We start from the raw sequence: 57,070 nt of genomic DNA on the forward strand, positions 1-57,070 counted from the left end.
GACAAATGGAAGCGGCAGAAGCCATTGGTATGAGACGTATCACTTATTTTCGCCGCATCATGTTCCCGCAAATGGTGATCATGAGCCTACCAGCGCTAGTCAATGAGATGTCGTTCTTAATCAAAGGCAGCCCAGCGATTGCGGTGATCGGCATCGTCGACCTAACTCGTGTCACCAATCGAATCTCTGCGGTTACCTATGAACCACTTGGGCCGATTCTATGTGCCGGTGCCATTTACATGTTGATTATTGGCGTGTTGGTGAAGTTGCAAGCTGTGGCTGAAAACCGAGCCACTTATCTGCAGCAATAAGTGCATACATCTGTTTACAGTAGCAGCAACAGTTTAGCCGTCATGGCTACTTGGTCAGAAACACCATTTACCTGCTTGTGATGCGTTATTGAGCGGGTAAGTTTAAGGAGTAAATATGGAAGAATGGAATATTATCTGGCAACAAAAAGAGCTGTTTGCTTCTGGTTTTGTGACCACGTTTTATCTTTTTGTTTCGTCTTCAATCTTGAGTTTCATCATAGGCATCGGTTTGTTGTATTGCCTCGAAAACTCAAAACTTGGTGTGAAGTACACCATCAATAGTTTGATAGGCATGATGCGCACTTTGCCGTTTCTTATCTTAGCGTACCTGCTCTATTACGGGTTGCCGCAGGTTGGTATTCGACTCGATGCGATTACAGCGGGAATCATCGCGCTAAGTCTCTATCACGGTACCTATTTTTGTGAGATTTTCCGAGGTGTTCGTAAAGGATTAGAGCCAGGTTACATCGAAGCGGCGCACGCTTATTGCTTCTCTAAATTCAAAACATTTACCCGAGTTATTACCCCAAATGTGTTGTTTAAGTCGGTTCCTCTGATCACTAACCAACTCATCATCTGCTTAAAAGACACTGCGTTTCTTAGCATCATCACCGTCGCAGAAATTACCGCGGCCGCCAACAGCATTCAATCGACCTACTTCATCCCATTGAATGCGTTCATCATTGCTATCGCGCTCTACTGGGTTGTGAGTATTGCACTTGAAAGCATCACCAAACGAATCCAAACCAAAGTTGAACTTAGAGGACTTAGCCATGCTTAAACAATCAGAGATTATTGAAACGGAAGCACCGATTAACCCTTCTTTGGGCGTGAATTTGGAAGTGATTGAGTGCGAGCCACTATTGGAAGAACGAGAGACGATCATCAAGGTTGAAAACCTGTCGAAACAGTTTGATGGCATCGAAGTACTGCGAGACATCAACCTCAACATCAACAAAGGCGATGTGGTGAGTATTCTCGGCTCGTCAGGTTCGGGGAAATCGACGCTACTGCGTTGCATGAACTGGTTAGAGCAGCCAGAGCGCGGCACGATTTTTATGGGTGATGAGCGTATTGGTATCAACTCTGAAACGGGTAAGCCACTCAAATACAAAGAGTTGGCGAAACTTCGAGAGCGTCTTGGAATGGTTTTCCAAAGCTTCAACTTATGGCCGCATCTCACCGTGTTGCAAAACGTTATGGAAGCGCTCGTTCACGTTAAGAAGATAGCGAAATCAGACGCCGAAGAGATGGCACGTAAGCAACTCGATAAGGTTGGGATGTCGCACAAACTAGAGAACTACCCAAGCATGTTATCGGGTGGGCAAAAGCAACGTGTCGCGATTGCCAGAGCTCTCGCGATGGAGCCGGATGTGTTGCTGTTTGATGAACCAACGTCAGCACTCGATCCTGAATTGGTCGAAGAGGTGTTGTTGGTGATGAAGAAACTGTCGCAAGAGGGCTACACCATGGTGGTTGTGACACATGAGATGGAGTTTGCGCGTCAGGTATCGGATCAGGTGGTATTCCTTGAGAAGGGCATCTTGATTGAGAAATCCAACCCTGAGAAGTTCTTCACTAACCCAGATTCAACAAGGGTAAGGAAGTTCCTCAAGCTTGATTCATGAGCTAGATGATTCGCGCACCTTAATGTTTGATTGTTAAAAAACTCCGACTGAATCAGTCGGAGTTTTTGTATTTGTGTTGCTACCGCATTAAGAGGATGTGGTACTAGCCAATGCTATCAATGTGGATCACTACTGAGTCTGGTCGCCAGTATTCCAGTTCGCAGTCCATCAACTCGCCATCTTGCTTGTAGTTCACACGGCAGATCTTCAGCACCGGTTGACCCTCAGCCAAATTTAGCGCCTTAGCGACATAGGCTGGGGCTGAAGTGGGAATTACATCAAAACGCGAGCGTTGGGTCTCGTAGCCGTATTTTTCTCGGTAGATGCCTGTCAGCGACATGGTGAGGTTTTCCGACAAGACACCATCAAATAAGGGCGCTTTCAGTACATTTTCAACAAACAGCACTGCTCTACCATCAATAAAACGCAAGCGCTCAATCACGTGTATTGGCGTTATCTGCTCTATCTCTAATGCTTTGGCGTAATCGCCTGTCGCCATCTCTGTACGGGTGCTGAGCAGTCTGGTTTCTGCTATGCGGTGTTGTTCACGAATCATTTGATGAAAGTGAGAACGTGATAATGGGTTATAGCGAACACGTTCGGGTGACACATACCAGCCTCGGCGCTCTTCTCGGTATATCAAACCTTCGGTTTCTAATGAGACCAACGCATCTTTGAGCGTAATTCGTGTGGTTGAAAACAGCTCGCTGAGCTCTCTTTCGGATGGCAGTTTTTGCCCTTCGGTGAAGATGCCTGATTGAAGCTGCTCTCTAATGCTCGCCTTAATTCTGCCTAGCTGTGTCCCTGATTGCGCTGTAGCCAATGTTCTCATTACTGATCTAGTCCATAAGTTCGTATGCTCAATAAGGTAAACCATGGAGTTAACAGGAATGTGACAGTAAACAAAGGCTTACTGTCATATGAGTGAAATATAACTGCCACGAAAATGCACCCTAACTGTCAAATAAGTTGCGCGAAAGCGTCACACTCTGGCGATAGCATACAAAACGAACTTACTGACCTAGTCCAGAGGGATAGAGACAATGAAAACTTTGCTTAGCCGTTCAACTGTATCGCCAGCCAAACTGATTGGTTCACCTGCAAAATTAATCGGCGCAACGCTAATAACGGCAACACTTTCAATGCCAGCGATGGCGAAGGATGCTGATCTTGAGTCACTGATTGAAGCCGCTCAAAAAGAGGGTGCGGTTTACAGTGTAGGTATGCCAGACAGTTGGGCAAACTGGAAAGGCACATGGACTGATCTGAAAGCAAACTACGGTTTGAAGCATCAGGATACAGACATGAGCTCGGCTCAAGAGATCTCGAAATTTGAAGCAGAGAAAAGAAACGCAACTGCAGATATCGGTGATGTGGGTTTCGCATTCGCACGTGTGGCCGTAAAGAAAAACGTCACTCAGCCATACAAACCAACCACTTGGAATGACATTCCAGACTGGGCAAAAGACAAAGATGGTCACTGGGCTCTGGCTTACACAGGTACTATCTCGTTCATTTCAAACAACAACCTTGTTGAAGATGCGCCGAAAACTTGGAGTGACCTACTAGAAGGCGACTACAAAGTCACAGTGGGCGATGTCGGCGTAGCCGCGCAAGCAAACAACGCGATTTTAGCGGCAGCATTTGCTAATGGCGGTGACGAGTCGAACCTAAAACCAGCGATTAAATTCTTTGGTGAACTAGCGAAGCAAGGCCGTCTATCTTACACCGACCCAAGCATCGCGAACCTTGAAAAAGGCGAAGTGGAAGTAGCAATCATGTGGGACTTCAACGCACTGAACTACCGCGACAAGATTGACCGTGAGCGCTTTACGGTAAGCATTCCACAAGATGGCTCAGTGATCTCTGGTTACACCACCATCATCAACAAATACGCACAAAACCCGAATGCGGCGAAGTTGGCTCGTGAATACATCTTCAGCGACCAAGGCCAAATCAACCTGGCAGAAGGTTACGCACGTCCAATCCGTAGCAACGTTACGTTGCCTAAATCAGTACAAGACAAGCTGATCTCGAACGATGAATACAGCAACGTGCACCCAGTATCTGACTTCTCAGCATGGGAAAAATCAGCACGCCGCCTGCCACGTCAATGGCAAGAAAGCGTATTGATTCACCAGCAATAACCCCGCTTAACACGCCACCTGTACGGGTGGCTTATAGAAACAAGCAATAGAGAATAGACCATGAGCAATAAGGTTATCCTTGTTGTTCTAGATGGACTGAACTATCAGGTAGCCCGTGATTGCATGGGCTACCTGAACGGTCTTCTAGAACTAAGCGATTTGCAGACAAAACAGGGCGATATGCATGAAAAACAGGGCGATATGCACAGCAACCAAGGCGATTCGTACAATAAACAGAGCACTTCGCAGAGCACGCAAAAAAACAAGCTGCGCGCCACGCTTTACCCTGTGCAGTGTGAGCTGCCATCTATGTCACGTCCACTGTATGAGTGCATCCTGACCGGTGTTCGCCCTGTTGAGAGTGGCATCGTCAACAACCAAATCGTGCGTTTGTCGAATCACGAGTCGGTATTTAGCTTGGCGAAGTCGCAGAACAAAGTGACGGCAGCTGCGGCTTACCATTGGGTGAGCGAGTTATATAACCGAGCGCCATTTGATGCAGTACGCGACCGTTTCACCAACGATGAGACCATGAACATTCAACACGGTTGTTTCTACCACTGGGATCACTACCCAGATGAAGCCTTGTTCTTGGATGCAGAGCACTTGCGCGTGACTCATCAGCCTGATTTCTTGCTGATTCACCCAATGAACATTGACGACATGGGACATAAGCATGGGCTGGACTCTCGCCAGTATCGCAATAGTGCACGTGGCGCGGATATCTACCTGTCGAACTACCTTGAGAAATGGGTAGACGATGGTTATCAAGTGATCATCACCAGTGACCATGGCATGAACAATGACATGTCTCACGGTGGCATTCTGCCTGAAGAGCGTGAAGTGCCATTCTTTGTGATTGGCGATAAGTTCACACACCAAGAATGTTCAGTGAAACAGACCGATATCTGCGGCAGCGTCTGTCAGTTACTCAACCTTGAACACGATAAATCTTACACTCAGGAATTGTTGGCCCTATGAGCAGTTCTGTAATCACGCAGACCGATGGCTCTGCGCTTCAACCCAAAACTAAATCTTTGTTTCAACGCTTCAAGCCCGCTTTGTGGCTTGCACCTTTCGCGCTGTTTTTCTATCTGTTCCAACTGGCACCTATGGTTTGGGTGCTGATCAACAGCTTCTTCTACGACGATGAGCTCTCTCTCGAAAACTATTCTGAAATATTCGATTCTGCCTTCATGATGCAGGCCTTCGGTAACAGTTTATGGCTGTCGATTTGGTCGAGCATTGTTGGTTTAGCGATCGCGACTCTGCTCGTCTCATCATTGCGCCGCGTTGATTCTAAAATCCGCGATGCGGTGATTGCCTTCACCAATATGAGCAGCAACTTCTCAGGCGTGCCTCTGTCGTTCGCATTCATCATCATCCTTGGGACCAACGGTGCGATTACCTTGTTGCTCAAGCAGTATGGATTGCTGGGTGATTTCGACCTTTACGGCAAGTGGGGCTTGCTGGCGATTTACATCTACTTCCAGATCCCATTGGCGGTGTTGTTGCTCTATCCAGCGTTTGATGCTCTGAGTGACGACTGGCAAGCCGCTTCTGCATTGCTTGGCGCGAAAACTTGGCAATACTGGACCAAAATAGCGCTGCCTGTGTTATCTCCGGCTTTGTTCGGCACCTTCATCATCTTGATTGCCAATGCGATTGGCGCCTATGCGAGCGTGTATGCGTTGACCTCGGGCAACTACAACGTGATTACGATTCGAATCGCGAGCTTGGTATCGGGCGACTTGTTCTTAGAACCAAACCTAGCTGCGGCAATTTCAGTGATTCTGATGGCGATGCTGGCCTTCATCACCGTGATTAACCAATGGCTTATCAGCAAAAGCTACGCAGGGAAGAGAAAGTAATGAACACCGTAAATACTCGCTTTCATAAAACGGTTGTCTATTCGATTGTCGGCATCATGATGATCCCGATCTTAGCGACCTTTATTTACTCGATCTCTTCTCGATGGGGCGCAACGATCCTGCCAGATGGTTTCACGTTAGATTGGTATATCAACCTGCTGACCGATCCTCGCTTCTTACAAGCCTTTGGTCGTTCCCTGTTTATCTGTGTGGCGGCGCTGTCATTGAGTGTGGTGTTGGTTCTGCCTGCGATTTTCGTGGTGTTTTACTATTTCCCGAAGCTCGACAAGGTCATGAACATCCTGATCTTATTGCCGTTCGCGGTGCCGCCAGTAGTGTCGTCAGTCGGCTTGCTTCAGCTGTATGCAGACAGCGAAATCTCACTGATAGGCACACCGTGGATCTTGATTGGTACTTACTTCACCATCGCGCTGCCATTCATGTACCGCGCGATTGCCAACAGCTTTGAAGCGATTAACTTGCATGACTTGATGGATGCAGCACACTTGCTCGGTGCAAGCACCACCAAGGCGTTCTTGTTGATTATTCTGCCAAACCTTAAGAAAGGCTTAATGGCGTCCCTGTTCTTGTCGTTCTCGTTCCTATTGGGCGAGTTCGTGTTCGCCAACATCTTGGTGGGTACACGTTACGAGACACTGCAAATCTACCTATACAACATGCGTCAAACCAGCGGCCACTTCACGTCAGCCCTAGTGATGACGTACTTCCTGTTTATTTTCTTACTGACTTGGTTGGCAAGTCGTTTCAGCCAGGGAACAAAATAATGAGCTATGTAAATGCGAAAAACTTCACCAAGCGCTTTGGTGACAACACGGTGTTTGAAGATATTGAATTTTCAATCGAGAAGGGCGAATTTATTACTCTGCTTGGCCCAAGTGGCTGTGGTAAATCAACTCTACTGCGCAGCTTGGCAGGCCTGAATCCTGTTGATGGTGGCGAAATCTGGGTGAACGGCGAAGAGATTACTCACCAAGTGCCACAACAGCGTGGCATCGGCATGGTGTTTCAATCTTATGCACTGTTCCCGAACATGACGGTTGAGGGCAACATTGCGTTTGGACTCAAGATGAAAAAGCTTGCTGCTGACGAGATTAAACGTGAAGTCGCGAAAGTGATTGGGCTGGTGGACTTAACGGGCAAAGAAAAGTTCTATCCGCATCAGTTATCGGGCGGTCAGCGTCAGCGTGTGGCTTTGGCAAGAGCCTTGGTGGTCAAGCCGCGTATTCTATTGCTCGATGAGCCACTTTCGGCGTTGGATGCGAAGATCCGTAAACACCTTCGCCAACAGATTCGAGATATTCAAAAAGAGATGAACCTGACCACGATCTTCGTGACTCACGATCAAGAAGAAGCGATGATCATGTCTGACCGCATCTTCTTGATGAATAAAGGTGAGATCGTACAAGCAGGCACACCTGAAGAGATATACACTCAACCTGCCAATGAGTTTGTTGCTGGCTTCATGGGGCACTACAATTTGGTGCAGGCGAACAAAGCTAAGCAGCTGTTCAACATTGAAACTGAGTGGAAGGTGGCGATTCGTCCTGAATCTATCTACGTTAAAGAACAAGGCCGACAATATGGCGAGCATATCTCCGCGCCGAAAACGGGCACCATTCGTAACCACCAGCTCTTGGGTAACGTGATTCGCTACCAAGTGGACGTTGATGAATGTGAGCTGACGGTCGACCTACTTAACCGTTCCTCTGAACGACTGTTGGCAAACGGCAGCCAACTTGAACTCCTGTTTAACCTTAACGAAATTCAATCAGTGAGAGCCTAAGATGTTCAAACCTTTGTATGTATTTGATATGGATGAAACGCTGATCAATGCCGATGCAGCGATGCTCTGGAATGAGTTCTTGGTTGAAAAGGGCATTGCCACTGCGCCCAACTTTATTGAAGAAGACCAGCGCTTAATGGGCTTGTATTCGGAAGGTAAGCTGAACATGGAAGGCTACCTTGCGTTTGCTATGGAGCCACTGGTTGACATACCAACTGAGCAAGTTACCGCCTTGGTTGAAGAGTGTGTTGAGCAACATATTTTGCCTAAGCAGTTCAAACAGTCGAAACCATTGATAGAGCAGCTGGAGCGTGATGATATCGACATGTTGATCATCTCGGCGAGCGTCACTTTTTTAGTAGAAGCAGTGGGTCGTAAGATTGGTATCGAGAATGCACTCGGTATTGATTTGATTGAAAACCAAGGCCGTTTTACTTCTCAAATATCAGGTGTGCCAAGCTACCGTGAAGGTAAAGTCACCCGTTTAAAAGAGTGGTTAGACAATCAAGAAACTAACTACTCAGACATTCACTTTTATACGGATTCAATCAACGACTTACCTTTGTGTAAACACGCTGATTTTGCTTACCTAGTAAACCCATGCCCGCGTTTGAAAGCACTGGCTGATCAACCGAATTGGTCGATTCTCAACTGGGATTAACGCGAACCTTATATTCGAATTAGCTTCGTTCTAGAACTCATCAAGCCGCTGACTACAGCGGCTTTTTGATTCGTATTATTCTATTTCTAGTTTGTAACCTATCCCGTAAATGGATTTAATGTAGTCACATTTTTCATTTATCGAGACCATTTTTTTGCGTAAGTTTTTAATATGGCTATCGATAGTGCGATCACTGACCACTCTTCTATCGTCGTAGATTTTATCAATCAATTGATCGCGACTATAAATGCGGCCAACATTTTGATAGAGAAGGTGCAAAAGCCGAAACTCAGCTGGCGTTAAACTTAGCTTAATACCACATAGGACGGCGGTCATACTCAATTCATCAATATCAATGGCGTTCGTTGTTGACGTGGCTTGGGGCTTGTTGGAACGGCGCAAAATATTTTTCACCCTCACGACTACTTCTCTCGGGCTGTACGGCTTACATATATAATCATCTGCACCCAATTCAAGCCCAACGAGTCGATCGATCTCTTCGACCTTGGCTGTCGCCATAACCACTGGGATGTCACTGAACGTTCTCAGCTCTCGATAAATATCCAACCCGTCTCTATTGGGTAGCATGAGGTCGAGAATAATGAGTTTAGGCGATGCTTGCTTTACCCAGTCAATGACAAGGTTACCATCGATAATATGATGACTTTCAAGGCCAGAGTGCTCTAAGTACTCACACAGTACACTTGCTAATGCAGGCTCATCTTCGACGACTAAAATCACGATTTTATTTCCTTTGGTAACGCTATGATGATTCGTAGTCCACCCAATTCTGAGTGGTCGGCAGTAATGTGTCCTTGGTGCGCTTCAACGATATTTTTACAGATAGATAATCCAAGTCCAGAACCGCCACTTGAGCGACTACGCGATTTATCAACGCGGTAAAGCCTCTCAAATAAACGTGGAAGTGATGCATCAGGTACACCTGGATCACTGTCTTCAACGTTGATAATAATACTATCACTAATGTCGGTAACATCTATCGATACATACCCATTATCGCCAGTGTATCGCGCGCTATTTTCTAACAGATTCACAAACAGTTGTGTCAGTAATCTCTCATCACACGAGGTAAACAGTGGGGCTGAATGGTCATAGTGCTTTGTTAATGTGATGTTTCTTTGTTCTAAACGGATCGAGTTTTGAACGATCACAGAATCAATCAGTTTATGTATATCAACGTTGTTTTTAACATTGAGGTTAAATCCGATGTCATACAGGGAGAGTTGGTGAAGATCCTCAACGAGTTGACCCAACGTGATGATTTGTTGATGTAACGAGTCGATGTATTTTGGTTCAGGTGATCGAATACCGTCTTGTAGCGCCTCTAGTTCACTTCTAAGCACGGTGATAGGCGTTCTAAGTTCATGTGAAATATCTGATAACCACTGTTCTCTAAGTGTTTTCTGTTTTCTTAGTGTCTCGACAACACCGTTGAATATTCCGATGAGATCAGACAATTCATCATTGCCGCTTTTTTTAATGTAGAAATCGAGATCGCCATTTTCGATAGATTTGGCACCTTTCGACAAAGCACGCAATGGTTTCAAAAATCGCCTAACAAGAAACAAAGAGATAAGGAATGAAAGTAACACGGTAATCGATGCGATAGTGCTTACATGCGTCGTTTGTTGTTTGAAAAAGCTTTCTGCTAAAGGCCCTGATATTTCATCCATCTGGACGATGGAGATATACCCAATAACTTGATCATCCCGTGTTATTTCGACTAGCGCTTGATGCTGACCATCTTCAAGGTGATGTAGGTTTTCAGGCGGTCCAATTATGGCTCGCCCGTCTTGATCTAAAATGTTGAGTCGTTGCCAAATAGGTTGAAGGCCTGGCGCTTCCGGCTCTCTTAATGGTGGTGGCGATGGGTGTCTGTCACGAGGATGTGGTCGTGAGGGGCCGCCAATGCTACTGGCGATTAAATGTGGTTCACGCTCTAGCCGCCTCCACTTTTCGGAAGGTGAGTAATATTGCTTTAAGTTATTGGCGAGTTCTTGAGCTAGGGCAATCTCATTATTATTTGTGAAATCTTGGAGCCCTCTTTGAAAACTGGAGTTAATAAAATAGGTCAGTACAAAGAGCATGGTCACGCACACCATTAGTATTGAAACAAACAGTTTGGTGAAAATTGATATGCGCACGTTCTCTCCAGAAATTAAAGTGAATTAAGACGATAGAGTGAGTTAAGACAATAAAATGAGATAAACCAATATTAGCCCTCGATCGTGTGGGAAATATGGACATTGATTTCTTTATTCATCTTAGGCCATGTATAAGCACTCTTTTGTTAGAAATGAATAGCGAGCTGACAGGGTGCTATACCCCATCAGCTCGCATTGAATTATCACTATTTTAGGATAACCCTCTAACCATTATTGACGTCTTGGTGGTGGCGGCGGAACTTCCTCTTCCGATAGACCACCGCTTCCATCTGCGTCTAGTTTATCAAAGTCATCGGCGAGCGGACCTCTGAGCTCTTCTAATTGTAATTCGCCATCACCGTTTGCATCCATTTCTTCAAAGCTTGGCATTTCTCTTGGGCCTCCACGGCTTTCAGCACACGCTTGAAGCGCGAATGTCGATGTCAGTAAAAGTAATGCCGTCGTGATTTTGTTCATCATTTAATTCCTATTCGTAACCAAATATAAGTGTAATTCTTTGACGCAAATAGGTTAGCGATCAAATTAGCAGAGAAAATGGATAAATCTAGGAGATGAAAGTTAGCGCTTAACTTTATAAGAGCATCAGATCATTAGCCCATCAAGTCAGGTTGTTTAAACCTCCATTGTTTCTACATAGTTTCCACATTTTCTATTTTTATCCTAGTCAACTATTGAACTCATGAATTTAATGCCTTTAGCAATAAAAGCAGAAAGCTATCGTTGGTATTGAAATGGATTATTTTTTAGGAGCCGTAGAATGAAGGCAATGGTAAAAAAATCAGTCGTTGTCTCTTCTACGTTGTTGGTTGCTTCTTATAGTAACGCTGCGCTTTATAGGGTGGTTTTGGAGGAATCACCAGTAGAAACGGAATCGGTGTACGGGGTCGCAGTTGAACCAGAGCTTGGTACAACGGATTGCTTTAGTACCAGTTGTGGTGACACCGACTACGCATTCGCAGGGGAAGCTCAAAATGCAGAACCAGGTTTTTCCTTTAAAGAGGAGGTCCCCTTTGGTATCGATAACACGTTCTACTATTTGGATTATGACGATATCTATAGCTACTGCACGAGCGAACTTGGCTACGCGACTTGTGAAGCTTGGAGTTCTTTATTGTGGTATGGCGATGATGATGCGGGCATTGGAGGCTTGAAAAATGAGCGTGATGCGTATTACGGGCTGAGCTATCAGACGAATTCCACGGCTTTTTATGACTCTTACTCATTAAGTGAGATCCCCGATGTTGGCAGTAACCCACCTGATGTGAGCAGTTATAGTTATTCCTTTGTTGATGGAACAGAGGAGAAGGTCATCACTAAAGTTGACGAGAATGGTTTTGTTCTTGGTAACACCAGCAGTGGTTACTACAGTTATAACAACCAATATATTCAGTTGTATAGGCAGCGTGGTTACTACGATACAGGCACTGAATTTACGGTTCTCCAACCTGAAGCCGATACCAGCATTACGATCAGCGATGCTGACGGCGAAGCGAATATAATCTCCCAAATGGGAAGAACGATGGCTTTTGATTCTTTCAGTTATGGAGGGGAAAGCTATGTGGTCGGAAGCGCGTCCGTTGCGACTTTTTATTACAGTGATGAGTATAAAGATTATGACTCTCCGTACACATCCGACAGTGATGCAGAGGATCTAGATAATTGTATCGATGAAGATATTGAGCCTGCTTTATATCCAGAGTGTCAGAACTTTGCTTTTGCTAATCGAGCTTTTGTCTGGAATATAACCGATGCGGATGGCCCCAATGATGATGGAAACCGTTTCTCAGTATCTGATTGGGAAACCAGTTCGACCTATTACTCTTACAACGATGATGAAGCTTCAGCACAGGCGAGTGTGAGGGCTGCAACGATTTCATCTAGAGGGACATATAGCTCTTATCCTGTTTTAGTTGGTTACAATACGGAACTAGATGATTCTGATAACTTTCTTATGCAGGCTGCTGTGTTTAGGCCAAGCAGTACGTCAAATTTCAGCGTTTCGGAAAATGCTTGGACGACGACATTTATCGCTAATGCGACGGTAGAAGTGAGTGATTCATACATCCACAGTAATTCTGTCGCAACAGATATTAATGAAAACATGATGGTTATTGGTTATGCAAAACGAGATGGTGATTATCCGTCGGATCGTGTGTCTGACAATCGTATGTTTGTCGCTGATGCGAATGACACAACGCCAACAGCTACATTCTTCGCAAGTTTAGGTGAAGACATTTTCTTTGATAGTGCAGAAGGAAAAGCAAGTGAGATCAATAATTACAATGAAATTGTTGGCTATGTTGACGCAGAAACTCACTCTGAAGTAGACGGCCATGAAAGGAGGCATCGCGGCTTCATTTTCCCTTACAACGACATTGGTACCGATGCTGATAGACGTGCAAGATATAATGATCAAGCTTGGTGGTTAGACGACCTAACTAACGGTGGTGACTACAGTGATGCCAACAACCACTTTAGAATATTGGACGCAACCGACATTAATGATGCGGGTGTTATCTCAGGGACGGCAATACAATGTTTTGCGAGTGAAAGTAGCTCCTCTTCTATGGCTTATGATTCAACCGCGCACTTTGCATATTGTAATGATGGAGTAGGTGACGAGAGGGTGGTGGCTGTGAAACTTATCCCGATATCTGGAGCAACAAGTGAAGACATTGCTGAAAGAAGTGATGATAGCGCTGAAGATGTTGAACGTAGTGGTGCCGGTACCGGGTTATTGGTGCTTATCAGTTTGATGTCCGTGCTTTCAGTTCGCTTGAAAAAATCTCGTTCTGTGATTACCTAAATTGATGACGTGCTCACGAGATAAACAACCTCTATTTGACCATCAACCATCAATCATCAACCATTAAAGTAATGGGTTAGAGTTGATGGCTCACCCTATGAGAATACCATTGGGATATGAAGCTTTTTAAAAGAGCATCACCTGTTTTGTGATGCTCTTTTTACGTTCAACATACACTTATCTCTTTCTGCTTTAGCCCATAAAGCTCAAATGTAACAATTCAATAACATTCCTTCTTCTTCTGTAAATCAAACCACCACCTTTCAATCCCTTGATAGCACTCACTTTCTTGTCTCGATGGTTTGTGTGTAACAAATATTTTACAAGCTGACAGGGTTTCATCGAAATTGCCCATTTTCCTCCACCCATTCCATTATCTCGGCTTGTGGGCCAAATTTAATTGAGGACAAAAAATACACAACACAAAACCAATAGGTACAAGGAGAAAGTTCATGGTGGATACATACAACCCGCTTGGCACGGATGGATTCGAGTTTGTTGAATACACGGCCGTTGACCACAAGGGAATAGAGCAACTTAAAGCGCTGTTTGTGTCACTTGGTTTTGCTGAGATAGCCAAGCACCGCTCAAAAGAAGCTTGGCTGTATCGACAAGGTGATATCAATTTTATCGTCAATGAACAACCACACAGCCAAGCGGAAGCGTTCGCTAAAGTTCACGGCCCATCGGTGTGTGGCATGGCGTTTCGTGTTAACGATGCAACCACGGCAATGACGCAGGCGTCTAGCGGTGGTGGTGAAGAGTACAAAACAGAAATAGGGCCGATGGAGCTGAGCATTCCTGCCATTTACGGCATCGGTGAAAGCCTGCTCTATTTTGTGGATCGCTACGGCAAGCAGAGCATCTACGACGTTGACTTCCGATTCTATGATGACGCGGAAGAGCGCATGGCGAAAGCCGATGTTGGTCTTTATGAGATCGATCACCTCACGCACAACGTGAAACAAGGCAATATGGACCTGTGGTCTGGTTTTTATGAGCGTATCGGTAACTTCCGTGAAATTCGCTATTTCGACATTGAAGGTAAGCTGACAGGCCTTGTGAGCAGAGCCATGACCTCGCCATGTGGCAAAATCCGCATCCCTATCAATGAGTCTTCAGACGACAAATCACAAATCGAAGAGTTCATCCGCGAATACAACGGCGAAGGCATCCAACACATCGCGCTCGCAACGGATGACATCTACAAAACCGTGAAAACCCTGCGTGATCGCGGCATGGACTTTATGCCAACCCCAGATACCTATTACGAGAAAGTCGACGAGCGTGTGAAGGGCCACGGTGAAGACACCGATCTGCTGCGCGATTTACGGGTTCTGATTGATGGCGCGCCGACCAAAGACGGCATCTTGCTGCAAATTTTCACACAGACGGTAATCGGGCCTGTGTTCTTTGAAATCATTCAGCGTAAAGGTAATGAAGGCTTTGGCGAAGGTAACTTCAAAGCGCTGTTTGAATCGATTGAAGAGGACCAGATTCGTCGAGGAGTATTAGACGATGCATAAATGGATCTCGTTTCCTCATCGGGAGGGTGTGTGCTCTAAACAAGCGCACGCCGATTTTCCCGAAGAGGCAATTTATGAGCGAGAGGCGGGCCGAAGTGGGTTCTTCGGCCCAGCGGCTCACTTTCATCACCAACATGCCCCAACAGGTTGGTCGGAGTGGGAGGGTGATCTGCGCCCTCGCGCTTTTGATTTTACGCTGGTGGAAAAAGCCAGCCAGATAACCCCTTGGGCTGTGCCTCATCTTTTGCATAACGCGGACTGCAAAATCCGTGTATGGCGCATGGATGAGAAGATGGATTTCTTGGTACGTAACTCCGATGGCGATGAGCTACTGTTCATTCACCAAGGCAGGGCAGATCTCTATTGCGACTATGGCCATTTAGAAGTGAGTGAAGGGGATTACGTGATGATCCCGCGCTCAACCAATTGGAGCTTGGAGCCAAGGGAGCCGATGTTCATCTTGATGATAGAGAACACAGACGCGGCTTACTCCCTGCCAGAGAAAGGCATGGTCGGCAATCACGCGGTGTTTGATCCAGCGGTTCTTGAAATCCCGTCGATCAACGATCAATTCCGCGCTCAGTACTCCGAAGATCAAACCCAAGTTCAGGTGAAACGCCACGACAAAGTCAGTGTGATCACTTATCCGTTCAATCCTTTAGACGCGATTGGTTGGCATGGGGATTTGGCTGTGGTGAAAGTGAATTGGCGCGATATCAGACCGCTGATGTCACATCGTTACCACTTGCCACCGTCTGCGCATACGACCTTTGTTGGCGCAGGCTTTGTAGTGTGTACCTTTGTGCCACGCCCGATTGAGAGCGATCCAGGTGCGTTGAAAGTGCCGTTCTATCACAACAATGACGACTACGATGAAGTGCTGTTCTATCACGCTGGTGACTTCTTCAGCCGCGATAACATTGAAGCGGGCATGGTGACCTTCCACCCTGCAGGCTTCACGCATGGGCCTCACCCAAAAGCCTTTAAGGCAGGGCAAGCGTATAAGAAAAAGTTCACTGATGAAGTCGCGGTGATGATCGATACTCGCCACGCGCTGCAGTTCTCTGATGAACTCGATAGCGTTGAGAACAAAGAATATGTCTACAGTTGGCAAGACACTGGTTTGCAAGAGACAGGTTCTCAAACCATGGCTGACGATAAGAAGTAAGGGACAAGGATGAAATTAGCAACCAAGAAAAATGGCACTCGCGACGGTCTATTGATGGTCGTAAGTAAAGATCTTAAACAATGTGTAGCTGCAACCGAAATTTTCCATGCGATGCATCTAGCGCCAACCATGCAGGTAGCATTGGATAACTGGGACAGTGTGGCTTCTCAGTTACAAGAGTTATACACCTCGTTAAACAAGGGGCATGTGACTGGCAGTGAAGTGTTTGCACCTCAGTATTGTGAATCGCCTCTTCCACGCGCTTATCAATGGGCAGACGGCAGCGCTTATGTAAACCACGTTGAACTGGTGCGTAAGGCTCGTGGTGCTGAAATGCCAGAAAGCTTCTGGGTTGATCCACTCATGTACCAAGGCGGCTCAGATGCGTTTATCGGCCCTTGTGACAATATCGAATTTGCCAGCGACGAGTGGGGCATCGATTTCGAAGGTGAGGTTGCGATTGTGACCGGTGATGTACCGATGGGCGCTAGCGCTAAACAAGCGCACGACTCGATTCGCTTGCTGATGTTGGTGAACGATGTGTCGCTGCGCGGTTTGATTCCGGCGGAGCTTGCTAAGGGTTTTGGCTTCTTCCAGTCTAAACCGTCTTCTGCGTTCTCTCCGGTTGCGGTAACACCTGATGAGCTTGGCGAGCAATGGAAAGGCAGTAAGGTGCATTTACCGTTGATATCGACCTACAACGACCAGCCTTTTGGTTGTCCGAATGCCGGTGTAGATATGACCTTCAATTTTGCAGAGTTGGTTGTGCATGCAGCTAAAACTCGACCATTATCGGCAGGCGCGATCATAGGTTCAGGCACGGTATCGAATAAGCAAGGCACTGACCACGGCACCTCAATTGCCGAGGGCGGCGTGGGCTATTCATGCATTGCCGAGGTGCGCATGATTGAGACGATTCGCGATGGCAAACCTTCGACTCAATTCATGTCGTTTGGCGACTCGATTCGCCTAGAGATGTTTGATACGGCGGGTGATTCCATTTTTGGTGCGATTGACCAAAAAGTTAGCCAATATCGAGCGTTATAGCCCATATTATAAAGATTCAGCTCGAGCGAGATCATTGTATGAATCAGAACATGACACTTTATGGTTACTGGCGCTCTTCGGCCGCCTATCGGGTGCGTATTGGATTGAACCTAAAGCAACTCAACTATGAGTCTAGATCGGTGCATTTGGTGCGTAATGGCGGCGAGCAGCATGATCCACAATATCGCGAGCTCAATGCCAGTGAATTAGTGCCAGTGCTGGTGGATGGTGACGTTCAACTCAATCAGTCGCTGACGATTCTGCAATATTTGGACGAAAACTATTTGTGTGAGAGCAGCCCAGACTCCTTGTTGATTCCAGAGCAAACACCATTGCGCTATCAAGCGTTGGCAATGGCTCAGGATATTGCGATAGAAATTCACCCTCTGAACAACCTGCGCGTGTTGCAGTATTTGGAGCGGGAATTGTCGTGCGAGCAAGAGGCGAGAATGGACTGGCTTCATCATTGGATGAACCAAGGTTTCCGTGCTCTAGAAGAGAAACTGGCAAAGCACAGAAAAGCACACGGTGATTCGGTGTATAGCCTCACCGATTCACCATGCATTGTCGATATTTGCTTGGTGCCACAGGTGTATAACGCGCTGCGCTTTGGCGTTGATATGTCGCCTTATCCGCTGATTAACTCAATTGTCGAAGCGTGCAATCAGTTACCTGCTTTTATTGAGGCGATGCCAGAGAATCAGGTAGATGCGAACGTATAGCTCAGATTAAGCCCCAACGGTTATTGATAGTAGAAAGCCCTCCACGATGTTCATTCGTGAAGGGCTTTTTTGTTTCAAGTTTAAAGCGAAATCACACGCTTGATCTCATCGAGCACATCCGCATTGGCTATCGCGCCGATGTTCTCTACGGGTTTGCCATTCACGATCTGTTTCACGGCCAGCTCAACTAGTTTTCCTGAGCGTGTTTTTGGCACGTCACTGATAGTAAAAACTTGGTTTGGTACATGCCTCGGCGAACAAGAGGATTTGAGTTTGCTTTTGATGGCTGCCAATAACGTTTCATCTAGACCCACACCTTGCTGTAACTGAACAAACAGCCATATCTGTTCATTGCGGTCGATGTTTTTACCGACTGCTATCGAATCGATGATGCCGTCAATGGTGTTCACTTGCTGATAGATTTCGGCCGTACCAATTCGCACGCCACCGGGGTTGAGTGTGGTGTCGCCTCGCCCGTAGAACAGGTAGCCGCCATGTTCGCTCTGTGCGACTTCATCACCGTGATGCCACACATTGTCGAACCTATCCCAATAGGTGCTGTGATAGCGCTCTCCGGTGTCATTCCAAAAGCCAGCGGGGAAGTTGGGTAGGGAGTTGGTGCATACTAATTCGCCACGTTCGTGATCGACCTTTTGACCAGACGAATTGAACACCTTGATGTCGACGCCGAGCCCGGCCTGTTGGCACTCACCGCGATACACAGGCGAGATTGGGTTACCCAAAACAAAGCAGCCACAAATATCCGTGCCGCCAGAAATCGACGCTAAATGCAGGTCTTGCTTGATGTGCTTGTAAACGTAATCGAACTGCTCTGGGTAAAGCACAGAACCCGTCGAGCACAGTGTTCTTAATTGAGGCAGAGAGTGGCTGTCGATTGGTGAGAGTTCGGCTTTCTCAATCGCTTCTATGTACTTGGCTGAGGTGCCAAATGTCGATACGTCAGCACGCTGCGCTAAATCCCATAGAACGTTAGGTTGCGGGTAAACCGGGCTACCATCAAAGATAACCAAACAAGCACCGCTGGCGAGCGCAGATACGTGCCAGTTCCACATCATCCAACCACAAGTGGTGTAGTAGAACACGCGATCTCTTGGTTTAATATCGCAATGAAGCTGATGCTCTTTTAGGTGGTTGATGGTAGTGCCACCGACAGAATGCACTATACATTTGGGTTTGCCTGTGGTGCCGGAAGAGTAGAGTACAAACAACGGTTCATTGAAGCCGACACGAGTAAATCGAAGAGGTTTTGTCTGATAGTGATTAATGATGCTGTGCCAGCTTAGAATCGACACATCATGTTCAACTTTTTTCTTCTCTAAATCGCTCTTCTCTAAGTCATTACTCGGTTTCAAATAACCGATCTCACACACCTGTTTTAATTCGTTTAAGTGTTCGATGATTTCACGGTTCTTGCCCGCCATATCGAACGTTTTGCCATTGAAGGTGTAACCGTCACAGGTGAACAGCACCTTAGGTTTCACCTGTCCGAATCGCTCAATCACACTCTCTACTCCAAAATCAGGCGAGGTCGATGTCCAAATCGCGCCTAAGCTGGTGGCGGCTAGCATGGCTATCACGGTTTGTGGCAGATAGGGAGTATACGCAGCAACTATATCACCTTGTTTCACTCCGCTATCGACAAGCCATTGCTGAACACTAGAGACAGCTTCACACAGGGTTTCCCATGTATAACTCTGTTGTTCGCCACGTTCATTCTCAAACCAAATCGCAAGCTCATCAGGCATGGTGTGTGCCAAACGCAGCAAGTTCTCGGCGTAGTTTACTTGTGCATTGGGAAACCAAACCGCATCACGGTTCGATTTAGGCTGCTGCCAGCGGCTCCCACCTTGAGCTTTGATGGTCTCGCTTTCTGCCTTGTTAATAGAGTCTTGTGAGCCGACTACTCCACAAAACTGCCATACGTTTTGCCAAAATGATTCCGGATGTTCCACAGACCATTGATGGAGTTCGGTGTAGCTTTTTACGTCCCTATCTAGGTTTAACCCAGACTGTTCAAGGCTATCGATAAATCGGGTTAAGTTGGCATCGGCGATACGCTGCTCGCTTGGCTGCCAAATGGGCTTATTGCTTTCGTGCATTCCTTTACCTTTAACAAAAAGTTAACGTTTTCAGTCTGGTATTTAGGTTTTACAAAGTCAAAAGTTCAGCAAAATAAGCGCTTGGTGGAAATGTGTAAATAAAATGTTACACGATCGCTTGTTTCGAAAAATCGCGCAAATTGGCGCTTATAAGGAGTGGAGATAGGCTTAAAGTGAGACATTCGAAAGGAGGTGTGTAATGACTCAATATCATTCTAAGCCCGTGAGCCAAGAGGGATGGGTTGAGTGGAGCCTCGAAGAAGATGCCATTTGGCACGACTTGGTGAAAAGGCAACTGGACGTCATTAGTGACCGCGCTTGCGATGCCTATTTGCACGGTCTGACCTTGCTGGATCTACCATTAGACAGAGTTCCCCAGCTGCCAGAGATAAATAAAGTGCTAATGGAAACAACCGGTTGGCAAGTTCAGCCTGTGCCTGCATTGATCGATTTCGACCGATTCTTTGATTTGCTCGCCAATAAGAAATTCCCAGTTGCGACATTTCTGAGAACGCGAGACGAGTTCGATTACTTACAAGAACCTGATTTCTTTCATGAAATTTTCGGCCATTGTGCCATGCTCACTAATGCCGATTTCGCGGCTTTCACTGAGCATTATGGAAAACTAGGCCAAGCCGCCACATCTAAACAGCGCGCTTATCTTGCCCGTTTGTATTGGTTTACGGTTGAGTTCGGTTTAGTAAAAGAAGGCCAACAACTGAAAATCTATGGCGGTGGCATTCTTTCGTCTCCAGCGGAAACTATGTATGCGTTGGGAGGGGATTTGGCCGTTCGCGAGCGGTTCGATCTGCAAACGGTTTTAAGAACGCCTTATCGTATCGACATCATGCAGCCGAAATATTACGTGATCGACGAGCTATCTGAGCTCTTTAAAATCAGTCAGGAAAACCTATTACAGCAAGCTGATCTCGCCATCGATGCGGGGTTACTACCACCACTTTTTGAACCCAAGGAACCAACACATGTTGAATGAACAAAAATGCGAAGCCTGCAGTATCGACGCGATTGCCCTAAGTGAAGATGAACAACAATCTTTACTGTTGGAGTTGTCAGACTGGCAGATCATCGAAAGAGACGGCATCCCGCAGCTTGAGAAGGTGTTCAAGTTTAAGAACTACAAGCAAGCATGGGCATTCAGCAACATAGTGTCAGAACTGGGAGAAGAAGAGTTCCACCATCCTTCGATCTTATTGGAGTGGGGCAAAGTCACCGTCACTTGGTGGAGCCACTCAATCAAAGGCCTGCACAAAAATGACTTCATCTGCGCCTCACGCTGCGATGTGTTCGCGGTGAGTGAATAGTTTTGTAGGTTAGGAGTTACTCTTGCAACCTCTGTGATGCGATTAACTCATTATTCGGCTCATAATGTGAGTTGAATAATTGCCTTAAACAGCTCATAGTATGAGTTGAATAAGTGATACTTTCGCATCATGGGGTGTAATATGTGGATTTGGCAGCAAGATAATTGGCCAAACTTTGTTTGGGATAATCAGAAAATAGGCGTGAGGTTAAGAGAAGTACGGCTTAATCAGGGCATTCTATTGGGCAAGATTACCTCACAGTCGGCAGATCAATCCCAAACCATGCTCGACACCTTATTAGCGAACATAGTCCATTCCAGTGCGATTGAGGGAGAAAAGCTTAATGCTTTCTCGGTCCGGTCTTCTTTAGCCAATAAACTCGGTGTCAGTGAAGATCGACCTTTTCCAACGACAGAACAAACCGATGGCCTAGCTGAAATTATGTTGGATGCGGTGCAGAACCTAACAGAGCCACTAGCGCTTGATAGGATCTTACATTGGCACGATAGACTGTTTCCTCAAGGCTACACCATGTTTAACCCTGTAATCGGAGGTCAGCTAAGAGGTGACACTCCCATGCAAGTGGTATCGGGAAGAATTGACCGTCCGACCGTACATTTTGAAGCGCCTAGCCGAGACATTCTTGATGCTGAGCTAGATACATTTATCACATGGTTTAATGATTCACTTACCGACGCCACACTCGATCCGTTACTTAGAGCTGCGATAACTCACCTTTGGTTTATCACCTTACACCCGTTAGATGATGGTAATGGTCGTATTACTCGATTGTTGACCGACTTGGCATTAGCACAGGCCGAGCAGCAGTCGGTACGTTTCTATGCGATGTCGGTGGGGATTCTCGCTAACCGCAAGCATTACTACGAGATATTGGAGCGAACCCAGAAAGGGGAACTCGATATTAGCGAATGGTTGATGTGGTTCTTAGATACGTTAGACGAGACGTTTACAGGGGTTTTCGCTGAGGTCGACCAAACTGTATATAAGACCAACTATTGGCGCAGCATCGACCAAACCAAGCTTACAGCAGAGCAAGTAAAAGTGCTGAATAGGATGCTCGATGGTGATTTTTCAGAAGGTATCAATGCCAGCCAATATCAGAAAGTAGCAAAGGTGAGCAGTGCCACAGCAACACGTCATTTGAATGCTTTGATTGAGCATGGCTGCTTAGTTAAATCTGGTTCTGGTGGCAGAAGCACGCGCTATCTGTTGCCTGAGTAGGGTCTATGCCTTTGATGTATCTCAGGGTAAGTTTGACCTAGCTATTAGCGACCACATCCCCCTGCTCTGCTTTCAATTTAGAGTATCAAAAACTCATAAATCTCAAAAGAATAATGTTATGCAACTGCAGTTCTATATTGGTATTATGATACTTTGATAAGCGTGATGAATCGAGTTAAATGATGCAGTTAGATGAGTATATTAAAGAGACGTTAGTACAGATAGTAAAAGGCGTGAATGATGCTGCTCAAGAGGTTTCTTCGTTAGGTGGCACTGTTAATCCTCATGCAACGTTTATTGATGTTGGTTTTGATGTACACCCTGAAAAGCCACCAAAGCAAACTATTAAATTTGATATAGCAATCCAAGTAAAAGAAAGCACTGATGTTGATGCTAGCGCAAAAGCCAAATTATCAGTTTTCTCTATCGGAGGCGGTATTAAAAACTTAGATGAATCAAACATTGCTCATAGAGTCACTTTTGAAGTTCCTTTAGACCTCCCTTGCCAAGCTTTTACTAATATAGAGTAGGCGTGTTAGTTATGCTGCTGCTTTTCTCGAAATGCAGCAGCATTGGCCATACAAAGATAACATTTACCCCTCTACTTTTTATCTTGTAACGGCTCTTTAGCCAAACGCACTTTCCCAAACTAGCTTGACCTGCATCAGTGACTTGCTTGGTTTCGGGTCTCATAAACCCTTTCTGTTACTCATAGTATTGGTTTTATGAGGCTGCTCTATGATATATTTCTCGGCCAAGTGTATTACAGACGAAGGCTAGCAATGTCTATCAACCTTTCACTCCTTCCACCCAGCGAGAAAAATAAAATCGAACTGGATAAGCAAGCATCGTTTCTTGTATGGAAACTGAAGCAAGCGAAATGTGGCCCTGAAGCCATTGTTGAAGAAGCAATGAAGCTAGGTGACCCAGATGAAAAGGTGTGGTTTGAACAGTCTGTAGAAAAATACAAACGGGTAATGGGTGTCGCATAAACGCAGACAAACCTTGCCCAGCAGTGCTGTAGAATTGAAATGACACAGTAATTTGCTAGAATTTGCACCGTTAATTGAATCAGAGAGAAGATCCCGATGGGAAGAAGTTTTGAAGTGCGCAAGGCCTCAATGGCGAAAACTGCAGGCGCAAAAATTAAAGTTTATTCTAAATACGGTAAAGAGATTTACGTACTGGCTAAGAACGGCAGCTCTGACCCAGACATGAACCTACCTCTTAAGCACCTGATTGCTAAAGCGAAGAAAGACCAAGTACCAGCACACGTTATCGAAAAAGCGATCGATAAAGCGAACGGCGGCGGCGGTGAAGACTTCCAACCAGCTCGCTACGAAGGTTTTGGCCCAGGTGGCACAAGCGTAATCGTTGACTGTCTAACTGACAACGGCAACCGTACTTTCCAAGACGTTCGCCAATGTTTCGTTAAGACTGGCGCGAAAATCGGTGTTGAAGGTACTGTTTCTCACATGTTCGCTCACCAAGCTGTATTCCAGTTCAAAGGCGAAGATGACGAGATCATCCTAGAAACGCTTATGATGGAAGACGTAGACGTGACTGACGTTGAGCTAGAAGACGGTGTAATCACTGTATTCGCTCCAACGACTGAGTTCTTCAAAACGAAGACTGCACTAAACACTGCGTTCCCAGAGCTAACGCTAGACGTTGAGGAAATCACTTTCGTTCCTCAAACAACTACGCCAGTAGCTGAAGAAGATTCTGAGAAATTCCAGAAGTTCTTAGACATGCTTGACGACTGTGATGACGTTCAGCAGGTTTACCACAACGCTGAGCTGTAATCTTTACAGTAACAAAAGTTATTAAAAAACCGAGCCTAGTGCTCGGTTTTTTTATGAACGTTATACCTGATTTTCCTTGATCATCGTTCCATAATGTACGGCTGACAAAGCGTTCTCTGGTCGCGATTTATCGCTGAACTTCATTATATTGTTCGTCTTATCCCGACATGAATCTGATTTAAGTACTCCCTGAGTATCATCGGGGTGATCGCCAAGCGTATTTAGTGTACAAAGAAAGAAAATATCAGCCAAAGGCTTTGACCCTGCTTATTGATGCACTGATTGAGAGTGTTCGATCTTTTCATAGCGATGGTTTGGTCAAATAAAAGGAGAAAGAAATGAAAGTAAGTTTTATCGGGCTAGGCGTTATGGGTTTCCCAATGGCAGGCCATCTAGTCAAAGCCGGTTTTGAAGTAACGGTATTTAACCGCACTCACAGTAAAGCGCTAGACTGGGCTGATAAACACCAAGGTAAAGCGGCAGAATCTGTGGCTGAATGTGTAGCGGAAGCTGACGTGGTATTGGTTTGTGTGGGCAACGATGACGACGTACGCAGCATGACAACCAGCGAAACAGGCGCATTGGCAGCGATGAAGCCAAACGCGATTCTTGTCGATCACACTACAACGTCTGCAGTTCTGTCTGAAGAGCTTGAAGTGGCAGCGAAGCAAGCCGGTATTCGCTTTATGGATGCACCTGTATCTGGTGGCCAAGCGGGCGCAGAAAATGGCGTGCTAACCATCATGTGTGGTGGCGAACAAGCGCTTTTCAACGACCTTCAACCTGTGTTCGAAGCTTACGGTAAGTCGTCAGTTCTTATGGGTAAAGTCGGCCAAGGCCAACGCGCGAAAATGGTTAACCAGATCTGCATTGCAGGAGTGTTGAATGGCTTATCTGAAGGCTTAGTGCTTGCTGAAAAATCAGGTTTGGATATCCCAACTCTGGTTGATTGCCTTAAAAACGGCGCTGCTGGCTCATGGCAGATGGAAAACCGTGCTACCACAATGGCACAAGACAAGTTCGATTTTGGCTTTGCAATTGATTGGATGATCAAAGACTTAGGTTTCTGTCTAGATGAAGCTGAGCGCCAAGGCATCCAGCTTCCACTGACTGAAAAGACCAACAACGCCTACAAGGCACTGTCTGCCGAAGGACAAGGCCGCATGGATACATCAGTATTGATGAAAGCCGTGGTTGAAGAGACAAAGAAGTAGAAAGCTAGAAGTAATAGAAGCTTCGCTTGGATAATTAAAAATAGCCGCTGATTAGCGGCTATTTTTGTTTGGTTTGAACTCTTTTAAACGTATTGAATTTTCTGTTTGATTCCTAATTCAGCAATCTATGAATTATCAATGGGACGAAAATCGTTAAAATAGATGTCCAAAATTGATGATTTAAATGAGTTTATTCACCTTTATCGATTTGCTCTTTCTGAACTTGATTGGCTTTCTGTTTAACTGCTGATGCTTTCTCTTCGGTTGCTTTCTTGATTTGAGTTGATTTTTCAACGGCTTTTTCTGAGGCTTTTGAAGAGTAGTGTTTCAAGATTACATCTAATGCCTCGAAGCGAGGGTGAAGTTTGTAACCTACAAACATAAAAATGTTTAACGAAATGAAGCCAAGTAGTAAGGCGACAATGCCAATATTTGCGCTTTGTAGAGCTAATTCAATGATCTGTCCCAGTTCACCACCACGACGCCCCCCCATCATTTGCGCCATTTCATTTAAATCACCGATGGCTTGAAACAAGTGGTAATAAAGATACGCTAATGACACTGCACCAATGCCTTTTGCTACGATTTTTGGTAAGCCAAGAGCGCAGGATGCTGAGCCTACAATCATTAGTAAGACTATAGTGAACCCGTAGACATCTAAACCTGTAATTGATTCAGACACTCCCCACATTTTGATAGTAATTGCAGGTAAGAAAGACCCAATTGCAACGAGACCATATGATGCAGTTCCAAGTTTGTTTAGAACTTTTGGCGTTTGAGTTTCGTTAGCATTAACTGTTGTTGCTTCCATGATATTGATAAATCCATAACTAATTTGATATAAACATTGAACCATTTCAATGCGCAACAAGATTGTATTAACTTTGTCTCGTATTTTAAAGCTGTAAGTGGTTATGCGAATGATTTATTTCAACAATTACTCATCGATCTCCTGAATCACCGTTTCTATTCCGAAGATTACAAAAACGATACATAGCTCCAATGTATCAGGTATGTTTATGTCTACCCAGTATGAATAATTAGTAAATATGGGTTGTGCAAAATAAGCACGACTTTTACTGAAATACAATAACTGAATCCTATATCCCCACTCACACCGCCTCTCAACCATTCACTCCTTATAATTACCATTCGTCGCATTGGTAAAACTGCACGACAAATTCTAGTTAACCTTTCAACGTCAACATTTGAAAGGGATTAGAAATCATGACTACTTCACACTCATTTAATTCAGGCTCTACCGCTTCTCTGCTTAAGCGTTCATTGCTGATTGCTCTTGTTTCGTTTGCACCGTCGTTAGCTTTAGCGAACCCGAGTTCAGACGTGCTCGATATCTACAACCAAGCGGCGCAAGGCAATGAAGACTTGGTTGAGGTGGCTTATGAACGCCTTAATGATACGCTGCAACAAGACGGCGCTACGCCACTGACTTTAGTTTATTTAGGAAGCACAGAAACCCTGATGGGGCGTGATGCGTTCTTACCTTGGAACAAGATGAAGTATGTGGAGAGAGGCTTATCAACCATTGATAAATCACTGGTGCTGCTGAAAGACGAAGACCAACCAATTCATGAACAACCCCGTGTTCAAGGGCTGCCAGATTCTTACCTAACTCGCGCAATGGCCGCCGTTACTTACACCTCTCTGCCAGACATGTTTAATCATTTCGATCGTGGTTATGACCTGTTCCTCTCGCTATTGGCTGAAGATGCTTTCCAGCAACAGCATTTCGCTGTGACATCGTGGATTTACCGTTATGCGATTGAGGCATCGATTCGTGCTGAAGACCTAACGCAAGCACAAGCGTGGCTAGAGCAAATGGAAACGGCCGATGCCGACAACATCGAAACGATGACTGCGAAGGCCCTAATAGCGAAAGCGAAATAAAGGGCATGGAAGCTAAACAGTTGGTTAGTAATCAGAGGAAAACGGGATGATTGAATTTAAAGATATCGGCAAAGCATATGTCACAGGCGGTCAACGTGTTGATGCATTAAACGGGGTCGATGGCCATATCCAGCGCGGTGAAATGGTGGCGTTGTGTGGCCCGTCGGGTTCTGGAAAAAGCACACTTTTGAATATTCTTGGTTTGTTGGATATGAGCTATCGAGGACAGATCAATATTGATGGCCAACCGTATCCGACAGAGCAAATCGCCGCTGCACGCTTTCGCCGTCAGTCGTTGGGTTTTGTATTTCAGCGCTTCAATCTGGTTCCAGTGATGACGGCACTTGAGAACGTGGCCTACCCATTGATGTTGAACCAATGTTCGAAACAAGAACAGCAGACCAGAGCACAAGAGATGTTGGAGCGTGTTGGGCTAGGCGAATATGTACATCATCGCCCAGACAATCTTTCAGGCGGCCAGCAGCAACGTGTCGCGATAGCCAGAGCGCTAATCCACAACCCAAGCTTAGTCATTGCCGATGAGCCGACCGCTAGCTTAGACAGTCACACCGCCAACCTTGTGATCGACATTATGAAAGAGCTCGGCCACGAAATGGGCACGACTTTTATCGTCGCAACGCACGACCCAAGAATGGCGCAGCGCTGCGATCGAGTAATTGAACTTATCGACGGACAACTAGCTCCACAAGCTGTAACTACGGAGGCGATCTCATGGGCAAGTTAACACAAAGAATGAGCACGTTTTTACTTCCAACTTCGGTGCGTTTGGCGTGGCTTAATTTATTAAGAAATGGTCGCCGCAGTCTGCTTTCGGTATTGATTATCGCGATTGCGGTATTTGCGCTGACGTCGGCAGGAGGTTACGGGCTTTACACCTACGAATCTTTGAGAGAATCGACCGCTCGAGATACTGGTCATCTTACTTTGAGCACGCCGGGATACTTTGAACAAGACGAAGACATGCCGCTGAGCAATGGTCTGGACAACGTTCAAGCGCTAACCAAGAGCATTATTGGCGACAGCGACGTGCGTGGCGTGCAGCCGCGAGTCTATTTCAGCGGTTTGGTGTCTAACGGCAGTAAGTCGACCATCTTTATGGGAACGGGTGTTAATGAGCGTGAGTTTGACATGAAAGGTCCATTCCTTGATGTGCGCAGTGGGCAAACCCTGTCGGATGTGAAGTCAACAAGATACGACAACCAAGAGCCACAAGTGATGCTGGGAACTGACCTTGCTCGTAACCTCAAAGTTGCGGTTGGCGATTGGGTGACACTGCTCGCGACCACCAGTGACGGTGCTTTGAATGCTTTTGATTTTAAGGTGCAGGGTATCTACTCGACAGGGGTTCCTGAGCTAGACAAACGTCAGCTATATGTACACATCACTACCGCGCAAGAGCTTTTGGCCTCAGACAAAGTCAGTACCTTGTCGGTGTTCCTATTTGAGACAAGCAAGACCTCGACCGTTCAACAGCGTATCCAAACTGCTTTAGATCGAAATAGCGCAAGTCAAAGCGAGCAAGGCACAGAGATCGAGATCACCCCGTGGCAAGATCGCGCGTTTTTCTACACCAAGGTTAAAGATCTTTACGACCGGATCTTCGGCATCATGGGCGCAGTGATGGCATTGGTGGTGTTTGTGTCGCTGTTTAACACCATGACCATGTCGGTGACCGAACGCACTCGTGAAATCGGCACCTTGTCAGCACTCGGCAGTTACCCTTCTGAAATCGTGGCTGGTTTCTTAAAAGAGGCGGGACTACTGGCTGTGATTGGCAGTGCGATCGGTGCGTTAGTGAGTGGTTTAGTGTCGCTGTTATTGCTGGTAGTTGATATACAGATGCCGCCACCTCCAGGCAGAACCGAAGGTTACCCACTCAACATTTACTTCTCACTGGAATTAGTTGGTTACGCCACTTTAGGTGTGCTGACGATATGTTTGCTGGCTGCTTATTTCTCTGCTCGAAAAGGTGTGAATAAGCCAATCACGGAGGCGCTGGTTTATGTCTAAATTAACTCATTCATTCAATACCTTGGCTTTAGCGTTGGGCTCTGTTTTGGCTTTGGTTCTAGCATCGACGCCAAGCTGGGCAGTTGATTCACAACAAGTCACAGAGATGATCGCGAAGGCGGATAGTTACCGGTTGAACAGCGCACAAGCCTCTAAGGTAGTGTCTTTAGTGGCGTTGTATCAAGACGAGCAACTGGACAAAACCCGTGAATACAACGTCTATACAAGACCAAATCGAGAGTCGTTGGTGGTGTTCAAATCAGCCGTCGAGGCAGGTCAAAAGATGCTGATGATAGAAGATAATTATTGGCTACTGATGCCGAAATCTCGCCGTCCCATTCGTATTACCCCGATGCAAAAGCTATTGGGTGAAGCCTCGGTAGGGGATATCTCGACGCTCACTTGGAGCGAAGATTACCAAGGTAAGTGGGTTGCCGAGCAACAGGTTGAGAGGTCGACTGGCGAGACACTCGATACTTATCATCTAAAGCTCGCGGCGAAAACCACGGGTGCTAGCTATCAATCAATTGATCTGTGGTTAACGGCAGACCGAGCGTTTCCAGTGAAAGCGGATCTGTATCTGCGTTCAGGTAAACTGGCGAAGCAAGCGTGGTTTACCGAAGGCGTGCGAGATGGATTACCAACCGTTGTGTCGATGACCTTGCTCGATAAGATTCAACCAAGCAAGAAAACCGTGATTGAGTACCGCGAAGTGATTGAGAAAAGCTTGGAAGACAAATATTACAACCCTGCTTATTTATCGCGTAACAGCGTGTCTGGGCTGTAGGTGGACGTCATGAAAGCTTCCGATCGGCGGTTCCACATCAAGTCTTCAATCGCTACTTTGCTTGCCTTGTCTTGTGTGAGTAACACGATTCAAGCGGACGACCTGAGCTTGGCGTGGGACTGGCAACTCAGTGCAGAAGCCGTTGAATCGCGAGAGTCGCCATTCAGCCCCTTACCATCTGATAATCGTCAGTCATTCAATGGCTTGCTGGATCTTGAGGTTGGATATGGCAATTGGCTTGGTCTGTTCGCAGTGAAGGCCAACGATATTTTAAGCAATAACCCTCAACAACAAGACGCGAGCTTTGAGTCTGAATTCATTGTGCGTGAGTTGTTTTGGCAAGGGGGCGTTGAGCTGTCGAATTCATTAATCGGCGAGCATTACCTCGATGTCACGCTTGGCAAGGTTCGTTTGGATTGGGGCGTGGGTTATGGCTATCGACCGTTAGACATCATCAAGCCTTATCGACAAAACCCGGTGGGCATTGTCGCAGAAGAGGGCGCGGGTGTGGCCTCGGCGTCACTGTTCGATATGACGGGAGAATGGACACTGCTTTACAGCGATTCGTCATGGACTTCTCAAGACGTAAATGAATTCGAAAAGCAGAACCAACAACAAGGCTTTGGGCTGCGTCGTTATAACCTGGTGGGCGATCACGAATATCAATGGGTCGCTTATTATGACGATGTACGTCACGGCTTGCTTGGGGCGAGTTTAGTGTCGGTGTTGAACCTCGCTTGGGAGTTTCATGGCTCGGTGGTTTATCAACGACAAAGCCTTGGCTATAGTCAGCCTAACTTACTGCTTAAACCGGTTTATCTTGAAGAGCAGGGCGAAGCTTATCAAGCGTTGGCAGGACTAACATGGGCCAATGACACGGGTCACAATGTGGTCTTGGAATATTGGTTTGATAGCCGCGCTTGGAGCAATTCTGAATGGCAAAGTGCAATAGAAAGTGCTGAGTCTTTGTCGGTTAATTCGATGACAGCATCACTGGCAGGGTCTTACGCTCAAGGTTATCAACACGCCAATTTGGTTCAGCACAACATCATGTTTCACTGGTCTTTGGATTCGACATATGGCTGGTTTGAAGATATCACGCCGACATTTGATGTGATGTTGTCTCCTCAAGACGGCGGCTTTATTGCGACCCAGTGGCTCAACTATCAGGCTTTAGATAATGGCAATTCATCGTTGGATTTGGAACTTGCTGCACGCTTTCTAGGCGGTAAAAGTGATTCTGCTTACGCCAACTTACCCGATAGTCATATGATTCTTTTAAATATCAAAGGACGATTTTAATGAACACTTCTTCAAACAGTCAGTTTTCATGGATTAAGAGCTTCACGCTGACCACTTTGTTTTGTTTTATCATTGCCGTCACCACTCAAACTATTTGGGGTGGCGACCTTGTGGTTAACCTCGCGATAAGCTTTGGTTTTGGTTACAGCGCGGTAGGTTCTTCTTTCATCTTGGTTAAGTTGTTTAAGAGAACATCCAGAACGCTTGAAGTGGGTATCTCAATGGTGTTCGCGATGACTTTTGGTACGTTGAACGCCCACTATTGGTTGAACGGACATTTCGGGGCCAATATCTCGGACCTTAAATCCGTAGTCTTGCTCGGTGTGATCTTCTGTTCGGTTTGCTATTACTACTTCTATACACGAGAGCAACAACTACGCGCCGATAACGAATTGGAAGTGGCCAAGCGTCGTCAGGCCGATCAAGAAAAGGTTGTGGTGCTCAGTCAGCTTAAACAACTGCAAAGCCAAATTGAACCGCACTTCTTGTTCAACACGCTTGCGACCATCAATGTGTTGATTGAGAGTGACAGCGCGAAAGCCAAGTTGATGCTCGAAAAACTCACCGACTTGTTGCGTGTGACTTTGAAGAATAGCCGCACTGAGCAATCGACCATCGCACAAGAGGTCGATTTGCTAGACGCTTATCTTAATATCCAAAAGATACGTTTGGGTGAGCGCTTAGCGTTTTCGATTGAAACACACGAGATTAACGATTTGCAGGTGATTCCACCGTTCTTGATTCAACCCTTGGTTGAGAATGCACTTACGCATGGCATAGAACCCAAAGCGGCGGGTGGCCAAGTGAATATCCGAATTACTCAACAAGCCGAGCAGTTGAAGATTGAAGTGTCAGACAGTGGTGCTGGGCTGAAAACGCCTTCTGCGAATACGGGGCACGGTGTTGGGTTGAGCAATATTCGTCAAAGAATCGAAACCCTGTATGGTGATAAGGCGAGCCTCACGATTACTGAACACGCTGAAGGCGGGGTAGTCTCGACGATCTTGTTACCGCTGACTGACGCAGCCGCCTAGAATTACAGACTAGAAAGCACAGAACAGTGACGAAAAATAGACGATTTACAGTGTGAATTTAAAGGACTAACCATGAACAACCCAGCAGTACAGCCGAGCGTAACGGCGATTATCGCAGACGATGAAGCACTGTTAAGGCATCACTTAGACAAGAGCTTGGCTGAGGTTTGGCCGGAGCTGGAGATCGTCAGCAAGGCACAAAACGGTTTGGAGGCGATGCAAAGTATTCAGCAGCTTAAGCCCGATGTGGCGTTTCTCGATATTCGTATGCCTGAGCTGGATGGAATCTCGCTCGCGAAACAATTAAACAAGCTAGATTCACCGCCATTGATTGTGTTCATTACGGCTTATGACGAATACGCAGTCAAAGCTTTTGATCACAATGCGATGGACTACCTGCTTAAGCCAATCAATGAAGAGCGTTTACTGGCCACATGTCAGAAAGTGCAAGCGCGTCTGTCGAGCAATCAAACACAAACAGGTACCACGCCAGAACAGCCCGATATCACGGCGTTAATGGCTCAGCTTCAACAACTATCCCAGTCGACGTCACAGCAAACGCAGCCTCCTTATCTATCGCAGCCCCTTTATCAACAGCAGAAGAAACATCTAACGTGGCTCAAAGCCAGTGTCGGAGAAGACATCCACCTGATCGCCGTCGATGATGTCGCTTACTTCAAAGCAGAAGACAAGTACGTGTCTATATTTAAGAAGGGTCAAGGGGGATCGCTAGAGGAGTATATTCTTCGCGTGTCACTAAAAGAGTTGATAGCGCAACTCAATCCTGATGAGTTTTGGCAAATCCACCGTTCAGTGGTAGTGAAAGTTTCCGCCATTGATAAGGTGAAGAAAGGGCTCTCAGGTCAGATGTCGGCGTATGTGTCAGGGGAAAAGCTACCGATCAGCCGTGCCTCGCAAGCGTTGTTTAAGGGTATGTAGAGAACTGGCTGAAATTTATGTAGCTTATTGATTTTAAATAGATGTAGTTAGCGAGTCTAAAATCGATTTAATAGGCTCTTATCTAAATGCCTATTTAAATGAGCACAGCGATCTTACATAACGATTGGTGATTTATAAAATAAAGATCCAGATCACAAAGATACTCATCAGGTTCAATATTAAGTAATAATCGTTAGCTCAATCTGTATATTGTCGATGAATGACATTAAGAGGTTGTTATGAAAACATATTATTTAGCGACGGCTCTATGCCTCACCTTAGTTGGCTGTAGCTCAACATCAAAAACTACCGAAACGCCAATCCAGCCGGATCCGGCATGGACTTCAGGCCAACTAGAAAATGGCCTTACTTATCATGTTTATCCAGATCATGAAGAATCCGTATCTGTTCGTTTAGTCGTGCACGCCGGTTCGATTCAAGAGACTTCTCAACAAGAAGGCTACGCGCACTTCTTGGAACACATGGCATTCAATGGCAGTAAAAACTTCTCTCAGAACGATGTGATTCGTCTATTCGAAGACGCAGGCGCTAGCTTTGGTGCTGATATTAATGCCTACACTTCTTATGAAGAGACGGTCTACCAGTTAGATTTGCCAGATAACATCCAATTGCAGTCTGCTTTGACCTGGATGCGTGACATTGGTGATGGCCTGGATTTATCAAGTTCAGAAGTCGAAAAAGAAAAAGGCGTGGTTCTTGGTGAGTTCCGTATGGCTCGCCTCGATGATAAGTCATTCGGAGATATATATTATGATTACTTCGTTGAAGGCGGCCCGTACGAATCGCAAGATGCATTAGGGACTAAATCGTCGATCGTGAATGCTACTCCTCAAAGCATCACCAACTTTTATCAGACTTGGTATCAACCTCAAATAGTTGAGCTGGTCGTTTCTGGTGATGTGGACATCAAAACTGTGATTCCACTTATTGAAGAAAAGTTTTCTAGCTGGGAGCGTGGCGATACGCCGAGACCAGAGAAACAGAAAACGACCTCATTCAATGAAGATGATTATGTTGAGTACGCAGGAAGAGAAGCGCCAAGCATCACTCTGACGTTTAACCGCGGTTCAAATATAGTTGAAAATCATGCTCAGCAGAATCAACGCAGGTTAGATGAAACCGCTCAGCAATTGATTCAACGACGATTAGAAGCGGTGTTCAATGATGCCGCGCTGCCGACTCAATGGATTGCATCTGATAGTTATCGAATGGGCGCTTTTTACTATTCGTCAATAAGTGTTGGGTTTCCGGCTGGAGACCGTGAAGTTATCCAACAAGATCTGCTTTCTACATTGGCATCATTGCGTGATTTTGGTGTTTCGGAAACGGATATTGCTGGCGAACTGTACTACTACCAAGACTTGCTGGATAACATCGAGCATAACTGGGATAAAATGGACAGTGTTGAACACGCGAATTACAAAGTGAGTGCGTTAGTCAATGATCGAATAGTCCAATCACAGAAAGATTATCAAGCAAGCTTGGAAGCTTTCATCGCTAACTTGAGCCTTGAAGTGATTAACGACAACATCAAGAATCTACTTTCTGATGATTACTTTATTGTTATTGGGATGGATGACTTCGAAGACAGAACCGCGATCATCAACTCTCTCGATAGTTTAAAAGCCACGTATAGCGAGGCGGGAGTTGCGCCGCTTGCGATTGGAACAGCCAGCGCTTTTGCTGTACCTAGCTCGCAAGGCGAGGTTGTACTTGCTGAACAAATGTCTATTGACCCATACATCCAAAAGTGGACGTTAAGCAATGGCATCGACATGTGGTACCTGCGTGATTATGAGGCAGGTGATGATGTTGGGGTGATGTACATGAGCCTCGGCGGAAAAGCCGCTTTGGATCCGAGCTTGTACCCAGCTGTTGAGGTTGCGTTACCTACCTTCGCTCGAAGTGGTGTCGGTGAGTTTACTGGTACAGAGCTTGATGCGCATCTGGATCGTGAAGATATTCAGGTTTATCCGTTTATCGATTTTACCCGCCATGGCGTCGAATTTAAGCTCAACAATAGTGGCTTAGCGGAAACTTTTGCTGCGCTCAACGCGATCGTTACATCAGTCAAAGTATCGCCAGAGCAACTTGAGGCAGTTAAACAAGAGTTCATTCAAAATCGAGATTCTTACTTAGCAAGCCCGGCAGGCCAGTTCGCATATGCAATGAACCAAAATACCTATCAAGCGGACAGTGATCATGTGTTGCTCGATAGTAAAAGTGTGGAAACGGTTTCTGTTGAAGAGATAAAGAGCATCCATCATCAGTTGTTTGGTCAATTCAGAAATAATCAGTTAGTTATTGTGGGCGATATTGATCCAAGTGAACTGAAACCTCTGGTTCGTCAATATTTGGCTTCTATTCCATTGGAAAAAGCCGTTGTCCCTGACTTTAACGTCGCGTACAAGCACCCATCTAAAGCGCGTATTGATTTGTCGGTCAACACGGCTAATAGCACTGAGTACATGTTAAGAGTCATTGCGGAGCCTTCCGAGTACACTGGAATAGTAAGAGGGCAAACGGCGAAAGATATCTTTATGGAAGACATGCTACAACGCGTTCTCGCTACTCGTTTAGATGCGTACATACGTGAAGATTTAAGTCTAGATTATTCACCGTATGCTTACTATGCATCGCAAGATGGTGATACAAGCCATGACTGGTTTATTGGTGCGATGATCGACCCTAAAAATGCCGATAAGATAGAAATCGCGATTGATAACGTGATCGAAGACCTTCTGAAGGGCGTCTCAAATGATGAGATTAGAGCGGCAGGCAAGCAATTAGAAGCGGACTTTACGCCTTTAGATACTAGCGTTGTGGACCAAGCATGGTTCGTGTCTCGTTATCTTTTACACGACTATGGTGTAGAAGCCTTGTTTAACGTGAGAGCGACGGTTAACTCGATTTCTCGTGAAGACATGAATCAACTTGTCCAACGCATCTTTGGTGAAGATAGCCGTAAGGTTAAGAACATCATGCGTCCTAAAGCCTAAAGCCTAAAGCCTAAAGCCTAAAGCTTGAAACCAACAGAAAGAGACAACTCAAAGCCAAGCGAGCACCGCTTGGCTTTCTTGTTTTCCCACCATTCATAACGTCTATGCCTCACCTGTTGTTAAGCCGTTTTAGATCTATGTAAATCTAAATTTTGAGATCGCTTAATCGGTTGCATCGTATCATTTTCTAAAAAAATGTTTTAAATCAAGACAGCGTTTCATTTGTATTGTAGATTGACGATCTACGAGAATGTTGTTTGGATATTAGATTGCTTAAACTGGGTACCCGATTAGTCTTAATGTTGTTTTTACTGAGCTTTGGCTTAGTGAATTCTAACGGCTATTCGTTTCCTTCTAAGCCATTTCAAATATACTCGGCTCAAGAGCAATCTTCACAGAATGATCTTTGTAAACAAGCTGATACGGATAATCCGTCGAGCTACTTAGAGTGCGATAAGGCTCAGTTTGGCACCGTGCCTTCTGGTGACAGTTCTAACTATCACGACACCGAATCAAGCCTTCAAGCAGCAAACTTCAGACGTATGCTCAGTAACGAGCAAGAAAGCGTGGCCGATCTTGAGCCTGCTTATCATCTACTGATTGACTTCTCTCCCCCCTCAATACTGGCTTCCCTGCTCTTCAACACGCCGTTGTTGGATTCCAAGCTGCACTGGACCAGTATTGTGAGTTCTCCGTCTTCCCGGCTTTCGGGGTGGAAAGAGGGCAACATCCAATACTCGCATTTCCGAGAACTTCTTAGCTAATCGTTTGACCCTAAATTGGTCGTATCGATGGTCGCCTAGTGCCCATTGAATTCGCCAGTTAACCAAGACAAACATAGCGACATCAGCTTTAGCATCACTATCTTTCAATCAGCTTGTTCTGGTCGTGATTAGCCATCGCTCGTGTTCGCAAAATATTAGACATACCAATCGTAGTAAATAACTGGTCACCCTAGCTGGTTAAAATGCTCGATCACTGCTTTTTTCTGGTGCTATTTTTGAGCACGTATTTACGGTGATTGGTAGAAAGAAGAGATCTTGACTGTGAAAAAACGCATTCAAAGAAAACAAATTAACCACTACTCAAAGTGGAAATACGCGGTGCTTATCGCCACCATTATCATCATGGTTCTGAGTGCTTTACCTTCTTGGTATGGCGAGAATGCATCGGTTCAAATCAGCAATCGCTCTGAGCAGACAATCGATGCGACTCAAATTACTCAATACCTTGCGAGCGAAGGCATCCAAGCCAAATCTGCATTTCAAAAAGACAAACGTTTAGTCGTGATCTTAGAAGATGCTGAACAACAAGCGAAAGCCAAAGAGGTGCTGAATGAGCGCCTATTGGATAACGCGACTGTTGCACTAGCGATGGAGCCAGCAGCACCGAAATGGTTGACTGACATGGGCTTCGCACCGATTCAGCTAGGCCTTGACTTACGTGGTGGTGTGCAGTTCCTGTTAGAAGTGGACATGGAACCGGTTTACCACGCCCAAGCGCAATCTGTGGTCGATGAAATCACCAGCCAAGTGCGTTATGCACGCGGTAAAGTGGTGAATAACCAAGTTGAATTTAACTTTCGTACTGATGCCGATTTCGAGAAAGCACAAAAACTGATTCGTGAAGGGTTCCCACAATGGCAACGTGACCGTTCAGATAAATCGCTAACGTTAACTCAGTCTGAAGAAGAACAAAGAACGCTACGCAACCTAACGGTTCAACAAAACCTACAGATCATGCGCAGCCGTATTGAAGAGCTAGGCATCACTGAGGCATCGATTCAACGCCAAGGTGAAAGCCGTATCCGTATCGAATTACCGGGTGTACAAGACCCTGCAGCTGCGAAAGACGTGATTGGTGCTACGGCTTCATTAGCGTTCTACTCTGTGTACGACAACGCAACGCGCAATACTCAAACTCTGAAAGATTCAGATGGTAATCGCGTAGTGGTTGCTCGCAAAGCAGTGCTGAGCGGTGAACACATTATCGATGCACGCAGTGGCATTGGTGAGATGGGCAGTGCAGAAGTCAACATTACGCTGGATTCTTCTGGTGGTAAGAAAATGTCCGAGTTCTCACGTCATAACATCGGTAAGCCAATGGCAACGGTGTACAGCGAATACAGCCGTGATAGAGCGGGTAACAGCAAGCAAGACAGTGAAGTGATTAGTGTGGCAAACATCCAATCTCAACTGGGTAGCCGCTTCAGAATCACTGGCGCAGGCAGTTTGGCAGACGCACAAGAGCTTGCGTTACTGTTGCGTGCGGGGTCATTGACTGCGCCTGTGACCATCATTGAAGAACGTACTATTGGCCCATCTTTGGGTGCTGAAAATGTAACCAACGGCTTTGCTGCTTTGGCACTTGGTCTTGGCCTTACGCTAACGTTTATGGCGCTATGGTACCGCCGCTTAGGTTGGGTCGCGAACTGTGCATTGGTGGTTAACATGACCACGTTGTTTGGTTTGATTGCCTTGCTACCGGGTGCGGTGTTAACTCTGCCGGGTATTGCGGGCTTGGTACTGACCGTCGGTATGGCGGTAGACACTAACGTGCTTATCTTCGAGCGTATTCGAGACAAGATGAAAGAAGGGCGCAGCTTTGCTAGCTCTATCGATCGTGGTTTCGATAGCGCATTCTCGTCAATTTTCGATGCTAACGTCACCACCATGATCGTTGCTGTGGCTCTATATACCATTGGTAATGGACCGATTCAGGGCTTCGCTCTGACACTGGGCTTAGGTCTTCTAACCAGTATGTTTACGGGCATTTTTGCTTCACGAGCGATCATCAATTTGGTTTGGGGGCGTGACCAACGCCACGATGTAAGGATTTAAGCATGAGTACTTCAAAAATGACTATTTCAGACCGCTATTTTTCAAATAGCTATATTTCGGATAAGAATATGACTCGCCTTCGTAAGGTGATGTCTGCGATATCTATTGTGCTGTTCATGAGCTCTGTGATGCTGGTGGCAGTGAAAGGTTTTAACTGGGGCTTGGACTTCACAGGTGGTGTGGTTGCTGAGGTTCAGCTCTCTGATCAAGTCACCAAAGATGCGTTAAAAACAAAACTTGATACGGCCTTCCAACAAGATGTGCAAGTGGTTGGTATGGCAGAACAGGATCGCTGGACAATCCGTTATAGCCAACTGACAGATGCTCCACAGCCAAACTTAGTGGATGCTTTGTCTTCTGTCAGCGACCAAGTAAAAGTGCTTAACAGCAGCGTGGTTGGCCCTCAAGTCGGTCAAGACATGGTTGACCAAGGTGGCTTAGCGGTATTGGTGTGTTTCCTAATGATCATGCTGTACCTGAGTGTTCGATTTGAATGGCGCTTGGCACTGGGTGCGCTTGCCGCGATCATCTATGACGTGACGCTCATCTTGGGTTTGTTCGCTTTTACTCAGTTTGAGTTCAACCTGACCGTATTGGCGGCGGTGTTAGCGATTTTGGGTTACTCATTGAATGACTCGATCATCATTGCCGACCGTGTTCGTGAAATGCTGCGCGGCAATCCAAACGGTGATACTGATAACCTGCTTAACGAATCGGTTAAAGCGACCTTCTCACGCACCATGGTGACTTCAGGTACAACCCTAATCACCGTATCAGCGCTTTGGCTGCTTGGTGGCGAGGCACTGCAAGGTTTCGCAATTGCATTGGTTGTCGGTATTGTCAGCGGTACGTGGTCTTCAGTGTCTGTCGGTATCACACTGCCTAAGCTACTTGGTCTACAGCCTTGTCACTACCAAGTGAAAGCGCCAGTAGAAGTTGAGGGCGAGTACCGTTAGGTTATCTATTGGTTAACAGTACGACTTAGTCAGTAACGTCAATAAGCCCTTCGTTTATAACAAAACGAGGGGCTTTATTTTTTATAAGAGTCAAACAGTTACAGAAAAGAGAGCCTATTTCAAAAAACGATGGATTGAGCAGGCAAGCCCTCATGATATGAAGTATGTTTAGATGACGTTCGTAGAAATGAGGCAAGGGAATGGAATATCGACATCAATGTCATGTAGGCGACCATGGTGATGCGCTAAAGCATCCAGTATTGAGTGCACTTGTTCAGTCATTAATGCAGCAACATTCACGCCTCAATGTTATCGACACCCACTCTGGTACAGGATGTTATGACCTCAACACTGCACCAAGTAATCATGCTGGTGAGTTTGCTGAAGGGGTTGGGTACTTGTGGCGAAACAAGGCTTATCTTCCTCCGGCATTCGCTTCTTTTATGTCGGTGCTGGAATACTACAATCCGAACCAACTTATCTCTCTCTATCCGGGTTCTGCAGCCATCACCTACCAACAAGGCCGCAGCCAAGATAGTTTCTATTTTTCAGACATTCAGCAAGATGAAGCTGATTTACTGCAAACCAATATTGAGAAGTTACAATGTAACTTAGATATTTCAAGCAAGCTTACGATTAGCGCAGGTGATGGGCTTAAAGCGTTACCTGATGACGTTGCTAAACATGACAACCACCATCTGATTGTTATCGACCCACCCTATGAAACCGATTCAGAATATCTCGCGGTGATTGATGCCTTAGTTAAGGCGTATCAGCAATCTGAGAAGGTATCTGCACTAATTTGGTATCCACTTTATACGGATGACAAGAGCTCACTGATTCTGAACCACTGTGTGACAGCGGTAAAAGATGGCTTGCTACCAAGTCCGATCAAGTCGGAACTTCGCCTTAGAGAGCCCAAGGGTGATGATCGCCTGATCGGCAGTGGTTTGCTGTTGTTCAATCCACCACAAGGCATTGCGGGAACGGTCGCAGATACGCTCGATTATTTACACAGCCAACTCGCCACTAATGGTGAAGGCTACTGGCAAATGAGAAGCTTATAGATCTGATTTTTATGGGTTTTATGATGGTTTTCTAGACATCACTCACTAAACCACTGTTATCTATGTGGTTTAAATTGACCAAACGCTAACTTTTATCGATTGATTAATTGCAGTGAATCATTTAAAAATAGAATATCAATGCGCACAAGTGCATAATGGCTCATAAGTTAAATAATTAAACTAGATTGTGGTTTACCCCCTAAACTGCATTAGGCTCGCACTAGTCATGCGAGCCTTTCTTTTGCCTGAAGGAAAATCTAAGGCAGTTCTATCAATTTAAGATTCACTACAACACTGGATAATCGATGTAGCCTTTTTCGTTGCCGCCGAACAGAGTCGCGCCATCAAGATCGGATAGTTCGCTGCCGTTTTGTAGGCGTGAAACTAGATCTGGGTTAGCAACGAATGGGCGACCAAATGCGACGAGATCGGCGTAGCCTTTGCTTAGTACTTCTTCGGCGCGTTGTGGTGTGTAGCTGCCGGCAACGATGATGGTGTTAGAGAACAAGGCTCTTAGTTCGACACGGAAGCTTTCAGGGATAACTGGAGCATCATCCCAGTCGGCTTCTGATAGGTGCAGGTAAGCGATGTCTCGATCTTGAAGTGCCTTCGATGCCTCTAAAATCGTTGGTACGATATCTGGGCAGTTCATGTATTTGAAGGTGATGAACGGCGCCAAGCGCACACCTACTTTATCGGCACCTATCTCTTCAATCACAGCATCAACCACTTCGATTAGGAAGCGAAGTCGGTTCTCGCGGCTACCGCCGTAGTTGTCGGTGCGTTTGTTTGAGTTGGTTCTTAGGAACTGATCAATCAGGTAGCCATTGCCACCGTGTATTTCCACTCCGTTGAACCCTGCCTCGACTGCTTTTTTCGCTGAGTTAGCAAAATCTTGAACAACACGATCGATGTCTGCTTGGGTCATCTCTCTTGGTTGGATGCAATCCACCATGTTGCCGTTACCATTCTCATCAGAGATCCAAACCTGCGTTTCTATTGGAGCTAATGCAGAAGGTGCAATCGGTAACTCGCCTTTTTGAAAGGTAGGGTGTGATACTCGGCCTACATGCCATAGCTGGCAGAATATCGCGGCACCTTGTGCTTTTGCTGCTGTTGTTACTGACTTCCAACCTTCGATTTGTGCATCGGTATAAACGCCGGGTGTGAATGAGTAACCTTGAGAGTCATCAGAGATCTGCGTTGCTTCCGTGATGATCAGCCCTGCACTTGCGCGTTGTTGGTAATAGGTTGCCATCATGTCGTTTGGCACGTTTCCAGGTTGGCTAGTACGAGCGCGTGTCATGGGTGCCATAACCACGCGGTTTTGTAGTGCTAGGCCTTTCAGTTCTGATGCTTCGAATAGTTTGTTCATGGTTTCTACCTTGTTTTAATGCTGTGATCTTTCGTTTTTTATTGGGGCTTATTTGCTTTCTGCTGGGCTGAAAATAGAGTTGCTTTGTGGCCTCCCCGCTCGGTTGGCTTTCGCAATAAGCAGCAAACAAATAACAGGGACAACAACGGCTGCGAATGGAATCATGCCTGCGCCTAGTTGGCTGTCGAGTACCATGCCGCCAAGGAATCCACCAAAGGCATTGGCTAAATTAAACGCTGAGATATTCGCGGTTGCTGCTAGCTCTTGGCCTTCGCCACCGTTGTTCATCACTCGAAGTTGCATTGCTGGAACGTTCGCAAATGATGCAATACCAAAGACAAATACCGCTGCAACGAATAGGATTTTGTTGTCTACCACAAGCCCAACTACAACCAATGACACGATCATTGCAACGGCCCAAAACATTGAAGCTTTGCCTAGGTTTTTATCTGAAGAGCGTCCGCCCAAGGTGTTACCGATGATTAAGCCGACACCCACAATCACTAAGATCCAAGTAACAGACTCTTGACCGTAGCCGGTGATGTGCATAGCGATTGGCGCAAGGTATCCGTATAGCGTCATGAAGCCAGACCAAGCAAAAGCAGTGATTGCCAAGCTGATCAGCAGCATTGGGTTTTTGAACGCTAACAGCTGAGTTTTGATGTCTTTTGCTTCACTGTGACCAGTCGATTTGATTGACGTTAGAATAGAAATCATCGCAATCGTGCCAAGTGCAGCCACGGTAAAGAAAGTGGTGTGCCAGCCGAATTGCAAGCTAACCCAAGTTCCCGCTGGAACGCCAAGAACGTTAGCGACTGTTAGGCCTGCGAACATTTGGCCAACGGCACGACCTGCCATTTTTTCAGACACTAAGTTGGTTGCGACAACCGCACCGATGCCATAGAAAGGGCCTTGCACTAAGCCTGCGATCACACGGCTTGCCAGTAGAAGTGGATAGCTTGGCGCTAAGGCGGATAACACGTTGCCAATAATGAACAGTGCCATTAAGCCAATCAGCACTATCTTCTTATTAAAGCGCGCAAGGTAGATTGTTAAGATCGGGCCGCCGATAACGATAGCCAACGCGTAAGCACTGATAAGGTAGCCAGCTTGACCTTCTGTGATTGAAAGTGATGTGGCGATCTGTGGAAGAATGCCTGCGATAACAAACTCAGCCGTGCCGATTGCAAATGCAGCGAGTGTCAGTATCCAAACTTGGAATGGCATCTTTTCTTGTGTCATGGCTTTTGATTTCATGATGAGTTACCTATGTAAATTCTTATTTGTTAGGACGTTGAGATAAACGCCCTAACGATGTTCTTTGTGTCTCTGTGTCTCTGTGTCTCTGTGTCTTTGTGTTTTTGCGGGGGTTTAGCCGAGTAGAGCGCCGCCATCGATGTCGATGATTGACCCTGTTACGTATGGGTTGTTAATCGCGAATAGGTAACCCATCGCAACCTCTGAAGGTTCGCCAACCTTGCCTGCGGGTAGATTCTTTTTGGCGTTGTCGTACATGCTTGCACGAGCAGAGTCGTCCATGTTTTTGTAGGCTTCCGTCATGGTCAGGCCGGGGCTAACGGCATTGACGCGAATGGGTGTAGCTCTTTCGCCAGTATTTTGGTTACGCTTTCTAGCGCGGCGTTGATGGCGGTTTTTACGTAAGTGCCAGCCACTACTTTGCGAGACAACATGCCTGTCGTGAGCGTGATAGAGCCGTTTGGCGTCATGTAGCGTGAGGCATGTTTTGCTACGTTTAAGCTGCCCCAAAACTTAGTGTCAAAAGCTGTCTTAGCGTCTGCGGTTGCTACGTCTGTTACTTTTCCTGCGGGAGCGGATGAGCCAGCTGTTACGACTAAGTGGTCAAACACGCCAATCGATTCGAAGTATTCACAAATTGACTTTTCATTGCTGATATTAAGGCCTGTATGTCGGCTAGCGACGTGCACTGTGTTGTTTTCGTTTCTCAATTTCATCGCGAGTGCTTTACCGATGCCTGATGTGCCACCAATGATGACGAAAGTGCGCTGCTCTTGATTAGTCGATTCGTTAGTCATGCTCTGAATTCCTGCGTTGTTCTGTTGATGTTTGTCATTATATGTATTCGACTAAATTTGATAATTGTCTAAAATATAAATTCATTATTCGGATAATCTGAATAGTGTGGCTAAGTGTTGAGATCGAGCATTAAGATCGAGAAGTAAGACGAAGAGACGGAAGCGAGAATCGTATGGATAAGTTTTCAGATATGGCGATGTTCGTCAGTATTGTTAAGCATCACGGGTTAGCGGCGGCTGGGCGCGAACTGGGTTTATCACCTGCGACCATGACAGCAAGGCTTCAAGCGCTGGAAGAGCGATATGGTGTGAAGTTGTTAAATCGAAGTACGCGTCATGTGTCTTTGACTGACTCTGGGGAGCTGTATCACAAGGCGTGTTTGGAGATTTTAGACAACGTCAGTGAGGCCGAAAACCTGATTCAAAATGGTGTAAAAGAAGTCAAAGGCTCGCTAAAAATCGCCGCGCCGAAAGACATCGGAAAGCAGTACATTCTTCCTATACTTTCGGGGTTTTGTCAGCAGTATCCGGACGTTATTCCTTACCTGTATTTGAACGATAACCTCTCGAACATTGCTGAATCTGGCATGGATATCGTGGTCCGTTATGGTGAACTGGTCGACAGCAGTTTGATATCCAGACGCTTATCGCCAAGCCGACGTGTGTTGTGCGCTTCTCCTGAATATCTTGCTAAACATGGAACACCGTTAACACCACAAGATTTGGTCGAACACGACTGTTTAGCCATGCTGCGTAGCAATGAAGAGCTCAAGACATGGCACTTCCAAGAACATGATATGAAGAAGTCGGTGACGGTTGTGCCGAAGCGATTTTCAGACGATGGCGAAGTGATTCGCTACTGGGCATTAAAAGGTGAGGGCATTGCGCTTAAATCGGTGTTGGATGTGCAAGATGACATCAATAACCAACGCCTTGTGACTCTGCTTAATGGCTACATGAAAAACTTCAATACCGCGATGTCGGTGTCGAGTGCTGACTTGAATGTGGTGTACATCAGCAAGAAATATCAGCCCAAGCGTATCCGGTTGTTTCTTGATTTCTTGTTTGAGCGGTTTGGCGATTTGGTTGAAAAGTCTAGTTAGATTAGCCGAGAAGCAGCGCATGACAGATCTCTCGAACTCAACACCCGGGTACGGACAGAGAACATTGAACTGGTTATGATACGACCAACATAAGGATGTGATTGGAGAGAAAAATGAAAGTCGTCGGAGATACGGTTATCCAACCTTTTCACAAGGCAACCTGCCATTGCGGTGCGGTTGAACTAGAGTTCAGCTTACCTAACGGGATAGAAAAACCACGCCGCTGTGATTGCTCTATCTGTCGTCGCAGGGGAGCGATTGTGGGCTCTGTTGCACTGGACGGCATCAAGATCCTCAAAGGTGCCGAGCATCTCAAGCTTTATCAATTCAATACCAACACCGCAAAGCATTATTTCTGCTCAAACTGCGGCATCTATACCCATCATCAACGCCGTTCTAGCCCAAATGAATACGGTTTTAACATCGGCTGTTTGGAAGGGGTAAACCCTTTTGATATTGGCGATGTGGTGACCAACGATGGCGTCAATCACCCTGCTGATCGCTAAGTCGTTACACAATATAAAAGGAATTAATTATGTCTGAATATGGAGCGGTCATTCGCTGGCAAAAAGCGGAAGATGAAGCCTTTAGCGACAACCAATACAGTCGCGGTCATACGTGGGAGTTCGATGGTGGTGTCACTGTGCCAGCTTCATCTTCTCCTCATGTTGTGCCACTGCCGTTTTCGGTGGAAGCGAATGTTGATCCAGAAGAAGCGTTTATCGCGGCACTTTCTAGCTGCCATATGCTGACGTTTTTGGGCATTGCCGCAAAGCAGAAGTACGTGATCGACTCCTATGTCGATGATGCGATTGGTGTGCTGGAAGAAGATGAATCTGGCCGCTCATCGGTCACTAAGGTGACTCTGCGCCCTAAAATTGTGTTTTTAGGTACCAAAAAGCCCACCGCCAAGCAGCTCGACAAACTGCACCACTTGGCGCACAAAAACTGCTTTATCGCGAACTCGGTAAAAACGGACATTGTGGTAGAAACTAAAGCGTAAACCACACACGTTAACATCCAAAAACCGCGAGGTTGCTTAGTGCATCACTGGCGGTTTTTTTGTGTCTGTGTAATCCTACGTACGGTTTTAATTGAGTGACAGTTAGAAAGTTTTGAGAGATAGGTAGAGAGCTCTTGAATGGTAGGAATAGATTGATTAGCAGAGAGTTATGTTTAGCGTCCCATTGAATAGTTTTGTACATCGTGTGAGTGATAAAAGCCAAGTGATGGTGAATGCTGCGGAATGTGGATGTCAGTTGAAACGAGTTCGTCGTTCGCGTAATTGGCTGTTGGTCGCTCAAGAGTATCAACTCGTTGAATTTAAAACGATGTTAACCCATGAAAAAGACGGTTGGATAGCAATTGCAATCGACAAAGTGCTGCCTAAACCCGTGGTGTGTTTGGCATCTCTGTTGGCCGCTACACCTTCAATGACTGTGGCTCAGCTGGTGATGGAATCTGGATGTTCAATGGCCGAAGCAAGACGTGCTATTGATGAACATGAAGGTCTGTAGGCGTATTCAAATCGTGTGAAAAGAGAATTGCGAGCAGCAAAAAGCCCGTAACGATATTGCGCTGGAAAACGTCATATCGTTACGGGCTTTATCATCTGTGCTGCTGTTAAGCTAAGCCATGCGGCTTATGAAGCATTGAATCGATTAAGAGTTCGCTACTTTTACACGAATCGTGTTTTTGCCAAGCTTTGACAAGTTCAGCTTGTTTAGTGCCGCTTTAGCTTCTTCTTGCTCTGGCATTTCAACAAAAGCAAAGCCTTTTGAGTCGCCAGTTTCTTGGTCTAAAACTAGGCTGCACTCTTTTACTGAGCCAAACTCAGAAAATAGCACACGGATGTCTTGCTCAGAGGTAGAGCGCGATAGGTTACGAACTAGAAGTTTCATAATAAACCTTGAATATGAATTTACGCCGAGCATTGTCGCACACTTTCATGCTCACCCTCACAAATAATTGTCTCGCGGCTCTATTTCCTTGTAGCTCTATCTAAGCACTAGCCGCGGTTTATCGTGATGTCTGATACGAAGCCATGCTCTGTGCTGGTCAACGCCTGTTGTAGCATCTGAGCGGCTTCTTGCGCGGTCATAAAGCTCGAGGTATCCATGTCTTTACCGCTTGTATTCCAAAACTCGGTCGCCATTCCTCCAGGGTAAACCGCCACGATTTTCATCGGGTGACCTTTTAGCTCTAACCTTACCGATTCGATAAAGCCTTTCACGGCCCATTTTGCCGCGCAGTAGGTGGACTCTTCAGCTTTAGCACCTTGTGCCGCCGTCGACATCACCACAGCGATGGTGACCGATTGATCTTTGTAGCGCTGTACAAGCTCGCGAATCAAAAAGATCGAAGACTCAATATTGTTCTTCAGCATGTCGCTGATGATGGTTGGATCTTGCTGTTCTATCTTACCGAAGTACCCACTGCCAGCGCTGTGGATCACCAGCTTCGGCATTTCAGGTAACGCATCCAATAACTCGCTCACTGAGTGCGGGTCACAGAGATCACAAGCTTGGCTAATGGTATTCGCAGGTAGGCCTTGCGCCACTTCTGCTAAACGTTGTGCATTGCGACCTGTAATGGCTACGCGCTGAGCGTCGGCGTTAGCATATTGTTTCGCGAGAGCTGCGCCTAAACCGCTGCTTGATCCGGTAATTAAAATCATACTGTCTTCAATTTGTAGAGTTGATTCGAGATAGTAAGGGGCTAGGCTAAGATTTTCTGAGATCTATGGCTAAAGTTGATCGATAGCCTGGTTGATAGGTTGATAGGTTGATAGGTTGATAGGTTAATAGCTTGGGTGATCGGTCGAGCGGTAAGGCTGAGCTAAGAAAGTGGGGGAAAGCCGTTAAGAATCGACGGGTTTGGTCAGAAATAACACAGCCAAAAAGTAGCAGAACTAACAAGTAAAAGCGCCGGCATAGAGCCAGCGCTTTTGAGTAATCATAAGTGATTATTCGTCGTCGAACTGTTTGATCGTGAACGCGTCTTCGATTCGGTTAAGCTCTTCTTGTTCTTTCACTCGCTTCTCTTCTTGCAGAGTCGCTCTCGTTTCGTTGAAACGTTTTTTCTCTGACTTAGTCAGGAATTTTACAGCTTTTTTGTTGGTCAGTGCGTAAGCAACTACGTCTTCACCTTTTTCTCTGCGGTCGTTTACGCGTTGTGAGAAACGTTCATTGTCGCGAGCTTTACGCTCCGCTGAGGTCAACTTGCTCATGCTTTAAAGCCTTTTCAATTATTCATGGTAGGGAATCTACGCTTAGCGAAACAAATGGGGACTGCTTAGTGTCAGTCTAGTCCATTTGTATGCTGGTGGCGCATCTTAGCACAATGGCTTGAGCATGCAGGTATGCTATTCGAGGGATCAAACAAAACAGCCCACAATTTTCGTTGTGGGCTGTTTTGTTACGTACTGTAGATGTAGTCATCGTTTTAAAACTAAGAATCAGAAACGGCAGTTACATCAAATCTTCTCGATGTATAAGATGACCTCTCCGACTTTAAAGCCAAACTTAGACATCTCAGTCTTGTTGAACAAGCGTTTATCGTCCATTAAGAACATCCAATCATCGAGCACCACTTCATAGGTGCTGCCGTCTACTTCAATTTCTAGATCATATTTCCAATACAGCGCAGAACCTTGGGTTTCACCATAAGCGGTTCCGACGACATCGTTGGCAGTCCCAGAATAGGTGTTTTCGCCCGTTTTGATCAGATTCCAAACGCGAGTTGAGCGCTCGCCATCGGCAAAAGAGAACCACTCTTTGATTTCTCCGTTGTCACCGTCCCAAGTCGCGATCAGTTTGGCATCAAAGCGGCGCAGTAAGTTACCAGAGCGGTCTAGCACCATGCCGTAGGCCATTAGCTCGCCATTAAAAAAGGTTTCAAGCTTGAGCTCTGGCGTTGTGTCGACATGGTCTTCTAAACTTGCAGAGCCACAGCCCACTAGCCAAGTGAGTGAAAAAAATGCCAGAGCAAATTTTATTATTGTTGTTTTTGGATTCATTTGTTCAAACCTAAAAGTTGTTTACGAAGACCGGGTTCAGAGGTGTTTTCAGACAACCAAATCGCTAGAAAGGCTTCACCAAATTGCTTGTCTTGGATGGTGCCGATCGGTTGTTCATCGAAATAAAAACGACTTACGTTATCTTCAGCGACACGAATCGTGAGTGTGCTTCCTTCTTCCACGTTCGGCCACATCGCGTACAAGGGTTTCAACCATCGTTGAATGTTGCTGTCAGAGTAGCCAAGCTTGTTCCACTGATCTTCGGTAGCGTCTACGAGGTCTTTGCTATCGATAGAGCGGTAATACTCAAGCTTCAAAGCTCGTTCGGAGTTGGTTGGAGTCGCGTAGAATTCTGCCGAGTAGAGAGTCCAAAACAGGTAACTCATTTCACCCTCACCACGTTTGTTCAGATCATCGACAGCAGAGGCTCTAGCGTGTCCGGCAAATAACAGCGCAGCAAAGATTAACGGGAGAGTAATAAAGCTTAGAAGTGTGTTTTTTGCTTGCTGATGAGCGCGAACAATACCTCGCTCAGGTTTGAACGTTTGTGTCGGGTTGCGTGGATAAGCCATAAGTCACCTCGTTATTGCCATTTTAGGTTGTATTAAGTTGGAGTAGGCGGCCACCAGTAAGGGCAACAAAATCCCCCAACTTATTGCAAGGGCAGCAACTACCGATGCATCTGGCCAAGTAGTAAGAAGAGCACCTGCTTTGATGCCTCCCCAATAACTACTAGTACCTGCTACGAACCCTATGACAAACAAGATCACTTTCGAGCATTTTAAAAGCCAATTTAGGCTGTGGTTAAAACTGATTAAGAACATGATCCACAGGCAGACAAGCCACACCGGGAACCACGATTGATTCGCAATTTCAGAGTCGACGGCAAACACGCCGAAGTGGAGTAAGAGGCTATCAAGCAATAGCCCCAATGGTAATAAAATGAGTATCTTCAAATCGCTACTGCGAGTCGGTGATAGAAGGAAGTGAACCACTACAATCAGTGGTGTGACGAACGGGGCTTGCGCGGTAAAGAAAGCACTGCAAACCCAGGTCGCTTGAAACAGTACGAGATTAATAATCCAAAACCGCTTCATCTTTTTCTCCAAAGTAACGAGGTTTTCTTGCGACTACATGGTGAGTGCTGATCACGCGCTCTTTGAATGCGCCTTCACAGTAGCAGAAGTAGAAGGTCCATAAGCGTTTAAACTCTTCTGAATAGCCGAGAGACTCTAGCTCTTCCCAACTATTTTCAAAGGCGATGTTCCAATCATTCAGCGTTCGAGCGTAGTGCAGGCCAATGTCATCAATTTCTTGAACCACAAGGTCGGTGCTGGTCGCAAGGTGTTGGGTCATCACTGAAACAGAAGGTAGGCAACCGCCGGGGAAGATGTACTTCTGAATAAAGTCGACACCTTTGCGGTATTTGTCGTAACGGCTGTCAGCAATAGTAATTGCTTGAATCAGCATCTTGCCTGAGGGCTTAAGTAGCGAGGAACATTTTTCAAAGAAGGTTTGTAGATACTCATGTCCGACCGCCTCTATCATCTCGATCGAAACCAACTTGTCATACTCACCAGTGAGATTGCGATAATCCTCTTTGAGCAGGGTGATTTTGTCGGTTAAACCAAGCGCTTTTACTCTCTGTTCAGCAAGTGCATGTTGGGCATCTGAGATCGTGGTAGTGGTGACGTGGCAACCGTAGTGTTGCGCCATGAAGATGGCTAAGCCGCCCCACCCTGTGCCTATCTCGACCACGCTATCTTTCTCAGACAGTTCTAGTCGCTCACAGATGGTTTTCATTTTGTTTTGTTGAGCCTTCGACAAGGTTTCTGCGTCTTCGCTGTAGATTGCGGAAGAGTACTGCATCGAGCTATCTAAGAAGCGCTCATACAGCTCGTTGCCAATATCGTAGTGGGCGAGAATATTTCGCTTAGAGCCTTGCTCGGTGTTGGCATTCTTACGACGCAGCAATAGGTTTTTGATGCGAGAAATCCATTGTGTCTTGTCATCAAGCTCATCCAATTGGGCTTGGTTACGAGCCATGATTTGAATCACACGCGTTAGATTTGGGCTGGTCCATTTACCATCGATGTACGCTTCAGATGCGCCGATACTGCCGTTGATGACCACATCTCTAAAAAAGGTCGCATCATGAATCACGATTCGACCTTTCAAGTCTGCTTCTCGATCACCGAACACCGAATGCTGGTCGCGCTCAATGATCTCGAGCGTCGCGAATTGCAGGCTTTCTAACACCTTGAAGATTAAAGCTCGATATTTACAGTTGCTTGAAACAGCAACGGCTTTAGCTTGTTGTTCAATATTGTTGTTTTGTTTGGCAAGCTGTTCCATGTAAACCTCGCTGATAACTCATTCTAATATTTTGTGCCAACTAAGCTGAGTTCTGCTCCTTGATTGGAGCGAACCCAAGCTTCAATTGAGTTCTTTCATGTGCGCTTAAGACGTTGAGTCTGGATGCGCCACAAACGGTACTTTTTTCAGGAATAATTTGAGAGCCTGATAATAAATTCCCATCACGACTTTTATCGTCATCGCCGGAATCTTGAATACCGTTCGTCTAATGTTTGTCTTGGTTACTGACTGCTTCGTCAGAGCCAGTGTCGCATCGAAAAGCTTGTCGTCTCGGCGGCTTTCGATGTGAACTAACGTGCGTTTCGCTGGTGGCTTAATCTTCCAAAAATAAGTCATGTTCAAATCCATGAACGGCGAAACGTGAAACTCTTTTTTTACCTTCAATTCTTGGTGCATGTCGATGAGATAGTAGTGTCTTTCTCGCCAAGGCGTGTTACTCACCTCAGCCAACATGTACTTACAATCTCCAGTCTCGTCATAACAGAAGAAACAGTTGATTGGGCTGAAGTAGATGCCTAAACAGCGGCACTGAGCCAGCATCGTCACACGGTTTGAATCAGACCAAACCCCACCAAGTTGTTGCACTTTGGAAGCTATACGTTGCTTAAGTGATTTTGGTTCATCCGTGGTGACATTTTCTTTTTTTTCAGCGAGATAATCCGATTCGACAAAGCGAATCGGGTTGTACCAACGAGTTCCGAACAGCGCACTGCGCGCTGTGGTTTGGGGCAGCTCATCAAGATCTAACCCCATCATATACAGCTGATAGCTGAACTCATGAGTGATGTCGCCAAAGCGGCGATGTCTGACGTTACCCCAATAGATACCGCTGAGCTCTTCACTCTTTTCGGATGCGATCCCCATCTCGGGTGTCAGGGTTTGACTGTTCATAGCGCGGAACTCGTACTCAAATCTAAACCGAAGCGTTTGGTCACATCGAGTGCACTGTGGACACCGTCTTCATGGAAGCCGTTATACCAATAAGCGCCAGCAAAGTGCGTCTGGTTTTTGCCACAGATTTGCTCACGCTTGTGCTGAGCTTCGACCGTGTTCGAATTAAGTACCGGGTGATGATAAACAAAGCTGCGAATAATTTTTTCTGGGTCGATGGCTTCGCTTTGATTCAAGGTGACACAGAAGGTGTCTTGGCTTTCGATGCCTTGCAGAATGTTCATGTTGTACGTGACACAAGCAGGTCGTTTACTGTCGCCATCCAACATGTAGTTCCAGCTTGCCCAAGCCAGTTTCCTGTCTGGTAACAAGCGAGTATCGGTGTGCAGAACCACTTCATTGCGGCTGTATGGGATCTCGCCCAGTACCTGTTGCTCTTGTTCTGTTGCATCACCAAGCAGACGTAAGGCTTGGTCTGAGTGACAAGCAAAGATTACTTCGTCGAAGTCTTGTGTGCTGCCATCTTCAAACTCAATCGTGACGCCTGTTTCATTGCGAGTCACTTGTTTAATCGATGTATTGAGTGCAACGGGTTTGTTTAAGCGTGAAAGGATGATTTCAACATAAGAACGCGATCCCTTTGGTATCACATACCACTGAGGACGGTTCGCGATATCGAGCAATCCATGGTTGTAGAAAAACTGAATGAAGAACTTGAGCTCAAACTCTTCCATCTCTTCCAAGCTTGTCGACCAAATCGCCGCGCCCATCGGTAAGATGTAGTGCTGGCTGAAAAAGTCGGAAAATTGATTATCTCGTAGGAAACTGCCAAGGGTAACGTCTGGTGTGAATTCATTGCTTTCAAACTGAGCCTTACACAGCTTGTTGAACTTGAGAATGTCAGACACTAAAGACCAGAACTGAGGTTTGAAGATGTTGCTCCTCTGCGCGAATAACGAATTAATGCTGTGGCCGTTGTATTCAAACTTGGTCGTCGTGTTGTGGACGCTGAAGCTCATCTCAGTCGGTTGCCTTTCGACATCGAGTTGTTCTAGAAGCTGATTGAAATTCGGGTAGGTTCGATCGTTGAATACGATGAAACCTGTATCTATCGAAAACGCCGAGCCTTGATGTTCAATATCAACGGTCGCGGTGTGCCCCCCAACGTAATCATTCTTTTCGAATACTGTTACGTCGTGGTGCTTATCTAATATATGCGCGCAAGTGAGTCCAGAGATACCTGAACCAATAATGGCGATTTTCTTCATTGTTATACCATCCTTGAAGCGAGTTTTTGCCAAACTGGAGTTGGGAGCATTCTTAGTAGCTTCATCAACATGATGAATCGTCTTGGGAAATCGATTTCACTCTTTCCTTGAGCGATACCATTTACGATTCGCTGAGTTGCGGCCTCACTACTAATAATCATAGGCATAGAGAACGTATTTCGCTCGGTTAATGGCGTTTCAACAAAGCCAGGGTGCACAATTGAGACATGAATGTTGTGCGTTGCCAGATCAACCGAAAGTGTTCTGCCTAAGTAGGTGAGGGCTGCCTTTGAAGCGCCATAAGCCTCGGCTCTTGGCAAAGGTAAAAAGCTGGCGCTGGAGCTGACTAAAACCAAACGGCCGCCGGGCTTGATGTTTTTTAACCAAGCTTTAAGGGCGTAGCCAATTGAAATTAGGTTTATGTTGATGACGCGCTCAAAAAGCTCGGCATCAAAATTCACTGGGTCGTCGATGTACTCACAATCACCCGCATTTAAAATCAGCAGATCGAGCGGCTTGTCTTGGTCGAGTTCTGGGAAGTTGTGGTAATCAGTCAAGTCGAAACAGAGCGGTGAAATTGATGAATGCGCGACGTCTGTCTCGTGCGAGTCAACTAAGGCTTGCAGCTTGTCTGAGTTGCGGCCACAAGCAATCACCTGATGCCCTTGCTGAGCGTAATCTTTAGCTAGGGATTGGCCGATACCAGAGGTCGCGCCTGTGATCATAATACGCATTATCGGCTCGCCCTCTTTTTGATGGATTTGATCGCGCAGCCCAGTACTGGAATGTGTTCGTACAACATAGAGCCGACGTCGAGGTAGTCTCTGTGGTAGACCACTTGACCGTCGAACATCTTAAGGTGGCTGTGCCCTTGTACTTCGATTGGCTTTTGCCCATTTAATTGCTTGTGAGCAAACTGCATCGTCCAGTAAACGGAAGCTTCGTCGTTCGCTTCGAAAGTGTGTTCGATATGAAAGTAACAGCTGGTTACTTGGGTGTAGAGGTTCTCGAAGTAGTGCGTAAGCGCCGAAATACCGCTGACATGATGCAGCGGATCTTGGAATTCAATATCAGGGTGATAAACCGTCTTAAGCACGTCGAAATTGTCGGTTCCGAGTTCTCGATACATGTTGAGAAAGTTATCAAGCCATAGAGAGTTATCCATAATATTCACTCTAATTATTTGAAGAAGGCTAAGGCTCTCAATCGTGCTTCTTTATGCTCAACGATGGGTTGCCAGTATTCGCTGTCTATTCCGTTTTTAGCGATAAAGTCATGTGGGAAATGTACATGCTTATCTGGGATATTTTGCAGCTCTGGTATGTACTTACGAATAAAAACTCCTTTTGGATCAAACTTTTCACTCTGAGTGATTGGATTGAAAATTCGGAAGTAAGGTTGAGCATCACAGCCCGTACTTGAAGCCCACTGCCAGCCACCATTGTTGGCACTAAAGTCACCGTCGATAAGGTGTGACATAAAGAAACGTTCGCCCCAACGCCAGTCAATAAGCAGGTGCTTGGTTAGGAAGCTTGCCACCACCATTCTTAGCCTGTTGTGCATCCAGCCCGTTTCAACCAGTTGACGCATTGCTGCATCAACCAATGGATATCCTGTTTTTCCTTCGCACCAAGCTTTGAAGCTAGGATGATCGTAATACCAATCTAAACCATTGTATTTTTGCTGAAAGTTAGCGCCTTTAACCAGTTTAGGATGGTGAAACATCAAATGCTTATAAAAATCTCGCCAAATCAATTCGTTGAGCCAACAAAAGGCCGGTAATTGCGTATCAAATAACAGATCGGGTTGTTGCTGAATCAATTGAATCGCTAACCAACGTGGGCTCACTGCGCCAATTGCTAAATAAGGTGATAGCCCCGATGTTCCTTTAACTGAGGGAATATCTCTCAGGCGCGCATAGTCGTTGACTTTATTGCCTAAGAAATTGGGGATCACATTGCCCAATACATCTTGGCTTAATGGCCAGCGACTCGAATCAACACGCGGAAAATCGAAATCATAGTCAGCGGAGAGGGTTAAGGCTTGTAAGTCGTCAGGAAGCTGTGTTTGTGAACGTTCAGCTGACTCGACAGGAGCTGGACTGCAGATGATGCCTTTCACCTGAACTTCTTTTAACCAAGCGTTCTTAAAGGGCGTAAAGACTTTGAACATTTCGCCTTGTTTGTTGAGAACGCTACCGAGTGGCAGCATAACGTCACAATCGCTGATCTTGAGGTTTAGGCCGCTTGAAATCAGCTTTTTATCGCGAGCTTGTTCATCGACCTCTGGTTCAGAGTTAGCGTAGACGCACTTGGCATCAAGCTGCTGGCATAGATCGATGAGTTGATTGGATTGGTCGTCAAAATCGGTCGCTTTTAGGTGAAGCAACGTTATCCCGAATTCAGCGAGCTGGGAATCGAGTTGTTTTAGATGACGATAGATAAAATCAGCTTTGATTGGCGCAAGGTGGTGCTGCTGCCACGTTTGAGGAGTTGAAATGAAAACGGCGATTGTTACGCCG

General features: G+C 46.0%; 57 protein-coding genes and 2 pseudogenes (2 of these 59 only partly in view). 38 read left to right on the forward strand and 21 right to left on the reverse strand.

Annotated elements, in window-relative coordinates; genetic code table 11:
• The 3 genes from AB4583_RS06495 to AB4583_RS06505 all read left to right on the forward strand — a co-directional run.
• On the forward strand, positions 1-311 hold the 3' portion of the coding sequence (locus AB4583_RS06495) for an amino acid ABC transporter permease (protein ID WP_372116829.1). It extends 331 nt beyond the left edge of the window; only the last 311 of its 642 coding nucleotides appear in the window; the start codon falls outside the window, past its left edge; it ends in the stop codon at positions 309-311.
• A gap of 115 nt (positions 312-426) precedes the next feature.
• Complete coding sequence (locus tag AB4583_RS06500) at positions 427-1,092, forward strand: amino acid ABC transporter permease (protein ID WP_372116830.1); 666 nt, start codon at positions 427-429, stop codon at positions 1,090-1,092.
• Positions 1,085-1,939 (forward strand): amino acid ABC transporter ATP-binding protein, encoded by an 855-nt coding sequence (locus AB4583_RS06505; RefSeq protein WP_372057682.1) that lies wholly within the window; start codon positions 1,085-1,087, stop codon positions 1,937-1,939. The genes AB4583_RS06500 and AB4583_RS06505 overlap by 8 nt, the downstream gene beginning before the upstream one ends.
• 103 nt (positions 1,940-2,042) lie before the next feature.
• On the opposite strand, the gene AB4583_RS06510 is transcribed toward AB4583_RS06505, so the two are convergent.
• Complete coding sequence (locus tag AB4583_RS06510; RefSeq protein ID WP_017061230.1) at positions 2,043-2,771, reverse strand: UTRA domain-containing protein; 729 nt, start codon at positions 2,769-2,771, stop codon at positions 2,043-2,045.
• Between the two features lie 211 nt (positions 2,772-2,982).
• Between AB4583_RS06510 and AB4583_RS06515 the strand changes: the two genes are divergently transcribed.
• Genes AB4583_RS06515 through AB4583_RS06540 form a run of 6 tightly spaced genes read left to right on the forward strand, consistent with a single transcriptional unit; the run spans position 2,983 to position 8,422 of the window.
• Positions 2,983-4,086 (forward strand): ABC transporter substrate-binding protein, encoded by a 1,104-nt coding sequence (locus AB4583_RS06515; protein WP_372116832.1) that lies wholly within the window; start codon positions 2,983-2,985, stop codon positions 4,084-4,086.
• Positions 4,087-4,146: 60 nt separating this feature from the next.
• Positions 4,147-5,067 (forward strand): alkaline phosphatase family protein, encoded by a 921-nt coding sequence (locus tag AB4583_RS06520; protein WP_372116834.1) that lies wholly within the window; start codon positions 4,147-4,149, stop codon positions 5,065-5,067.
• Complete coding sequence (locus AB4583_RS06525; protein WP_102502128.1) at positions 5,064-5,957, forward strand: ABC transporter permease subunit; 894 nt, start codon at positions 5,064-5,066, stop codon at positions 5,955-5,957. The genes AB4583_RS06520 and AB4583_RS06525 overlap by 4 nt, the downstream gene beginning before the upstream one ends.
• Positions 5,957-6,742, forward strand: a complete 786-nt coding sequence (locus AB4583_RS06530; protein WP_004732591.1) for an ABC transporter permease — start codon at positions 5,957-5,959, stop codon at positions 6,740-6,742. The genes AB4583_RS06525 and AB4583_RS06530 overlap by 1 nt, the downstream gene beginning before the upstream one ends.
• Complete coding sequence (locus tag AB4583_RS06535; protein WP_372116836.1) at positions 6,742-7,761, forward strand: ABC transporter ATP-binding protein; 1,020 nt, start codon at positions 6,742-6,744, stop codon at positions 7,759-7,761. The genes AB4583_RS06530 and AB4583_RS06535 overlap by 1 nt, the downstream gene beginning before the upstream one ends.
• A gap of 1 nt (position 7,762) precedes the next feature.
• Complete coding sequence (locus tag AB4583_RS06540; protein WP_372116838.1) at positions 7,763-8,422, forward strand: HAD family hydrolase; 660 nt, start codon at positions 7,763-7,765, stop codon at positions 8,420-8,422.
• 75 nt (positions 8,423-8,497) lie between these two features.
• Here the strand turns inward: AB4583_RS06540 and AB4583_RS06545 are convergent, their stop codons facing one another.
• The 3 genes from AB4583_RS06545 to AB4583_RS06555 all read right to left on the reverse strand — a co-directional run bounded on the left by AB4583_RS06545 (position 8,498) and on the right by AB4583_RS06555 (position 11,064).
• A complete protein-coding gene (locus AB4583_RS06545; RefSeq protein WP_017094156.1) occupies positions 8,498-9,163 on the reverse strand; it encodes a response regulator in 666 nt (221 codons plus the stop codon).
• The gene (locus AB4583_RS06550) at positions 9,160-10,530 is read right to left on the reverse strand and encodes an ATP-binding protein (RefSeq protein WP_372116840.1); all 1,371 of its coding nucleotides are present in this window, start codon (positions 10,528-10,530) and stop codon (positions 9,160-9,162) included. Before AB4583_RS06550 ends, AB4583_RS06545 begins: the two co-directional genes overlap by 4 nt.
• Positions 10,531-10,818: 288 nt before the next feature.
• Complete coding sequence (locus tag AB4583_RS06555) at positions 10,819-11,064, reverse strand: hypothetical protein (protein WP_372116905.1); 246 nt, start codon at positions 11,062-11,064, stop codon at positions 10,819-10,821.
• Positions 11,065-11,365: 301 nt separating this feature from the next.
• On the opposite strand from AB4583_RS06555, the gene AB4583_RS06560 reads away from it, so the two are divergent.
• From AB4583_RS06560 to maiA, 5 genes are all read left to right on the forward strand, one after another.
• Positions 11,366-13,414, forward strand: coding sequence for a DUF3466 family protein (locus AB4583_RS06560; RefSeq protein ID WP_372116842.1), 2,049 nt, complete (start codon positions 11,366-11,368; stop codon positions 13,412-13,414).
• A gap of 452 nt (positions 13,415-13,866) precedes the next feature.
• On the forward strand, positions 13,867-14,940 hold the full coding sequence (gene hppD, locus AB4583_RS06565) for a 4-hydroxyphenylpyruvate dioxygenase (RefSeq protein WP_372116844.1): 1,074 nt from the start codon (positions 13,867-13,869) through the stop codon (positions 14,938-14,940).
• Entirely contained in the window at positions 14,933-16,108 is a 1,176-nt protein-coding gene (locus AB4583_RS06570) for a homogentisate 1,2-dioxygenase (protein WP_372116846.1), read from the forward strand. The genes hppD and AB4583_RS06570 overlap by 8 nt, the downstream gene beginning before the upstream one ends.
• Positions 16,109-16,117: 9 nt before the next feature.
• Complete coding sequence (locus AB4583_RS06575; RefSeq protein ID WP_372116848.1) at positions 16,118-17,155, forward strand: fumarylacetoacetate hydrolase family protein; 1,038 nt, start codon at positions 16,118-16,120, stop codon at positions 17,153-17,155.
• 38 nt (positions 17,156-17,193) lie between these two features.
• A complete protein-coding gene (gene maiA / locus AB4583_RS06580; protein WP_372116850.1) occupies positions 17,194-17,877 on the forward strand; it encodes a maleylacetoacetate isomerase in 684 nt (227 codons plus the stop codon).
• A gap of 80 nt (positions 17,878-17,957) precedes the next feature.
• Here the strand turns inward: maiA and AB4583_RS06585 are convergent, their stop codons facing one another.
• Positions 17,958-19,997: an acetoacetate--CoA ligase gene (locus AB4583_RS06585; protein WP_372116852.1), complete on the reverse strand. Its 2,040-nt coding sequence runs from the start codon at positions 19,995-19,997 to the stop codon at positions 17,958-17,960.
• A 199-nt stretch (positions 19,998-20,196) separates the two neighbouring features.
• Between AB4583_RS06585 and phhA the strand changes: the two genes are divergently transcribed.
• The 8 genes and pseudogenes from phhA to AB4583_RS06625 all read left to right on the forward strand — a co-directional run bounded on the left by phhA (position 20,197) and on the right by AB4583_RS06625 (position 25,580).
• Positions 20,197-20,991, forward strand: coding sequence for a phenylalanine 4-monooxygenase (phhA, locus tag AB4583_RS06590; RefSeq protein WP_017066732.1), 795 nt, complete (start codon positions 20,197-20,199; stop codon positions 20,989-20,991).
• Positions 20,981-21,319, forward strand: coding sequence for a 4a-hydroxytetrahydrobiopterin dehydratase (locus AB4583_RS06595; RefSeq protein WP_372116853.1), 339 nt, complete (start codon positions 20,981-20,983; stop codon positions 21,317-21,319). The genes phhA and AB4583_RS06595 overlap by 11 nt, the downstream gene beginning before the upstream one ends.
• Before the next feature lie 141 nt (positions 21,320-21,460).
• The gene (locus AB4583_RS06600) at positions 21,461-22,561 is read left to right on the forward strand and encodes a Fic family protein (RefSeq protein WP_372116855.1); all 1,101 of its coding nucleotides are present in this window, start codon (positions 21,461-21,463) and stop codon (positions 22,559-22,561) included.
• A 179-nt stretch (positions 22,562-22,740) separates the two neighbouring features.
• On the forward strand, positions 22,741-23,091 hold the full coding sequence (locus tag AB4583_RS06605) for a hypothetical protein (RefSeq protein WP_229647570.1): 351 nt from the start codon (positions 22,741-22,743) through the stop codon (positions 23,089-23,091).
• Positions 23,092-23,343: 252 nt separating this feature from the next.
• Complete coding sequence (locus tag AB4583_RS06610; protein WP_008216860.1) at positions 23,344-23,553, forward strand: DUF3283 family protein; 210 nt, start codon at positions 23,344-23,346, stop codon at positions 23,551-23,553.
• Positions 23,554-23,649: 96 nt separating this feature from the next.
• Positions 23,650-24,366, forward strand: a complete 717-nt coding sequence (locus AB4583_RS06615) for a YebC/PmpR family DNA-binding transcriptional regulator (protein ID WP_010432326.1) — start codon at positions 23,650-23,652, stop codon at positions 24,364-24,366.
• A 161-nt stretch (positions 24,367-24,527) separates the two neighbouring features.
• Positions 24,528-24,692, forward strand: a pseudogene (locus AB4583_RS06620) (LysR family transcriptional regulator); the annotation flags it as partial.
• 12 nt (positions 24,693-24,704) lie between these two features.
• Positions 24,705-25,580: an NAD(P)-dependent oxidoreductase gene (locus AB4583_RS06625; RefSeq protein WP_017070192.1), complete on the forward strand. Its 876-nt coding sequence runs from the start codon at positions 24,705-24,707 to the stop codon at positions 25,578-25,580.
• 190 nt (positions 25,581-25,770) lie between these two features.
• On the opposite strand, the gene AB4583_RS06630 is transcribed toward AB4583_RS06625, so the two are convergent.
• Complete coding sequence (locus tag AB4583_RS06630; RefSeq protein WP_372098149.1) at positions 25,771-26,451, reverse strand: hypothetical protein; 681 nt, start codon at positions 26,449-26,451, stop codon at positions 25,771-25,773.
• Positions 26,452-26,807: 356 nt separating this feature from the next.
• Here AB4583_RS06630 and AB4583_RS06635 point away from each other — a divergent pair, with 356 nt between their 5' ends.
• From AB4583_RS06635 to rlmJ, 12 genes are all read left to right on the forward strand, one after another.
• Positions 26,808-27,488, forward strand: a complete 681-nt coding sequence (locus tag AB4583_RS06635) for a hypothetical protein (RefSeq protein WP_372116857.1) — start codon at positions 26,808-26,810, stop codon at positions 27,486-27,488.
• Positions 27,489-27,534: 46 nt separating this feature from the next.
• The gene (locus tag AB4583_RS06640; RefSeq protein ID WP_372116859.1) at positions 27,535-28,233 is read left to right on the forward strand and encodes an ABC transporter ATP-binding protein; all 699 of its coding nucleotides are present in this window, start codon (positions 27,535-27,537) and stop codon (positions 28,231-28,233) included.
• Positions 28,221-29,519: an ABC transporter permease gene (locus tag AB4583_RS06645; RefSeq protein WP_372116862.1), complete on the forward strand. Its 1,299-nt coding sequence runs from the start codon at positions 28,221-28,223 to the stop codon at positions 29,517-29,519. Before AB4583_RS06640 ends, AB4583_RS06645 begins: the two co-directional genes overlap by 13 nt.
• The gene (locus AB4583_RS06650) at positions 29,512-30,306 is read left to right on the forward strand and encodes an outer membrane lipoprotein-sorting protein (protein ID WP_372116864.1); all 795 of its coding nucleotides are present in this window, start codon (positions 29,512-29,514) and stop codon (positions 30,304-30,306) included. Before AB4583_RS06645 ends, AB4583_RS06650 begins: the two co-directional genes overlap by 8 nt.
• A gap of 9 nt (positions 30,307-30,315) precedes the next feature.
• On the forward strand, positions 30,316-31,608 hold the full coding sequence (locus AB4583_RS06655) for a hypothetical protein (protein WP_231903068.1): 1,293 nt from the start codon (positions 30,316-30,318) through the stop codon (positions 31,606-31,608).
• The gene (locus tag AB4583_RS06660; protein ID WP_372116867.1) at positions 31,608-32,642 is read left to right on the forward strand and encodes a sensor histidine kinase; all 1,035 of its coding nucleotides are present in this window, start codon (positions 31,608-31,610) and stop codon (positions 32,640-32,642) included. The genes AB4583_RS06655 and AB4583_RS06660 overlap by 1 nt, the downstream gene beginning before the upstream one ends.
• Before the next feature lie 72 nt (positions 32,643-32,714).
• Positions 32,715-33,581 (forward strand): LytR/AlgR family response regulator transcription factor, encoded by an 867-nt coding sequence (locus AB4583_RS06665; RefSeq protein WP_372116869.1) that lies wholly within the window; start codon positions 32,715-32,717, stop codon positions 33,579-33,581.
• A gap of 239 nt (positions 33,582-33,820) precedes the next feature.
• Positions 33,821-36,601 carry a M16 family metallopeptidase gene (locus AB4583_RS06670; RefSeq protein WP_372116871.1) on the forward strand — a complete coding sequence of 927 codons (2,781 nt, stop codon included), beginning with the start codon at positions 33,821-33,823 and terminating at the stop codon, positions 36,599-36,601.
• A gap of 299 nt (positions 36,602-36,900) precedes the next feature.
• Complete coding sequence (locus AB4583_RS06675) at positions 36,901-37,365, forward strand: hypothetical protein (protein ID WP_017072340.1); 465 nt, start codon at positions 36,901-36,903, stop codon at positions 37,363-37,365.
• A gap of 276 nt (positions 37,366-37,641) precedes the next feature.
• Entirely contained in the window at positions 37,642-39,441 is a 1,800-nt protein-coding gene (gene secD / locus AB4583_RS06680; RefSeq protein ID WP_372116872.1) for a protein translocase subunit SecD, read from the forward strand.
• A 2-nt stretch (positions 39,442-39,443) separates the two neighbouring features.
• Positions 39,444-40,397, forward strand: a complete 954-nt coding sequence (gene secF, locus AB4583_RS06685; protein ID WP_372116873.1) for a protein translocase subunit SecF — start codon at positions 39,444-39,446, stop codon at positions 40,395-40,397.
• A gap of 200 nt (positions 40,398-40,597) precedes the next feature.
• Positions 40,598-41,464 carry a 23S rRNA (adenine(2030)-N(6))-methyltransferase RlmJ gene (gene rlmJ, locus AB4583_RS06690; RefSeq protein ID WP_372116875.1) on the forward strand — a complete coding sequence of 289 codons (867 nt, stop codon included), beginning with the start codon at positions 40,598-40,600 and terminating at the stop codon, positions 41,462-41,464.
• Between the two features lie 286 nt (positions 41,465-41,750).
• Here the strand turns inward: rlmJ and AB4583_RS06695 are convergent, their stop codons facing one another.
• From AB4583_RS06695 to AB4583_RS06705, 3 genes and pseudogenes are all read right to left on the reverse strand, one after another.
• Positions 41,751-42,839 (reverse strand): alkene reductase, encoded by a 1,089-nt coding sequence (locus tag AB4583_RS06695; RefSeq protein ID WP_372116877.1) that lies wholly within the window; start codon positions 42,837-42,839, stop codon positions 41,751-41,753.
• Positions 42,840-42,887: 48 nt separating this feature from the next.
• Complete coding sequence (locus AB4583_RS06700) at positions 42,888-44,096, reverse strand: MFS transporter (RefSeq protein WP_372116879.1); 1,209 nt, start codon at positions 44,094-44,096, stop codon at positions 42,888-42,890.
• 114 nt (positions 44,097-44,210) lie between these two features.
• A pseudogene (locus AB4583_RS06705) lies at positions 44,211-44,893 on the reverse strand (SDR family oxidoreductase).
• Positions 44,894-45,066: 173 nt separating this feature from the next.
• On the opposite strand from AB4583_RS06705, the gene AB4583_RS06710 reads away from it, so the two are divergent.
• The 4 genes from AB4583_RS06710 to AB4583_RS06725 all read left to right on the forward strand — a co-directional run bounded on the left by AB4583_RS06710 (position 45,067) and on the right by AB4583_RS06725 (position 47,513).
• Complete coding sequence (locus AB4583_RS06710) at positions 45,067-45,996, forward strand: LysR family transcriptional regulator (RefSeq protein WP_372116881.1); 930 nt, start codon at positions 45,067-45,069, stop codon at positions 45,994-45,996.
• 113 nt (positions 45,997-46,109) lie between these two features.
• Positions 46,110-46,502, forward strand: coding sequence for a GFA family protein (locus AB4583_RS06715; protein WP_017061270.1), 393 nt, complete (start codon positions 46,110-46,112; stop codon positions 46,500-46,502).
• 29 nt (positions 46,503-46,531) lie between these two features.
• The gene (locus AB4583_RS06720; protein WP_372116883.1) at positions 46,532-46,999 is read left to right on the forward strand and encodes an OsmC family protein; all 468 of its coding nucleotides are present in this window, start codon (positions 46,532-46,534) and stop codon (positions 46,997-46,999) included.
• 169 nt (positions 47,000-47,168) lie between these two features.
• Positions 47,169-47,513, forward strand: a complete 345-nt coding sequence (locus tag AB4583_RS06725; RefSeq protein WP_017061272.1) for a ribosome recycling factor family protein — start codon at positions 47,169-47,171, stop codon at positions 47,511-47,513.
• Positions 47,514-47,657: 144 nt separating this feature from the next.
• On the opposite strand, the gene AB4583_RS06730 is transcribed toward AB4583_RS06725, so the two are convergent.
• The 12 genes from AB4583_RS06730 to phrB form a co-directional block, all read right to left on the reverse strand.
• Entirely contained in the window at positions 47,658-47,897 is a 240-nt protein-coding gene (locus AB4583_RS06730; RefSeq protein WP_017061273.1) for an RNA-binding protein, read from the reverse strand.
• Between the two features lie 107 nt (positions 47,898-48,004).
• Complete coding sequence (locus AB4583_RS06735; protein ID WP_372083737.1) at positions 48,005-48,673, reverse strand: SDR family NAD(P)-dependent oxidoreductase; 669 nt, start codon at positions 48,671-48,673, stop codon at positions 48,005-48,007.
• Between the two features lie 288 nt (positions 48,674-48,961).
• Positions 48,962-49,225, reverse strand: a complete 264-nt coding sequence (locus AB4583_RS06740; protein WP_017061275.1) for a hypothetical protein — start codon at positions 49,223-49,225, stop codon at positions 48,962-48,964.
• A 246-nt stretch (positions 49,226-49,471) separates the two neighbouring features.
• Complete coding sequence (locus AB4583_RS06745; protein ID WP_017061276.1) at positions 49,472-50,014, reverse strand: DUF3833 domain-containing protein; 543 nt, start codon at positions 50,012-50,014, stop codon at positions 49,472-49,474.
• Positions 50,011-50,586 (reverse strand): chalcone isomerase family protein, encoded by a 576-nt coding sequence (locus AB4583_RS06750; RefSeq protein ID WP_017061277.1) that lies wholly within the window; start codon positions 50,584-50,586, stop codon positions 50,011-50,013. The genes AB4583_RS06745 and AB4583_RS06750 overlap by 4 nt, the downstream gene beginning before the upstream one ends.
• 3 nt (positions 50,587-50,589) lie before the next feature.
• Positions 50,590-51,111, reverse strand: a complete 522-nt coding sequence (locus tag AB4583_RS06755) for a DUF2878 domain-containing protein (RefSeq protein ID WP_017061278.1) — start codon at positions 51,109-51,111, stop codon at positions 50,590-50,592.
• The gene (locus tag AB4583_RS06760) at positions 51,089-52,369 is read right to left on the reverse strand and encodes a cyclopropane-fatty-acyl-phospholipid synthase family protein (RefSeq protein ID WP_017061279.1); all 1,281 of its coding nucleotides are present in this window, start codon (positions 52,367-52,369) and stop codon (positions 51,089-51,091) included. Before AB4583_RS06760 ends, AB4583_RS06755 begins: the two co-directional genes overlap by 23 nt.
• Positions 52,370-52,474: 105 nt before the next feature.
• Positions 52,475-53,281 (reverse strand): DUF1365 domain-containing protein, encoded by an 807-nt coding sequence (locus tag AB4583_RS06765; protein ID WP_017061280.1) that lies wholly within the window; start codon positions 53,279-53,281, stop codon positions 52,475-52,477.
• Positions 53,278-54,549, reverse strand: a complete 1,272-nt coding sequence (locus AB4583_RS06770; RefSeq protein WP_372073651.1) for an NAD(P)/FAD-dependent oxidoreductase — start codon at positions 54,547-54,549, stop codon at positions 53,278-53,280. Before AB4583_RS06770 ends, AB4583_RS06765 begins: the two co-directional genes overlap by 4 nt.
• A gap of 2 nt (positions 54,550-54,551) precedes the next feature.
• Complete coding sequence (locus AB4583_RS06775; protein ID WP_017061282.1) at positions 54,552-55,283, reverse strand: SDR family NAD(P)-dependent oxidoreductase; 732 nt, start codon at positions 55,281-55,283, stop codon at positions 54,552-54,554.
• A complete protein-coding gene (locus tag AB4583_RS06780; RefSeq protein ID WP_102320404.1) occupies positions 55,283-55,714 on the reverse strand; it encodes a nuclear transport factor 2 family protein in 432 nt (143 codons plus the stop codon). The genes AB4583_RS06775 and AB4583_RS06780 overlap by 1 nt, the downstream gene beginning before the upstream one ends.
• A gap of 14 nt (positions 55,715-55,728) precedes the next feature.
• Positions 55,729-57,070: the 3' portion of a deoxyribodipyrimidine photo-lyase gene (gene phrB, locus AB4583_RS06785; protein ID WP_372116887.1), read on the reverse strand. The gene runs 74 nt beyond the window's last position; the window shows 1,342 of its 1,416 coding nt (coding positions 75-1,416); its start codon lies beyond the right edge, outside the window; the stop codon is at positions 55,729-55,731.

Origin of the sequence: Vibrio sp. 10N.222.49.C12 (assembly GCF_041475025.1) — a bacterium.
Taxonomy (GTDB): Bacteria; Pseudomonadota; Gammaproteobacteria; order Enterobacterales; family Vibrionaceae; genus Vibrio; species Vibrio crassostreae_C.

What these genes read in the sequence shown, in the direction of transcription:
- hppD (WP_372116844.1), top strand. Translation starts at nt 13,867, where the DNA reads ATGGTGGATACATACAACCCGCTTGGCACGGATGGATTCGAGTTTGTT.
- AB4583_RS06515 (WP_372116832.1), top strand. Translation starts at nt 2,983, where the DNA reads ATGAAAACTTTGCTTAGCCGTTCAACTGTATCGCCAGCCAAACTGATT.
- AB4583_RS06725 (WP_017061272.1), top strand. Translation starts at nt 47,169, where the DNA reads ATGTTTAGCGTCCCATTGAATAGTTTTGTACATCGTGTGAGTGATAAA.
- AB4583_RS06770 (WP_372073651.1), bottom strand. Translation starts at nt 54,549, where the DNA reads ATGAAGAAAATCGCCATTATTGGTTCAGGTATCTCTGGACTCACTTGC.
- AB4583_RS06555 (WP_372116905.1), bottom strand. Translation starts at nt 11,064, where the DNA reads ATGAACAAAATCACGACGGCATTACTTTTACTGACATCGACATTCGCG.
- AB4583_RS06510 (WP_017061230.1), bottom strand. Translation starts at nt 2,771, where the DNA reads ATGAGAACATTGGCTACAGCGCAATCAGGGACACAGCTAGGCAGAATT.
- AB4583_RS06520 (WP_372116834.1), top strand. Translation starts at nt 4,147, where the DNA reads ATGAGCAATAAGGTTATCCTTGTTGTTCTAGATGGACTGAACTATCAG.
- AB4583_RS06715 (WP_017061270.1), top strand. Translation starts at nt 46,110, where the DNA reads ATGAAAGTCGTCGGAGATACGGTTATCCAACCTTTTCACAAGGCAACC.
- AB4583_RS06595 (WP_372116853.1), top strand. Translation starts at nt 20,981, where the DNA reads ATGTTGAATGAACAAAAATGCGAAGCCTGCAGTATCGACGCGATTGCC.
- AB4583_RS06540 (WP_372116838.1), top strand. Translation starts at nt 7,763, where the DNA reads ATGTTCAAACCTTTGTATGTATTTGATATGGATGAAACGCTGATCAAT.
- AB4583_RS06640 (WP_372116859.1), top strand. Translation starts at nt 27,535, where the DNA reads ATGATTGAATTTAAAGATATCGGCAAAGCATATGTCACAGGCGGTCAA.
- AB4583_RS06665 (WP_372116869.1), top strand. Translation starts at nt 32,715, where the DNA reads ATGAACAACCCAGCAGTACAGCCGAGCGTAACGGCGATTATCGCAGAC.
- maiA (WP_372116850.1), top strand. Translation starts at nt 17,194, where the DNA reads ATGAATCAGAACATGACACTTTATGGTTACTGGCGCTCTTCGGCCGCC.
- AB4583_RS06560 (WP_372116842.1), top strand. Translation starts at nt 11,366, where the DNA reads ATGAAGGCAATGGTAAAAAAATCAGTCGTTGTCTCTTCTACGTTGTTG.
- AB4583_RS06645 (WP_372116862.1), top strand. Translation starts at nt 28,221, where the DNA reads ATGGGCAAGTTAACACAAAGAATGAGCACGTTTTTACTTCCAACTTCG.
- rlmJ (WP_372116875.1), top strand. Translation starts at nt 40,598, where the DNA reads ATGGAATATCGACATCAATGTCATGTAGGCGACCATGGTGATGCGCTA.
- AB4583_RS06740 (WP_017061275.1), bottom strand. Translation starts at nt 49,225, where the DNA reads ATGAGCAAGTTGACCTCAGCGGAGCGTAAAGCTCGCGACAATGAACGT.
- AB4583_RS06720 (WP_372116883.1), top strand. Translation starts at nt 46,532, where the DNA reads ATGTCTGAATATGGAGCGGTCATTCGCTGGCAAAAAGCGGAAGATGAA.
- AB4583_RS06760 (WP_017061279.1), bottom strand. Translation starts at nt 52,369, where the DNA reads ATGGAACAGCTTGCCAAACAAAACAACAATATTGAACAACAAGCTAAA.
- AB4583_RS06500 (WP_372116830.1), top strand. Translation starts at nt 427, where the DNA reads ATGGAAGAATGGAATATTATCTGGCAACAAAAAGAGCTGTTTGCTTCT.
- AB4583_RS06530 (WP_004732591.1), top strand. Translation starts at nt 5,957, where the DNA reads ATGAACACCGTAAATACTCGCTTTCATAAAACGGTTGTCTATTCGATT.
- AB4583_RS06575 (WP_372116848.1), top strand. Translation starts at nt 16,118, where the DNA reads ATGAAATTAGCAACCAAGAAAAATGGCACTCGCGACGGTCTATTGATG.
- AB4583_RS06745 (WP_017061276.1), bottom strand. Translation starts at nt 50,014, where the DNA reads ATGAATCCAAAAACAACAATAATAAAATTTGCTCTGGCATTTTTTTCA.
- AB4583_RS06585 (WP_372116852.1), bottom strand. Translation starts at nt 19,997, where the DNA reads ATGCACGAAAGCAATAAGCCCATTTGGCAGCCAAGCGAGCAGCGTATC.
- AB4583_RS06600 (WP_372116855.1), top strand. Translation starts at nt 21,461, where the DNA reads ATGTGGATTTGGCAGCAAGATAATTGGCCAAACTTTGTTTGGGATAAT.
- AB4583_RS06525 (WP_102502128.1), top strand. Translation starts at nt 5,064, where the DNA reads ATGAGCAGTTCTGTAATCACGCAGACCGATGGCTCTGCGCTTCAACCC.
- AB4583_RS06570 (WP_372116846.1), top strand. Translation starts at nt 14,933, where the DNA reads ATGCATAAATGGATCTCGTTTCCTCATCGGGAGGGTGTGTGCTCTAAA.
- AB4583_RS06765 (WP_017061280.1), bottom strand. Translation starts at nt 53,281, where the DNA reads ATGAACAGTCAAACCCTGACACCCGAGATGGGGATCGCATCCGAAAAG.
- AB4583_RS06780 (WP_102320404.1), bottom strand. Translation starts at nt 55,714, where the DNA reads ATGGATAACTCTCTATGGCTTGATAACTTTCTCAACATGTATCGAGAA.
- AB4583_RS06695 (WP_372116877.1), bottom strand. Translation starts at nt 42,839, where the DNA reads ATGAACAAACTATTCGAAGCATCAGAACTGAAAGGCCTAGCACTACAA.
- AB4583_RS06605 (WP_229647570.1), top strand. Translation starts at nt 22,741, where the DNA reads ATGATGCAGTTAGATGAGTATATTAAAGAGACGTTAGTACAGATAGTA.
- phhA (WP_017066732.1), top strand. Translation starts at nt 20,197, where the DNA reads ATGACTCAATATCATTCTAAGCCCGTGAGCCAAGAGGGATGGGTTGAG.
- AB4583_RS06505 (WP_372057682.1), top strand. Translation starts at nt 1,085, where the DNA reads ATGCTTAAACAATCAGAGATTATTGAAACGGAAGCACCGATTAACCCT.
- AB4583_RS06750 (WP_017061277.1), bottom strand. Translation starts at nt 50,586, where the DNA reads ATGGCTTATCCACGCAACCCGACACAAACGTTCAAACCTGAGCGAGGT.
- AB4583_RS06710 (WP_372116881.1), top strand. Translation starts at nt 45,067, where the DNA reads ATGGATAAGTTTTCAGATATGGCGATGTTCGTCAGTATTGTTAAGCAT.
- AB4583_RS06650 (WP_372116864.1), top strand. Translation starts at nt 29,512, where the DNA reads ATGTCTAAATTAACTCATTCATTCAATACCTTGGCTTTAGCGTTGGGC.
- AB4583_RS06675 (WP_017072340.1), top strand. Translation starts at nt 36,901, where the DNA reads ATGTTGTTTTTACTGAGCTTTGGCTTAGTGAATTCTAACGGCTATTCG.
- AB4583_RS06670 (WP_372116871.1), top strand. Translation starts at nt 33,821, where the DNA reads ATGAAAACATATTATTTAGCGACGGCTCTATGCCTCACCTTAGTTGGC.
- AB4583_RS06615 (WP_010432326.1), top strand. Translation starts at nt 23,650, where the DNA reads ATGGGAAGAAGTTTTGAAGTGCGCAAGGCCTCAATGGCGAAAACTGCA.
- AB4583_RS06730 (WP_017061273.1), bottom strand. Translation starts at nt 47,897, where the DNA reads ATGAAACTTCTAGTTCGTAACCTATCGCGCTCTACCTCTGAGCAAGAC.
- secF (WP_372116873.1), top strand. Translation starts at nt 39,444, where the DNA reads ATGAGTACTTCAAAAATGACTATTTCAGACCGCTATTTTTCAAATAGC.
- AB4583_RS06535 (WP_372116836.1), top strand. Translation starts at nt 6,742, where the DNA reads ATGAGCTATGTAAATGCGAAAAACTTCACCAAGCGCTTTGGTGACAAC.
- AB4583_RS06775 (WP_017061282.1), bottom strand. Translation starts at nt 55,283, where the DNA reads ATGCGTATTATGATCACAGGCGCGACCTCTGGTATCGGCCAATCCCTA.
- AB4583_RS06550 (WP_372116840.1), bottom strand. Translation starts at nt 10,530, where the DNA reads ATGCTCTTTGTACTGACCTATTTTATTAACTCCAGTTTTCAAAGAGGG.
- AB4583_RS06700 (WP_372116879.1), bottom strand. Translation starts at nt 44,096, where the DNA reads ATGAAATCAAAAGCCATGACACAAGAAAAGATGCCATTCCAAGTTTGG.
- AB4583_RS06625 (WP_017070192.1), top strand. Translation starts at nt 24,705, where the DNA reads ATGAAAGTAAGTTTTATCGGGCTAGGCGTTATGGGTTTCCCAATGGCA.
- AB4583_RS06635 (WP_372116857.1), top strand. Translation starts at nt 26,808, where the DNA reads ATGACTACTTCACACTCATTTAATTCAGGCTCTACCGCTTCTCTGCTT.
- AB4583_RS06655 (WP_231903068.1), top strand. Translation starts at nt 30,316, where the DNA reads ATGAAAGCTTCCGATCGGCGGTTCCACATCAAGTCTTCAATCGCTACT.
- AB4583_RS06755 (WP_017061278.1), bottom strand. Translation starts at nt 51,111, where the DNA reads ATGAAGCGGTTTTGGATTATTAATCTCGTACTGTTTCAAGCGACCTGG.
- AB4583_RS06735 (WP_372083737.1), bottom strand. Translation starts at nt 48,673, where the DNA reads ATGATTTTAATTACCGGATCAAGCAGCGGTTTAGGCGCAGCTCTCGCG.
- AB4583_RS06660 (WP_372116867.1), top strand. Translation starts at nt 31,608, where the DNA reads ATGAACACTTCTTCAAACAGTCAGTTTTCATGGATTAAGAGCTTCACG.
- AB4583_RS06610 (WP_008216860.1), top strand. Translation starts at nt 23,344, where the DNA reads ATGTCTATCAACCTTTCACTCCTTCCACCCAGCGAGAAAAATAAAATC.